Genomic DNA, 57671 nt, shown 5'->3' with positions numbered 1-57671 from the left:
CGCGGCAACGCCGCCCGCCCACCGTGGAGGGGTGAGGATCGCAATTGTCGCTGAATCATTCCTGCCGCTGATGAACGGCGTAACGCATTCCATCCTGCGTGTGCTGGAGCACCTCGAGGACCGGGGCGATGACGTCCTGGTCATCGCGCCCTCCACGCTGGACGGGGAAGCGCCGGACCGCGTCAAGGGCGCAGAGATCCACCGGCTGCCTGCGGTGCCGTTGGCAGGATATACAAACGTCAGGGTGGCGATGGGCGGTGTGTACCGGGTCAAGCGAATCCTTGCCGACTACGCACCGGACGTCGTCCACCTGGCCTCGCCATTCGTCCTGGGCTGGCGGGCTGCCCAGGCGGCCCACCAGCTGGGCATCCCCACCGTGGCCATCTACCAGACCGAAGTTCCCAGCTACGCGGCCCGATACGGCGTGCCGATCCTGGAGAACTGGGCCTGGAACCGGGTGGAAAACATCCACATGCTCGCCACCCGCACGCTGGCGCCGTCCACGTTCGCACTGAACCAATTGCGCGGCCGCGGCATCCCTCGGGTGGAGATATGGCGCCGGGGCGTGGACACGGCCCGGTTTTCGCCGGAAAAGCGCGACGACGGGTGGCGGGCTGCCGTGGCTCCCGGCGGTGAGCGCATCATTGGCTACGTGGGCCGGCTGGCCGTGGAGAAGCAGGTGGAGGACCTGGCTGCCCTGGCCGGAATGCCCAACACCAAACTGGTGATTGTGGGCGACGGCCCGCAGCGGGCGGCACTGGAGGAAGCCTTGCCGGCCGCAGCTTTCACCGGGTTCCTGGGCGGCGAGGAATTGGCACGTGCTGTTGCATCCTTTGACCTGTTCGTCCATCCCGGCGAGTTCGAGACGTTCTGCCAGACCATCCAGGAGGCCATGGCGTCCGGTGTGCCGGTAGTGGCCACCGGCCGCGGCGGGCCTCTTGACCTGGTGGAGAACTCCCGGACCGGCTGGCTCTACGAACCCGGGGACCTGTCCGGCATGCGCGCCCGGGTCCTGGACCTGATGGGCGATGACGCCAAGCGCCGCGCGTTTGCGGCAGCGGCCCACGCCTCGGTGCAGGACAGGACGTGGCCTGCACTCTGCAGCGAACTGGTCCGGCATTACCACTCCGTGATCAGTGGTGAGCCGGTGGTTGCGCCGGGCCCACGCCCGCCGGGTTTCCTGGCCGGGCCCGCGGGGTTAGGGCGCGGGTGGGAACAGTGAAAATTTCCGTGATCGGGTGCGGCTACCTCGGCGCAGTGCACGCCGCCACGCTGGCGTCCATGGGCCACACAGTGGTGGGCGTCGACGTCGACCCCGGCAAGGTGGAGCAACTGGCACGCGGCGCGGCCCCCTTCCACGAACCCGGGCTGGACGAACTGCTGCAGGACGGGCTGGCGACCGGCAGGCTCACCTTTGCCACCACGGCGGCTGCCGCCAAGGGCGCGCAGGTGCACTTCCTGTGCGTGGGCACGCCCCAACACAAAACGTCCGACGCCGCCGACCTCACCTACCTGGTCTCCGCCGCGGAGGCGCTGCTGCCGCACCTCGCGGCGGGCGCCGTCGTCGTCGGAAAATCCACAGTGCCAGTGGGCACAGTGGACATGCTTGGTGCCCTGCTGGCCGCCCGGCCCGATGTGCTGCTGGGCTGGAACCCCGAGTTCCTGAGGCAAGGCACCGCGGTGAAGGACTCGTTGGTGCCGGACCGGCTGGTTTACGGTGTGGAAGGCGGCCGCACCGCCGCGTTCAACCTCCGGACCGGCGCGCCGTTGGGCGTGACGGCCGCCCTGGACGCGGTGTACGAGCCGCTGCTCGCCGCCGGGATTCCCCGCCTGGTCTGCAACTTCGCCACCGCGGAACTCATCAAGTCGGCGGCGAACGCCTACCTGGCCACCAAAGTCAGCTTCATCAACGCCATGGCAGAGTTCTGCGACGCTTCGGGCGCGGACGTAGCGGAACTGAGCGAGGCAATGGGGATGGACCCGCGAATCGGCGGGCGGTACCTGCACGCCGGGCTGGGTTTCGGCGGCGGCTGCCTGCCCAAGGACATCCGCAGCTTCCGGTCGCAGGCCTCAGCCCTCGGCGTCGCTGCCGTGGACGACTGGATGCGGCTGGTGGATACGGTGAACCTGGGCCAGCGCGGGCGTGCCGTCTCCCTTGCCGCTGAACTCTGCGGCGGCAACCTCGCAGGGCGCTCCATTACCGTGCTGGGTGCGTCCTTTAAACCGGACACGGACGACATCCGGGATTCCCCCGCCCTTGACGTTGCCGACCGTCTCGCGGCTGCCGGTGCGCATGTGACGGTCACGGATCCCAAGGCAGTGAACCACGCCTGGCGCCGCTATCCCCGCCTCCGGTTCGAAGCCTCCACCGAACGTGCGCTCGAGGGCGCCGAGCTGGTACTGCTGCTCACCGAGTGGGACGAGTACCGCCGCCTTTCCCCGGCCGTTGCGGGCGGGCTGGTACGGCGACGGGTGGTGCTGGACGCGCGCAACGTCCTGGCTGCTGCGGCCTGGCAGGCGGAAGGCTGGCTGGTGCGCGGCCTTGGGACAGGCACCACGGAAGATCAGGCGTTGGAGAGGGCTCTCCCCCGGGCCTAGCTCAGGAAGCATGCCCAGCTCAGGGGGAGGCTCAGCTCAGGGGGAGGCCCAGCTCAGGGGGAGGCTCAGTTCAGAAGGCCGAGCTCGGCGAAGGCGAGCGCCACGCCGTTTCCGGATGGACCGGCGGTAATGCGGTCAGCAACCGCCAGCACAGCCGGGTGCCCGCCTTCCACTGCGATGCCCACACCGGCGTACTCAAGCATCTCAATGTCGTTGGCGCTGTCTCCGATGGCCACGATGTCCGCCCGGTCCAGGCCGAGGTGTGCCTCCACTACCTGGATGCCTACCGCCTTGTGGGTTCCGGCCATAAAGATCTCCCCGGCCCTGTCGCCCAGGGCGGAGAGGGAACTGGGGATCAGTCCAACCTGCGGCCCCAGCCCGTCCACCAGCTGCTGCAGCGGCACCGGCGAATCGAAGCAGGATATTTTGGCGTATGACGTGGTGCGCAGGTTGTCGCTGTACTGCATGGGGCCCAGGATGTCCTCCAGGGGATCCACATCAGTGCTGAGGATTCCGTCGTGCTGTGGCCGTCCGGCGAAAATGGGTCCAAGCACCTCCCGCAGCCTCTGGTCGACGCCCGTGCGGCCGTGCAAGGCCTCGGGTGCTTCCAGGATGTAAGCGGCGCCATGGGCGTCCAGCGTCTCCACAATCCTGGCGGCCAGCTCCGGTTCGAATCGTGTGTCCTTCAGGACTTGTCCCCCACATTCCACCCGGGCGCCGGCTCCGGTGATGCTGCCGTCGAAACCGGCTGCCAGGATATGGCCGGGGACCATGGACAGCGGCCGCCCGGTGCAGACGAAGACCAGGTGTCCGAGCCGACGGGCGGTGCGGACGGCCTTCACATGGGCTTCCGGGGCCAAACCGTGGTCAGCGTAAGTGCCGTCGATATCGAGGAAGATGGCGCGCGGGCGGACGGTCTGCTTGCTGGACATGCCGGAACTCCTAGCTGGATGGCGGGACAGTCAACTCTATCGAAGAGCGTTCACACCCGCGGGATCCCGGATTTCGCTGCTGCTCCCACAGCCCTGCCAAGAAGCTGCATTTCCCACCGCCCAAACTGACAGCCATCCCGTAATAAACAAGCCTTGAAGTGTAGTAAGCACACTGCTTGAATTATGGAACCGGAAATGGGGGCCCGGCACAACTTAACTGATTAAGGAGTGACAACATGGGTATTCTAGGATTTCTCATTTTGGGCCTGATCGCCGGAGCTATTGCAAAGGCCATCCTGCCGGGCCGTCAGGGCGGAGGCTGGGTGATCACCATGGTCCTTGGCGTTGTCGGCGCTCTTCTGGGCGGCTGGATCGGCTCCCTGATCTTCGGTGGCGGACTGGCTGAATTCTTCGATCTCCGCACCTGGCTCCTGGCAATTCTGGGCGCGATTATCGTCCTGCTGGTTTACGGGGCAGTCACCAACCGCAGCCATCGCCGGGTGTAGCCGCCAAACACTTTTCGTAAGGGCAGGCGCCGTTCTCCGCATTCGGAGGGCGGCGCTTTTGCTTGCCCGCTCGCCCCGACCGGTTCCGGCAGTATTTCCGATTCCCCGGAAACTGCTTCCGCCGGACCCATCAATTTGCCGCGTCCGCACTTTATGATGTGCGAGGGGGGTGGTGACATGGCTGGTTCACGGAGCCAGAGCAAGAGCTTCACAGCACAAGCGTTTGGGGCAGTGCTGGACGCCAGCCCGGACGCACTCCTCGCACTGGCATCCGACGGCACCGTTACCATGGCCAACGCCGCCGCCGAGCGGCTTTTCGGGGCCAGCCGGGAAGAATTGAGGGGCCGCAACCACCAGGTGCTGCTTGCGGAGGGCTTCCGCGACGAGGTGGACCAACTCTTCCAGCAGCTTCTCGCTCAGCCCGGGAAACACCCTCAGCCGCGGGAGGTTTACGGGGTGCACAGCAGCGGGACCGAGTTTCCGGCGGAGGTAGCCGCATCGCTGATCCCTGCCCTTTCCGCCACCAGCCAAGCCGGCGGCCAGGCAGCACCACAGCTGCTGTTGTCCGTCCGCGGCACGTCGCACCGGAAGTCAGCGGACGAGGACCTGCGCGAGGCGATGTCCCTGCTCGCTGCAACGTTGGAGTCCACGGCCGACGGCATTTTGGTTATGAGTGCCGAGGGCCGTGTGGCCGGTTTCAATGACCAGTTCCTCCGAATGTGGGGCATCCCGCCGGAACTGCTGGATGGTGACAGTGAAGAACCGATTATCCGGCTCGTTGTTGCCCAGGTGGCAGATCCGGTCGCTTTTATGGGCCGGGTCAACGAGTTGGAGGACAACCCGGCAGCTGAAAGCCACGACGTAGTGGACTTTAAGGACGGCCGCACCTTCGAGCGGTATTCGCGGCCGCAACGCGTGGGCGACAACATTGTTGGCCGGGTGTGGAGTTTCCGGGACGTTACTCCGCGACGGAAGGCCCAGGAGCAGGCGCACCAGGCGATGCTCGACCTCGCCGCCCAGGCGGAGAAACTGCGCACCATGGCCTTCCAGGATCCGCTGACCGGACTCGCCAACAGGGCCGTCTTTATCGATGGCCTCGGTGCAGCACTGACAGAGCCCCGATTGAAGGCAGTGGACGTCCTCCTCCTGGACCTGGACGATTTCAAGGAAGTCAACGACATCCTGGGGCACCAGGCCGGCGACGACATGCTGATCGAGGTGGCCCGCCGGCTGCGTGGCTGCGTGCCCACCGCCGATGTGGTGGCCAGGCTCGGGGGCGACGAGTTCGTGGTGCTGCTGACCGCCTGCCCGGACCCGGATGCGATTGCCGCCTGCATTGTCCGGTGCCTGCACGTGCCCGTGACCATCAACGGAACTGTGCTTCGGCCCAGCCTTAGCCTGGGGCTGGCGTCCCTGGGCCAGGAAAGCGTAGGAGCCTCCGAGCTGCTGCGGCACGCGGATATCGCGATGTACGCTGCCAAGGCTGCCGGCAAAAACCGCTTCCTGAGGTTCCACCCGGACATGATGGCGGCCCTGGTGCAAAGGACGGACATGGAAAGCGGGTTGCAGTTGGCCGTGGCGCGGGGGGAAATATCGGTGGACTTCCAGCCGATTGTCTCGCACCGCATGGGCCAGGTTGTTAAGTTCGAGGCGCTGGCGAGGTGGGACCGGGGCGGCGAGCGCGTCCCGCCGTCGGTATTTATCCCGCTGGCCGAACGCACCGGGCTGATCAGCGAGATCGGTGCGGAGGTGATGGCCCTGGGCATGGTGCAGTTGGCGTCCTGGCTCAGCGAGGACCCGTCCCGCTCCCTTTCCGTGAACGTTTCAGGCGTCCAGCTGCAGGAACCGGATTTCGCCGAGCAGGTCCTCCGCCTCGCCGAAGCCAGCGGAGTGGCCGCGTACCAGCTGGTGCTGGAGGTGACTGAGAGCGTGTTTTTCGACGCCGACTGCAGCCTGATCAAACAGCTCAGCACACTGCGGGATGCGGGAGCCCGGGTTGCTTTGGACGATTTCGGGACCGGCTATTCCTCGCTGGGCAGGCTGCAGGACCTGCCGGTGGACACGGTGAAAATCGACAAAACATTTATCTCGATGGTCCGCACGGGCGCCGAGCGGCTGCCCATCCTCAGCTCGATGATCAATATGGCGCACAGCCTGGGGCTGACAGTGACGGCCGAAGGCGTGGAGACGGCCGCGCAGGCTGACTACCTGGCCGCACTGGAGTGCGATTCGCTGCAGGGGTACCTGTTCTCATTGCCTGAACCCGGTGAGCGGCTGGAGTATGCCCTGCACCACGCAGAAGAAGCCCTTAACGCTCTCAAGGCCCGGTAGGGCCAGGGAAACCAGCCGGTCGCCCTGTGTGAGGGATAGCATAGGAGAGCGTCTTCACCCAGGTCTCGGGTGGGCTCCGGTCTCAGGTTTTCGGGGTATGCGGCGCACTCATGGGGAGGTACCCGCGTGTCTCAGATTGGTCTCCTGCAGCGCCGGCATTCCGGCAGCGGCCACACCATAGGGTTCGCAAGGCCCGCCCTGTTCACTCTTGCGGCGATGGCCGGGCTGGGACTGTATTTCACCGCAAACAACGGGACACCTGCGGCCCTGGTGACGGGTGACTTCCTGATCCTGGCGGCCTCACTGCTGGCGGGAGCAAGCTGCACCCGCGCCGCCCTGCTCGGCGGCCCCAATACCAGGGCCTGGGCGTTCATGGCTGCTGCTGCTTTCATTTGGGCCGCCGGGATGGCGGTGTACGCCTTCTACGGCCTCGCGAACAACCACGTTTATCCGTTTCCTTCCCTCGCTGATGCCTTGTTCATCGGCTACTCCTTGCCCGCCGTCGTCGCGCTTTTTGCCTTCAAGAGGCGCGGCGGCAACCAGGTGGCGCTGTACCGGGCAGTGATGGATGCGGCGGTGATTGCCTGCTCCGTCCTGGTGGTCAGCTGGTACGCAGTGCTGGGCCCGGCATTCAACGCAGAAGGGGACGCGCTGGTCCGGCTCACCGGCATGGCCTACCCGGTAGCCGATCTGGTGATCACCTCCCTGGTGCTGGTCCTGGCCATGCGGCGGCGGCCGGGTGAACGGCTGCCCTGGTTGTGTTTTGGCGGCGGACTGCTGATGCTGGCCACAACGGACAGTATTTACGTGCGGATGACGTTCGACGGCGTCACCGGCGCCACGGGTTCGCCCCTCGCCCTGGGCTGGATCAGCGCCTTCCTCCTGATCGCCCTTGCCCCGCTTGCACCGTATGTTGAAAGCGCAGGGCCGGACCGGAAGGCCTACACACTGGCGCTGGAACTGTTGCCGTACGCGCCGCTGCTCGCCGCCGTCGTGCTGTTCGCCGGACCCCACCTTGCCGAACTCGAGCCGTTCCTGCTGGTGGCCGGCACTGCCGTGCTGGTATTCGTGCTGGTCCGGCAGCTGTTGATCATATTGGAGAACATCACCCTGACCACGGGCCTGGAACAGGAGGTAGCCGTCCGCACCAGGGAGCTCGAGGCGGCCAGGGCTGAGGCCATGGAGTCCAGCCGGTTGAAGTCAGAGTTCCTTGCCACCATGAGCCACGAGATCCGGACACCCATGAACGGTGTGGTGGGCCTGACCGCCCTGCTGCTCGAGACCGGGCTGGATCAAACGCAGAAGCAGTACGCGCAGGGCGTCAAGGGCGCCGGGGAGGCGCTGCTGGCCCTGATCAATGACATCCTGGACTTCTCCAAGCTGGAGGCGGGAAAGGTTGAGCTGGACGTGCGCCCGTTCGATCCGCGGGTCCTCGTAGAAGAGGTGGCCGGCCTTCTGGCGGAACCGGCACAGGCCAAGAACCTGGAACTGATCGCCTACTGTGAGCCTGAGGTTCCGGCGCGGCTCCTGGGTGACTCGGGACGGATCAGGCAGGTCCTCCTGAACCTCGCTTCCAACGCGGTGAAATTCACTGCCTCAGGGGAAGTGGCCGTCCGGGTGAGCACGGATGGATCCGGTGCTGGTGCCGGGAGCACAGCCGTGGTGCATTTTGAGGTCCGTGATACAGGTATCGGCATCGACCCCGCCCATCACGCCAGGCTTTTCCAGTCGTTTTCCCAAGCGGATGCCTCCACCACCCGGCGGTACGGCGGCACCGGCCTGGGCCTCGCCATCTGCAGCAAACTGGCCGAGGCAATGGACGGCGCGCTTGGCGTGGAAAGCGCGCCGGAGCAGGGCAGCACGTTTTGGTTCCGCCTGCCCTTGCCGGTGGCTCCCCCCTCCACCGACCCTGTGCCCGCTGCCGGTTTCCTTAACGGCCTGAGGGTGTTGGTGGTGGATGACAACGCCACTAACCGCCTGGTCCTTGAATCGCAGCTGCGGGGTTGGCGGCTGCAGCCCCAGGCAGTCCCGGATGCCGCCACGGCACTGGCCCGTGCTCGCGAGGCCCACGCGGCCGGTCAACCCTTCCACCTGGCAGTTCTGGACTTCTGCATGCCGGATATGGACGGACTCGAGCTGGCCCGGCTGATCAAGGAGGATGCCAATCTGGCGGGCATGGAACTGATCATGCTCACCTCCACCATGCAGGTAGATCCCGCCGACATCACCAGCGCAGGCGTGCGGGAATGGCTGATGAAGCCGGTTCGAAGCTCAGAGTTTTACAACCGCCTGATGCGGTTGATGTCCACGCACGAGCCCCAGCTTCCTGCCGTTGAGGCATCGCCGGGTCCTGCGCCGGCTGCGGGCGGACCATCACGGGGGCACATCCTGGTGGTGGAGGACAACGAGGTGAACCAACTGGTGGCCCGCGCCACTGTGACCAGGCTCGGCTACACCGTCCACGTGGTCTCCAACGGCGCCGAGGCCCTCAGCGCCACACAGGCTTTCCCCTACGCTGTGGTCCTGATGGACTGCCACATGCCCGTGATGGACGGATTTGAGGCCACGCGCCGGATTCGCCAAAGGGCAGGCCTGCGTTCCCGCCTGCCCATCATTGCCATGACGGCCGGGGCGCTGGACGGCGACCGCGAGCGGTGCCTCGCGGCCGGGATGGATGACTACCTCGCCAAGCCTGTGGAGGCCGCAGCACTGGAGGCCGCGCTGGCACGGTGGGTTCCTGAGCCTGGTTCCTCCAGGGGTCCGCAGCTTGCCCCGCAGCCGCTTGCTGCCACCGGTGCCCGGACACCGGACAGCTCCGCGTCAGAACCGGCCTTGGACCATTCCCGGCTTGCCATCCTGCGGGACCTGGGACCGGACGACGGCCTTGGCCTGCTGCCCGCGGCGGTAGCGGCCTTCCGGCGGGAGGTCCCGGCCCGCGTCGCGGCGCTGCAGAAGGCGTTGGACGGCGACGGCGGGTTGGCGCTGGCGGAGGCGGCCCACGCTCTGAAGGGGTCCGCCGCGAACATCGGTGCGGCCGTTGTGGCCGGGATCTGCGCGCAGCTGGAAGGCCTGGGACATGCTGGGCACCAAGGCGGCGGTTCCGCCCACGTCGCCCGGCTGCAGGCTGAACTGCAGCGGCTGGACGAAGAACTAGAGGCGGTCCTGAAGGTGGGAAAGTGAAAGTCCTGGTGGCAGATGATGACGCAGGCTCGCTGCTGGTGGCGAGGGCCGCCGTCGAGCGTTCAGGTCATGACTGCCTGACGGCCGCCGACGGCGACGAGGCATGGGCGATGTACCTGGAGCATCAGCCGGATGTGGTGGTGACCGACTGGATGATGCCGGGAATGGACGGAATGGCCTTGTGCCGGGCCATCCGCGCGCGGGAAGCGGACCTCTACACGTACGTTGTGCTGCTCACCTCGCAAGGCTCACGGGACGACGTTCTGGCGGGACTGGAAGCCGGAGCAGACGACTACGTCACCAAACCGCTGGACCCCTTTGTGCTGCACGCCCGGCTGCTGGTGGCGCTGCGCGTGACCACCCTGCATGCGGACCTGGCGCATTACCGCAGGGTCCTCTCGCGGCAGGCGCGCACGGACCCCCTGACGGGCCTGCACAACCGGCTCAAGCTCTCGGAGGACCTAGAACAGCTTCATGTGCGGAGCCTCCGGTACGGGGAGGACTACAGCCTGGCCATGTGCGACGTCGACAACTTCAAGACCTACAACGACCTCTACGGCCACCAGGCAGGCGACCTGGCCCTGCGGGCGGTGGCGGCGGCGCTGCTCAGCACCGCCCGGGAGAGCGACGGGGTCTACCGGTTCGGCGGCGAGGAGTTCCTGCTGGTACTGCCCAAACAGTCGCTTGGCGGGGCGAAGGCGCTGGTGGAACGGGCGCTGGACGCTGTCCGGGAGGCAGCGATTGCGCACGCAGGCGATCCTTCGGGCCAGCTGCGGCTCAGTGCAGGGATATCCGCATTCGCTGCCGGGAATCACGTGGACGCGGAGACACTTTTGGGGAAGGCCGATGGCGCCCTCTACGCAGCCAAGGCCAGGGGACGGAACAGGGTGGAGCTTGCCCGGTAGGCCGGGCTAAGCGGCTTTTTGCGAGCCGGACTTCTTCTGGACCGGATTCTTCTGCATAGGCTTCCCGGGCGCCGGCCGCTGTTGCTGCTGGACCGGCTGGTCCTGCACCGCCACCGGTTGGGCTGCAGGTGCTGCTTCGGCTGCGAAGCCTGCTTCCTCTGCCTGAGCCCCTTCGGTGATGCCGGCTTCAGCCGCGTAAGCTGCGGCGGCACGGTTTCGCTTCCAGCGCCGGACCAGGTCGACGGCGGCCAGGGCTCCGGCCAGCGGGGTGAGCACTGCTGCACCGTAGACGAACAAAATCCAGGTCAGGGTGGTCAGCGGGGGCTGGTTGTTGTGCAGGAGCGACAGGCCGCCCAGGAGCCCAACGGCCCAGAAAAGGACCACTGCGGCGAGTACCGCGGCGGCCGGGAAATACTGGTTGGACACGATTTTTTTCAGGGTTTCCATGCACTTCCTCCTGCCTGGCCGGGGCACGGCAACAGCCGCTCAAGACCAGTATGGGGCTGCCGGGCCGTGAATTCCGGCAACACGCAGGCGGTGGTGATGAACCTAACGCCGGGGCCGCCGCAGAGTTCCGCCGGCGGCTCAGCGGGCAGCCCTCTTCCCTGCCGCGGATGCAGCTAATACGGTGGACCTGTCCGGCCGCCTGGAGCCGGCTTGCCCGTACCGATGGTGCAACCTGGAGGTTCCCATGCGTAAAGTCACAGCCGGTCTCTTCCATTCCGTGGACGGCGTGGTGTCGGATCCTTACAAGTTCCAGTTCGACAGCTTTGATGATGAACTCGGCGTGGGCCTGACCCGGATGATGGAAACGGTGGACACCGTGGTGCTGGGCCGGGTGAGCTACCAGGAATGGGCGGGCTACTGGCCCAACGCCTCCGTGGACGAGGACTTTGCCGGCTTCATCAATCCCGTGGAGAAGTTTGTGGCTTCCCGGACGCTGAAGGAACCGCTGGAGTGGCAGAATTCGCAGCTGATGGACGCCCCGCTGGAAGAGTTCGTGGCCGAGTTGAAAGCGCGCGACGGCGGTGAGATCGCCGTGTGCGGCAGCATCTCGGTGACGCGGCAACTGTTGTTCGCCGGGCTGCTGGATTCCCTCACGCTGATGACCCACCCGGTGGTAGCCGGCAGCGGCCGCCGCCTCTTTGAGGACGGCGACCCGACCACCCGGCTGGTGCTGCAGGACCAGTACCGGACCAGCAAGGGCAATGTGGTCAGCGTGTACGGGCGGCTGGAGGGCTAGGTGCCCCGGATGGCAGCTGCGACCGCGGCAATATCGCCGGGCGTCGTCCGGCAGCAACCACCGATGATGCGGGCACCGGCTTCACGCCACGCTGCGGTACCCTCGGCGATGCTGTGTGGCTGGTTAACGTCGGCGGCGGCGGGAACCGATCCGGTGCTTTCCGTTGCTGCGGCGGGTGCCCAGGTTTTCGTGACGGGATCGTAAGTCTCGCCGGAGTTGGGGTAAGCCACCAACGGCTTATCAGTGGCCTGGCGCAGCGCGGCGAGCGCGGGCGTCACAAGCTGCAGCGGCACGCAGTTCACGCCGATTGCGGCCACCTGCGGCTGCGCGTCAAGGAGTTCAGCCACGGCCGCCAGGGGTGTTCCGTCGCTGATGCGTGCCCCATCCCGCAGCGAGAAGGAGAACCAGGATTCGACGTCGTATTCCTGCGTGAGTGCCAGCAGCGCCTGGGCTTCGGCATAGGACGGGAGTGTTTCGCACGCGAGGAAGTCCGCGCCGGCTTCCACCAGCGCGGCAATGCGGGGGCGATGGAAGTCTCGGAATTCATCCGGCGTCAGGGCGTAGTCCCCGCGGTATTCGGAGCCGTCGGCAAGGTAGGCACCGTACGGGCCGACGGAGCCGGCAATGAGCAATGGTCCGGCGTCGGGGGCGGCGGCAAGGTGCTCCCGGCGGGCTTCGTACGCCAGCCGCACCGACAACGCCACCAGCTCCAGCGCCTCCTGCTCCCCCATCCCCCGCGCGGCAAAACCCTGGGGCGTGGCCTGGTAGCTGGCGGTCGTCGCAATCCTTGCACCGGCAGCAAAATAGTCGCGGTGGACGTCCTTGATGAGGTGCGGCTGCTCAAGCAGGACCTTGGCCGACCACAAGGGATCATCCAGGTTGCAGCCGCGGGCCTCGAGCTCGGTGGCCAGGGCGCCGTCCGCGGGCAGGTATCCGCCGGTTTCCAGCAGGGATGACAGGAACGCATTCGAAGGCATGCCAGTCATAATACGCATTTCCTTATGCTTGTAATGATTATTTCTTTCTGACACGATGGCAGGCAACCGTCAGCCCGGCGGGAGGAAAAGAGGACAGGCCTTGAACGTTCAACTGCACACGGTACGCAAGCTGCGCGTGCACTGGCCCATCAGCGGCACCACCTTTGCACAGCTCGCCAAAGGCAAAGCGAGTGCCTTCCGGGAAGACCCGGGCATCGCCCATCTGCTCCAGGCCCTGACACAGTTCCGGGAACTGGGCGATTTTGGCAATTACAAGCACGTGTTCGAATCCGGCCTGGGGTTCGAAGGGTTCACGACGGCCGAGGGCGCCAACCCCACGCTGGGACGCGTGGGCGAGCAAACCCTGTCACCAACCTTCGTTTTTACTACCTACTTCGATGCGTCCCTGGACGACGCCGCCGTCGAACGCTTTATGCGGCAGATCGTGGAGATCCACCCCTGGGAAGTGCCTGTCATCGAACTCACCGGACCCATCAGGGTTTCCAGCAGTGCGCTGGCACCGATCACCGAAGGGGCTGCTGCATCATGACGGACACCGCCACCGTTTCCCTCTGGGAGAGCCTGCAGCCGCTGCTCTCGGGCAGGAAGTTCGTTGACCTTACGCACGCCTTCCACCCCGTCCAGCCACACTTCGCGGCCTTCCCGGATGAGGAACGCGAAGCACTCTTCGACCTTGAGAAGGGTGACGGGTTCACGGCCCACCGGTACACGATCGTTGGCCAGTGGGGAACACACGTGGACCCGCCCTTCCATATTATCCGCGGCGGCAGGACCCTGGACCAGATCCCGGTGGAGGAGATGATCCTTCCGCTGGTGGTCCTGGACATCACCTCGCGGGTGGCCGGCAACCCGGATGCCACCCCCACCCTGCAGGACGTGCAGGACTGGGAACACCGGAACGGCAGCATCCCGGCGGGCGCTTTCGTGGCCCTGCGCACCGGCTTGAGCAGCCGCTGGCCGGACCCGGACGCCATGGCCAACCGGGACGAGGACGGGTTGTGAGCCACACGCCAGGCTGGTCCTTCGAGGTGCTGTCCTTCCTGGTCAACGAGCGGTCAGTTGCAGCCGTGGGCCACGAGCAGACGGACACGGACCCCGGCCTTGCCACCTCCCGCCAGGACTTCAGCCTGGAAGCCTACGTCCTGGAGCAGGACCGCTGGCAGATTGAACTGCTGGCCAACCTGGATGGGGTGCCGGAAGCGGGCGCCGCCGTCGTCGCAGCCTGGGCCAAACCGCTGGGTGGCAGCGGTTTCCCGGCGCGGGTGTTTGCCATCTGCTGACGGGGCGGGCCGGTTATTCTGCTCAGCTGCGCCGTGGTCGCCCGAACAGTGCGGGGTCGCGGGAACGCTTCAGCGTGCGGGCACTGTTCCGGCGATTCCGACGGCGTCCTGGCGCCGCTGCCCGCAGCCGCCCTGCCAGCGCAGGGCCAGGAAAGGCCGTCCACTAGACTCAACTCCATGCCTAAAACCTCCAGCATGGGCCGCGGCATCATGGCCGTCCTTGCTGTTGGCGCGCGCCACGCAGCGGGACACCCCGGCGGAACAGTGGCCGACGTCGCCCTGGACCTGGGTAAGGACCGCAGCCAGGTGTCGCGCAACCTGCGCAGCGGCGAGCAGGAAGGCTTCCTTAGCCGGACCAGCCAGCGCACCTACACCCTGGATTGGTCCGTGCTCACCGACGCGCAGCTGCTGATGGAACGGCGCTTACACTCCGACGGCGGCACTGCCCTGGACACGCTGGCCCGTGAAACCGACGAGGCGTGCTTCCTCGGGGTCCTCCATGGCGACAGCACGGTGACCATCGGCGAAAGCGTCCCGGCCAGCAGCAACCTCGTGGGCTCCTGGCTGGGCCGGCCCTACCCCGCCTACTGCAGCGACGCCGGCCAGGCAGTCCTCTGGCAGGCATCGGAGGCAGAAGTGCGGACTGTGTTGGCGGATGTGGATTTCGTCCGCCACGGCCCGAACACGGCCTCCGGCGTGGACGACTTCCTGGCACGCCGGGAAGCCGCCCGCGCACGGGGTTACACAATCGTGGACGAGGAGGCCGAACCGGGGCTGTACTCGCTGGCCGTGCCCATCCGGGATTTCAAGGGCGACGTGGTGGCGGCGCTGCAGATCGTCGGCATCAAAGAGCGGCTGGAACCGCGACAGCAAGAATGCGCCGCGGCGCTGATGGCACAGGGCAAGTGGCTCGAACAAAGGCTCGGCTACCAGCTGCAGGACTAAGCCCGATAGGCTCCGAGCCGCTCCGCAGCCTGGCCAAGCACTGCCGCAAAAGAGCCCGCATCAGTCCCGATCTCGGAACGGCTGCCCAGCACGCTGAGCGAGGCCAGGATTGCGCCACCGGCGTCCCGAACAGGCACCGCGAGTTCCACCACGTCGTGCTCAAATTCCTCAGCGGCGGCAATGAACCCTGCGGCGTGGTCCCGCGTCATCAGGTCCCAGACCTCATCCGTGGAGTGGGCAGCACCCGGGCCGCCGATGCCGATGTAGTTCACGTCCCGGAGCAGGGCATCCAAGGCGGGTCGATCAAAGTCCCACAGCAGGGCCCGGCCGGCGCCGGTGCACCAGACGGGAGTCACCATGCCCGGTTTCACGAAGCTTCCGGGAACGGCGTCGTTGCTTGAACTCCGGAGCAGGATCACGCGGTGGCCGTCGCGGACCGAGAGCCGTGCCCGCAGTCCGAGTGAGGCCACCAGCGCTTCGAGTTCGGTTCCAGCTTCCCGGACCCAGCCGGTGTTCAATGACGCGGCGAGGCTGAAGAAGCGCTGGCCGGTCCGGAACGGGCCGCGGTCCACCCGCTCCAGCAGCCCGAGGTCGCACAGTTCCTGGGTCAGCCGGGAGACGCGGCTTTGGTCCATCTCCAACTCGGCGGCGAGCTGCGAAACACCCAGCAGCTGCCGGCCCCGTTTCTCCCGGTCGGCCACCAGCCGCACGATCCGGAGGCCCTGCGCCATTGATGACGCCTCAGCGGAAGAATCCACGCTCATTGCCCCTCCCCGCCGGAAACCTCGCCCTATTCTTCCACGGCACCCGTCCGTAAAGGAGCGGCAGGAAGGGCGCCGGAAAGAACGACGGCGGCCGTCCGGGAAGGTGCGCCACGCCCCCAACCCGGCTGCCGCCGTCGTCCGCTCCCGCTACGTCCGCTTTCGCTACGTGGCGGACAGCTACTTCCCGGGCAGTTACTTCGCGGGCACAGCCTTGCGGCCGTGCCGGAAGTGGAACCAGATATAGCAGGCGGCCACAAACGGGATGCCGAAGTAGAGCGCGGCGGCCTGCGCGGGGTCCAGGGCGATGCCGATCAGGGAGACCACGCAGAGCGAGAACGCCAGGATGGGCACCAGCGGGAACAACGGCGCTTTATAGGCGAGGGCGGACACGTCGCCGCCATTGCTGACGAAGGCGCGGCGGTGGAAGAAGTGCGAGGCGGTAATGGACATCCACACACCCACCACGGCGAAGCCCGCCACCGAGACCAGCACCAGATAGACCGTTTCCGGGGCAACCACGCTGCTGATCAGCGACGCGACGCCGCCCACCATGCTCACCGAGAGCGCGATCAACGGGATGCCGCGGCGGGTCAGCTTTTTGAAGGCGCGGGGTGCGTGGCCTTCGTCGGCGAGTGAGTAGAGCATGCGGGCGCAGGAGAAGAGGCCGCTGTTGCCGGCGGACAGGAGGGCGGTGATGATCACGAAGTTCATGATGTCGGCGGCGAACGGCAGGCCGATGGCGGAGAAGACTGTCACGAACGGGCTCTCGTCGAGGCCCACCTCGTTGTACGGGATGGTGGCGGCGATGACAGCGATGGCTCCGACGAAGAAGATGAGCAACGGATCACTGTGGTGCGCATGGCTTTGGGGATGCTGGTGGCGGGGTCCTTGGTCTCTCCGGCCGCGACGCCGATGAGTTCTGAGCCGGAGAAGGCGTAGAAGACCGCGAGCACCGTGACCAGGACGCCGGTGAAGCCGTTGGGGAACAGGCCGGCTTCGGTAGCGAAGTTTTCGAACAGAAAGGGGTGGCTCTCGCCGCTGCTGAGCGGGCGGAAGCCGAACAGGGCGGCGCCGCCCAGGACGATGAGGCCGATGATCGCGGCCACCTTCACGATGGCGAACCAGAACTCGGACTCGCCGAAGAACTTGGAGGAGACGGCGTTGAAGCCGAAGAGGACCGCGGCGAAGACCAGGCACCAGACCCAGACGTCGACGTCCGGGAACCAGCGTTGCATCAGCAAACCGGAGGCGGTGAATTCGGAACCGATGGCCACCGCCCAGCACAGCCAGTACAGCCAGGCGGTGGCGAAGCCGGTGGCGGGGCCGATGGAGCGGGCGGCGTAGATGTGGAACGCACCGGACACCGGGTAGGCGATGGCGAGTTCACCCAGGCAGGCCATCACCAGGTACACCACGAAGGCGCCCACCAGGTAGGCGATCACGGCGCCCAGAGGGCCGGCCTGCGAGATGGTGTAGCCGGAGCTCAGGAATAACCCGGAGCCGATGACACCTCCCATGGCGATCATCACCAGGTGGCGCGGGCCCATGGAGCGGCGAAGTCCGGACTCTGGCTGCTGCGTAGCCGGGCTGGCTGACTGCTCATCCAGCGTGAGCGGTGCTGAGGGTTCCACGGGCGTCTCCAATATGGGGTCGATCGGTGCGATGGGGCGCGCGCAGTTCCCCTGGTCCCGCTCCCGGGAGACGAAGAAATGCACGTCGGCAGTGCTGAAAGTAGCACGGCGGCCGAATTTCCAGTCATCAAAGACATAAGGTCATGCCTATATTGCACGTTGTTACTTCGGGCGACCACCCGAGTAACGCCCGACGGCGGCACTCGTTGGGTGCCGCCCCTCGCCGTCTGCAGTCAGGACCAGGGAGCCGGACTAACAGCACTTTCCGGAGTGGACGGATACCGCTCTGCTGGCCTCGGGGCGGGAGCCGGGAGCAATCCGGTCTGGCGCGCGCTCTGCAGCGCCTCGTTGACCGCCTGTCGTAGCGTGAGACTTCTTCCGCTTTCCCAAGCCAGGCCGAAGCGGATCGGGCCGACGTCATTGCGCGCCCTGGCGAGTATTGATGAAATGTGTTGCTTTTCAGCGGGATAGAGCGGAAGTCCACGGTCGACGCGGTAGCAGTCAGTGGCGGCTAATAGGTGGATAGCGCGCTCCACGTGATGCCGGCTGACGTAGACGTCGGCAAGTTGTTCAAGGAAAGCTACAACATGGCCCTGCGCCTCGAGCTCGAGTGCTGCGGTGACTGCCTCGACGACGTGGCGCTCCGCGGCGCCATAATCACCGGCCTGCTGTGTGCTTTCGGCCAGGTTGGTCAGGGCTATTCCGAGCAGCCATTGATCGCCGATCGGGCGGGCGAGCTCGACGCTCGCATGGCGCAATTCCAGGGCTCGAGCATGGTCGCCAGCGTAAAAGGCGAGTATGCCCAGGAGAATCAAAGCGCCAACCCTTGTGCGCGGGCCGGCAAGTGGCATCGACAATACTCCTTCAGCGAGTCGCTGGGCGTTGGCGGCGTCGTCACGCTGCATCTCCTGCACCGCCAGGCACATCGTGGCCCATGCAACGCCTTGCTCGTTGCCAGCGTCACGGAATGCTTGAAGGGCTCGATGATGGAGCATTGACGACTGGTCACTGCGGCCGAGCATCCAGCACAGCGTGGCCGCTCCGCTGAGGGCGGGAGCCTGCAGCGCCGGTGGAGCGCCAGGTGTTCCGTCGAGCAGCTTCAGGGCGACCCCGCACTGTTCCGCCACGTCGCCGGTCAGCTCCCAGTAATGCCAGAGCTGCCCCACCAGACCGAGCGCTACATCTTTGGAGCCGTCAGCTCCCGCTGCCCATAGCAGTGCGGCGCGCAAATCCGGTGCATCAGCTTTCAGCAACCGGAAAGCGTCCACCTGGTCCCTGCTCCACAGCTGCGGGCCGACTGCCTTCGTGAGGGCAAGGTAGTGCTCGGCGTGCCGGCGCCTGATTTTGGATTCCTCCGAATGCAGCGCGAGCCGGTCCCGCGCAAATTCGCGGATCGACTCGAGCATGGACACCCGTTCCCGCCCTGCGTCGTCGGTGTAGCGCCGCAGCAGGCTGTGACCAGCGAGTGCAGAGAGCAGGACTTCTGTAGACGTTCTGTTAGGTGCGGTTAGACCAGAAACTGCGTGAATCGCCGTCACCGTGGGATCCCCGGCAAAAACGCCGAGTCGATCGAAGACCAGGCGTTCAGGGTCCGGGAGCAGCCGGTAACTCCACTCCATCGTGGCGGTGAGTGTCCGTTGCCGGTCCGGGAGGTCCCGGAAGGTGTCGGGCAACGCGGCCAGGCTGACCTCCAAATCATCCAGGAGGTCCCGCTCATTGAGGCGGCGCAGTTGGGCGGCGGCCAGCTCGATAGCCAGCGGAAGGCCGTCCAAACGCTGGCATAGACGAGTTAGTACGGCGGCATTGTCATCGTTGACGTCGAACTGGGGGCGAACTGCCCGTCCACGGTTCAGGAGCAGCTTCACGGCCGGCACGGCGCGTAGCAGGCGCGGTGGCAGCGGCGGGTCGACGGGCGGCACTTCAAGCGGGGCCAACTCAAATTCGTACTCGGGACGGAGCCCGAGGCGCCGCCGGCTGGTGGTAAGGATCCGCAGGTCAGGAGCGGCGGTCAGCATGTCCAGCACCACCGGCCATGCGTCCTCCAGATGCTCGAAATTGTCTAGGACCAGCAGCAGCCGGCGTGTGTGCAGGAAGCGGGATGCTATTTTCAGCGGATCCTCGCCGGCACTCGCTTCCAGTCCGAGTGTCGCCGCGATAGCGCCGGGCACTTGCTGAACCCGGGTGAGTGGGGCCAGATTAACCCAGCCCACGCCGTCGGCCATGCGCTCGCCCAGCCGGGCAGCAGCCGCCAAAGCCAAGCGGGTCTTGCCCGTTCCTCCCGCACCCGTCACCGTCACCAGCCGGCAACCCTCCGAGCGGTACAGCGAACACACCTCCCCCAGTTCGGCCTCCCGCCCTACCAGCGGAGTGAGGGCAGCAGGCAGGGTGTCGACGCGCTGCCGAGTCCGATGATGGCCGTTAGCGGCCGGAGCACCGAGTGACGGGTCCTGTTGGAGCACCAGTCTTTCGAGCTCCTGCAGATGCTCGCCGGGATCAATACCAAGTTCCGTTGCCAGGGTTTTCCGCGCTTCCCGGCACGCTGCCAGGGCATCTGCTTGCCGGTCTGAACGGTACAGCGCGAGCGCGAGCGATGCCCATAGCCGTTCCCGGAAGGGATGCTCCGAGACCATCCGCTGCACCTCCCCCACCACAGCGGTATGCCTGCCCAAGGCGAGTTCGATGTCGAAGAGATCCTGGTACGCGTCCAGCCGTGCTTCTTCCAGCGCGTCCAGATCCGGTGCCAGCAGCTCGATGTCGGCAAGGTCAGGGAAGGCCGGCCCTTTGAACAGGTCCAGTGAATGACGCAGCCGCTCCGCACCTTCAACAAGCTTGCCCGCCTGCACCGCCTGTTCACCGGTGGCGACGTACTGGCGGAACTGGAGCAGGTCGAGTTCGTCGTCCCCGACTGCCAGCAAATAGCCGCCCGGCCTGCTGGCAAGTCTATGGGAGGCCGAGCCTTTAGGCCGGCCCGGTTCCAGCAGGCCCCGCAAATTGGCCGCATAAACCTGCAGCTGCGGTAGCGGATGCGCGGGCGGCTGGCCGGCCCAAACAGCCTCGGCCAGGAAGTCGGTGCTGACAACGGTGTTCGGCCGCAGCGCCAGGCATTCGAGGACGATCCGCAGTTTCCTGCTGGTCACCGGCACCGGTTCGCCGTCGGTTATGACCTCCAACGGACCCAGAGCCCTGATCCACAGTGCGCCCATCCCCGAGCACCCCTCACCGACCGGCTGCGGAAGCGGGCCACGCCCGTCCCGCAGAACCCTCGACCAGCGACCCCTAGCGCCCGCCCTTCACACACAATGTGCCCCTGGAGGCAACATCAACCCCATCATGCTCCTGGCTCCAAAGATGGTCCAGAGTTCCGGCGCAGATTAAGGATCCGTTAAGCGGTGGGGGCCAATCTTGAGCCACTCACCCGAGTACATCTGAAAGGAAATCCCATGAAAACCAGCAGCATCACCCGCGCACTCGCCCCGGCTGCATTGGCTGCAGCCGCCCTCGTCGCACCGGCGCCAGCGGCCCTTGCGGCGGCCACGCCAGGGCCGATTGAGGGCTCTTTTAGTGTGCCTTGCCCGGGATTCAAAGTAGTCCTCAGCGCGAACGGTAAGGTCGGAGTCGTTACGCTGCCCGGCGACCGGGAGAAAATCATCTGGCCCGGATTGAGTATTACTGTCACAGACAACTCAGGTGAATCGATAACGTATACCGGCGCTTCCGGCGTGACCCACATCCAATACTTGGACGATGGCAGCCAGTTCGTCACCGCGACCGGGCCCAATGTCGTCACTGTTCCAAGGGCCAACGGACATCCCGCGGGGGTTTACTTCACTACCGGAAACGTCAGCTGGACCCTCGACCGCAGGGGAAGGGAAGTCGGCGGAATGTTCACAGGGAAAGGCACAGTGACTGACATCTGCGCGGCGCTGGCCGACTGACTGCTAAGCCAGGTTCCGCTCCAGCATCTCGCCGATGATCCGGGCGCCCTCTGGGAAGGCGCCCGGATTCGTTCCCGAGTAGTTGAGCCGGATGAAGGGACCCGCCGGTTCTGCGGGGAACCACTCGTTTCCCCCAGCGATGATCACGCCCGCGGCCTCACAGTCCCGGGTAAGCCGCTCAAGGTCGGTTCCATCGGGCAGCCGCACCCACAGGTTCAGGCCGCCCTTTGGCACCTGCATGATGTGTGCCGCGGGGGCGTGCCCGCGCAGGCTGGTGACCAGCAGGTCGCGGCGGGACTCCAACTGGTGCCGCAGGCTTCGCAGGTGCGTCTGCCAGCCCGGCTGCGTGACGACGTCGAGCGCTGCAGCCTGCAGCAGCCCGCTCACGTACATCGATTCGGCTGCGCGGTCGGCAAGAATGCGCTCACGCGCCGGACCCCGGGCGATCACCGCGGCCACCCTGATGGACGTGGACACACTCTTGGTCAGCGAGCGCAGGTACACCACGTGCCCGGAGTCGTCCCGTGAAGCGACAGGAACGGGGTTGGAGCTGATGCCGAAATCGTGCGCCCAGTCGTCTTCCACGAGGAAAGCTCCTTGGGCACGCACCACGTCGAGGACCTGGTCGCACTTCTCAGCCGACCACTGCGCCCCCGTCGGATTGGCGTAGTTGGGCTGGGCGTACAACACCCGCGCTCCGGTCTCCTCAAACGCACGCGTCAACTCCGCCGGGTCCGGCCCGTCCAGGCCCGTGGGCACCGGGACAACGTGCACGCCCGCCTGCGCCGCGGCGAGGATTGCGCCCCAGTAGGTGGGCGATTCCAGCAGGAGCGGCTGGCCCCTGCCCACCAGGGAACTGAAGATCGAGCTCAGCCCGCTTTGGCTTCCGGGGAGTACGACGACGTCGCTTGGGTTGGGCGGCGTGGTGCCGGCGGGCGTCGACGCGCCAAGTTCATGGGCGAACCACGATTGCAGTTCCGGTATGCTGGCCGCCGGCGGCCGCGCCGGCGCCGCGTCCCCGCGGGCGGCGCGGGTAAGGGCAGCCCGTACAAGCCGCTCGGGCAGCAGTTCCCGCGCCGGGTAGCCGGAATGGAAAGAGATGGCATTGAGCGGCACGTCCCGCATGGTTGAAGAAGCTGGCGGCAGCGCCGCCAGCGGCGACCGCAGGGCTGCCGTTTGCCAGCCGTAGTCCGACGGCTTCGCAGTCCTGGCGGCACGCACGAACGTCCCCACACCGGGCCTGCTCTCGATGAGGCCCTGCGCAGTGAGTGCCTGCAGCGCCTTCTGCACCGTCACGGGGCTGGCCTGGTATTCGGCCACCAGGGAGCGGGTGGACGGCAGCTTCGCACCGGGCGCGGCTGCGGCCATCCACGATTTCAGGTGCGCCACGATGCGGGAACTGCTATCGTTGTTCATGAAAAACAATAGTAGCGCTACTCTTTCGAAGCGCACAGTGATACCGCGTTCGCAGCCCTCCGGATTGTGGCTGGGCCTTCTTGGCGTCGCGGCGTTCTCCTTCACGGTTCCGTTCACCAAGGTGGCTGTTGCCGGCCTGTCGCCGCTGTTCATCGGCTCGGGCCGGGCAGTAGTAGCGGCAGTGCTGGCCGGTGTCGCCCTGGCACTGACCCGGCAGCGGCTCCCCCGCGGAATGCACTGGGCACGTCTCGCCGTGGTGGCGGCCGGCGTCGTGATCGGCTTTCCGCTACTGACCTCCTTTGCCCTGACCAGCACGCCCGCGAGCCACGGTGCCGTGGTCATAGCGCTGCTCCCCGCCGCAACGGCTACCGCAGCTGTTCTCCGCGGGCGCGAGCGTCCCCCGCCCGCGTTCTGGCTTATCACCGCCGTGGGCGCCCTTGCGGCGATCGTCTTCGGTTCCCTGCAGTCCGGCGGCCTCGGCCAGCTCCACCGGGCGGACCTGTTGCTGCTGGGTTCCGTACTGGCCGCGGCGATCGGCTACGCGGAGGGCGGTCTGCTGGCCCGTGAGCTCGGCGCCTGGCAAACCATCTCCTGGGCGCTGGTCCTGGCTTCGCCGTTGATACTGGTCCTGGCCGCGCTTTCCGTCGCCGCGCAGCCACCGTCCGCCTCGCCGGCGCAGTGGCTGGCCTTCGCCTACCTCGGCGTGGTGAGCATGTTCCTGGGCTTTTTCGCCTGGTACCGCGGCCTGGCGATTGGCCCTATCGCCCAGGTCAGCCAGATCCAGCTCATCCAGCCCGTGCTGAGCATTGGCTGGGCGGCCCTCCTGCTGGGAGAAACGCTGACCTGGGCCACCATCGTCGGCGGCCTGGCTGTGATCGTGTGTGCCGGCGCCGCAGTTCGGGTGCGGCTCAAGCCTGCCCCGGCGCGGCCCGTCCAGCTTCTTCAATCCACCACATCCCTTCAGCCCGCAAAGGACTAGCACCATGTACACCCCAGCCCATTTCGCTGCCACGCCTGAAACTGTCCGCGGTCTGCTTTCCCGGCCGGGCGCACTTAACCTGGTCACCATGACGTCGCAGGGCCTGCTGGCAACGCTCCTGCCGTTTGTCTTCGACCCCGATGCCGGGGAGCACGGCGCGCTGCAGGGGCACCTCGCGCGGAACAACATTCAGTGGTCCGAACCGGCCGTTGGGGAAGCGCTGGCCATCATCCAGGGCGCAGACGCTTACGTTTCACCCTCCTGGTACGCCTCAAAGGCTGAGCACGGCCGCGTTGTACCAACGTGGAACTACACCACCGCCCACTACGGGCGGCTGGTAATCCATGACGATCCGGCATGGCTGGAACGGCAGGTACGGCGGCTCACCGGCGTGCACGAAGCCGCGTTTGAGCACCCGTGGAGCGTGGACGATGCACCTGGGCGCTATATCGCCGGCCAACTGCGGGCAATCGTGGGAGTTGAACTGGTGATCACCAGGATCGAAGCGAAGGCCAAGTTGAGCCAGAACCGGCCCGAAGCGGACGTTGACGGCGTTGTTGCCGGGCTCTCAGCCCGGGGGCACACGGAGGCTGCCGCCGACGTCGAGTGCGTCCGCTGACGGAAGGTTAGATCGAAGCCCGGACCAGCTCTTCGCTCTTCTCCCACAACCCGCGCGCCAGTTCGGCATCGTAGGCCTGGGGGTTGGCTTTGGACATGGCGCGCTTCTCGTAGAAGGCCCCCGAGAACCAGTCCTTGCCTGCGGTGCCGTTGATAAGCCACAGCATGGTGTCGGCGCCCTGGTCCGGGGTGAGCATGAACCTGTTGAGCAGGGTCTTGTACGCGTAGCGGAAGGGGCTGGTGGACTCCGCGGCGAAGTTGGTGCGGACCACACCCGGGTGGAAGGCCGCCGTCGTAATGCCCTGGTCCCTGTAACGGCGGTCCAGTTCGGCGGTGAACAGGATGTTGGCCAGCTTGCCGGTGCCGTAGGCGCGGTTGGTGGAGTAGCTGCGTTCGGCGGCGAGGTCGGAGAGGTCCAGCCTGCCAAAGCCATTGGCGGCGCTGGACGTGTTGATCACCTTGGCGTGGCTGGCAACGAGCGTGTCCATCAGCAGGGTGGTGAGCAGGAACGGCGCCAGGTGGTTGATCTGGAAGGTGGATTCGTTGCCGTCCACGGTGAGGGTGCGCTTGCCCATGATGCCACCGGCGTTGTTGGCCAGGACGTCGATGCGCGGGTAGTCGGACTTCAGCTGGGCGGCAAGGGTGCGGACCTGCGCGAGCTCGGAAAAGTCGCTGACGAAGTAATCGGCGTTGAGCTCCTTGGCAATGGCGCGGGTCTTCTCTTCGGAACGGCCGACGACGACCACCTGCTCCCCTGCCTTCACCAGCGTCCGCGCGGCTGCTGCGCCGATGCCGTCGCTGGCGCCGGTTATCACGATGGTACGAGGAGTCAAGGAGTGTCCTTTGGTCGGTGGAACGTCAGGCGCGAGGCTGGAGCACGCCGCCTCTGGCACAACGACGCCGGCAGGCGAAGTGTTCCCTGCCGGCCCTGCCACGGCATATCCTGCAGACACCAGCCGAGCCGAGGGAGGACCGTCATGGAGATGCCAAAAGCAACGGACGGGGACAAGGAGCGCTTCAAGTCCTTGGTACCCGACCGCCCGGACGTTATGGTCAAGCCAATGTTCGGGAACCTCGGCGCCTTTGTGAACGGCAACATGTTCGCCGGGCTTTTTGGGCCTACCATCGGCATCAAGCTCTCGCCTGAGGACCGGCAGGAACTCGAAAGCGCGGAGCGGACGGTGCCCTTCGGGCCTGCCGAGCGCCCGATGGGCGGCTACACCGGTCTCCCGGAGATGTGGAACGAGGAGGGCGACGGCGACGACGCACGGGCGAAAGCCTGGATCCACAAAGCCTTCGAGTACGTGGCGGGGCTGCCGCCAAAGGAACCCAAGGCTCCGAAGGCCCGAGCAGCGAAGTAGCAGCGGTTAAGGCTAATGGGCCGGTTCGAGGGCGAGCTTGAGGCCGAAGCCCACGAGGACGGTTCCGGTGATGCTGTCGATGATGCGGATGCTGCGGGCACCTTTGAGCCAGCGGGAGGCATAGCCGGTGGCGAAGATCAGAAGGCTGAACCAGGCCATCGCCAGGATGCAGTGGACGCTGGCCAGCAGAATGCCCACCAGCAACGGTGACGCCCCTGCGGGCATGAACTGCGGGATGGTCGCGATATAGACGACGCCCACTTTCGGGTTGAGCAGATTGGTTCCGGTCCCGGTCAGCCAACCCCTGACCATGCCCTCCCCGCCCGCAGGCACCGGGTTGTCGCCCGTCGGCTCAGCCTTGCCCTGGCGCAGGCTCTTCCATAGCAGCGACAGTCCCAGCCACATCATGTACGCCGCCCCGGCGATGGTCAGCATCCGGTAGGCGAATTCGGAGGCAGCCAGGAGAGCGGAGACGCCAACCGCCGCAGCAACTCCCCAGATCATCGCGCCAGTGCTGATTCCCAGGGCCGTGGCGAAGGCGAAACGGCGCGACTTGGAAATGGACGAGCGCAGGACAAGGGCAGTGTCCAGGCCGGGAACCAGCGTCAGAAGTCCGGCAACCAAAGCAAACGACACAAGAGCCTGAAGGAGAGTCACCGTCCAAGGATATGGGGGCCAGGCGCCGGGGCCATGATGAGGGATGCTGACAGAAGCCGCGACTGTATTTGTCACGCAGTTAACCGCCCATTCATGTTGTCCTCAGAGCCCGTCCAACCGGCCTCCATACCGTCGGTGGCATGGATAACATCTCACGCAGATCCCTGATTTCCGCCGGCCTCGGGGCCGGCCTTGTTGCTGCCCTGCCGGGTGCCGCCACCGCCACTTCCATCGCGGACGACGCCGGCCTCCGCACCGACCCCTTTATGCTCGGCATTGCGTCGGGCGAACCCTGGCCGGACGGCTTCGTCATCTGGACTCGCCTGGCGGTGGACCCCCTGGCCGAGGACGGCCTGGGCGGCATGCCCTCGCGCCAGGTTCCCGTCGCCTGGGAAGTCGCAGAAGATGCCAACATGCGCACCGTAGTAGCCCGCGGCGTCGAACACGCCCGGATCGAAACCGCCCACTCCGTGCACGTTGAGCTGAAGGGCCTGAAGCCCGGCCGCGAGTATTTCTACCGGTTCCGCAGCGGCCGCCACATCAGCCAGGTGGGCCGTACGCTTACCGCCCCAGCACCGCACGAGACGCCGGCCGCACTGGCCATGGCCTTCGCCAGCTGCTCACAGTACGAGCACGGCTACTTCACCGCCTACACCCGCCTGGCCCAGGACCACCCCGACCTCGTACTGCACCTGGGCGACTACCTCTACGAATACAAGAAGGACAGCTACGTGATCGGCGGCGGCAACCCGCGCGACCACCAGGGCCCGGAGACCACCACGCTGCAGGGCTACCGGCAGCGGCACGCCCAGTACAAGTCCGACGCCGACCTGCAGGCGGCGCACGCGATCGCGCCCTGGCTGGTGGTCTGGGATGACCACGAGGTGGACAACAACTGGGCGGACGAGGTCCCGGAGAACCGGGACGTCGGCCAGCTCAATGACACCACCGACCGCTTCCGCCAGCGCCGGGCGGCCGCGTTCCAGGCGTACTACGAGAACATGCCGCTGCGTGCCTCGTCAGTCCCTGCCGGTTTCGACATGAAGATCTACCGCACCATCCAGTGGGGCCAGCTGGCCAACTTCCACATGATGGACACCCGGCAGTACCGCGACGACCAGCTCGCCGGCGACGGTTGGAAGAAAAACGTGGCCGAGCGCCTCGCTGAGAACCGCACCATCACCGGCACGGAGCAGGAGAAGTGGCTGCTGGACGGATTCAAGAACTCCACCCAGCGCTGGGACATCCTGGGCCAGCAGGTGTTCTTCGCTGAGCGGGACCGCGCCCAGGCCCTGGACGTGGACGACGTCTCGATGGACGGCTGGGACGGGTATGCCGCCTCCCGCCGCCGCATCACCCAGGGCTGGCTGGACGCGAAGGTGCGCAACGCCGTCGTACTGACCGGCGACGTGCACCGCAACTGGGCGAACGAGCTCAAGGTGGACTACAAGGATCCCGCGTCGCCGGTGGTGGGTTCGGAGCTGGTGTGCACGTCCATTACGTCCACCGGCAACGGCTCCGGCTCCACAACGGACCCGACAATGGCGTGGAACCCGCACCTGAAGTTCTACAACGATTCGCGCGGGTACGTGAACACCAGGATCACCAAGGATGTGATGACCGCGGACTTCCGGGTGCTTGATTACGTCACGACGCCGGGCTCCCCGGTCAGCACGAAGGCCTCGTTCCGGATCCAGGACGGAGTGCCCGGCCTGCAGGCGTAACCAATCCGCCCTCTTAAAGTAAGTAGCGCCAGGTGTCGTTTTGGAGGTTCGAAACGACACTTGGCGCTACCCAGTTGGGGATGGGCCAGTTGGGGGAAGCTATCCCGCCAGGCCGGCGAGCAGGAAGATCACGGCAGCGATGGCAAAGCCCATCACGCCGATGAGGGTTTCCATCACAGTCCAGGTCTTCAGGGTGGTCTTGACGTCCATGCCGAAGAAGCGGCCCACCAGCCAGAAGCCGGAGTCGTTGACGTGGGAGACCACCACGGAGCCGGCGGCCACGGCGATGACCAGCGCTGCGACCTGCATGCCGCTCAGTCCTGCCAGCGCGACGGCCGGAGCGATCAGGCCCGCAGTGGTGGTGAGGGCCACGGTGGCGGAACCCTGGGCGATGCGCAGGATGGCCGAGATCAGGAAGCCGGCCAGGATGAGCGGGATGCCCAGGTTGCCCAGGACGTCCGCCAGTGCGGCGCCGATGCCGGAGGTGCGCAGGACGCCGCCGAACATACCGCCGGCACCGGTGATCAGGATGACGGAGCAGACCGGGCCCAGGGAGGATTCCAGCAGTTTCTCCAACGCGCCGGCGTCCTTGCCGCGCTTGGCGCCCAGGACGAACATGGCCACGATCACGGCAATCAGCAGCGCCACGGGCGTTTCACCGATAGTGCGCAGGACCTGGAACCACTGCTCGTCCTTGACGCCTTCGCTCAACACGCCGGAGGAGGCCAGCGTGTTCAGTCCGGTGTTCATGAAGATCAGGACCAGCGGCAGGAGCAGCAGCCCCACGATGGTGCGGAAGCGCGGCGGGTGGGACTCGGCTTCGGCGCTGGCGTGGCCAAGAATTTCCGGAACCGGCAGGACGAGCTTCCTGCCCGTGTAGAGGCCGAAGAGGTAGGCGGTGACGTACCAGGTGGGGATGGCGACGATGAGGCCGGCGATGGTTACGAGGCCAATGTTGGCGTCAAAGAAGGCGGACGCGGATACCGGGCCCGGGTGCGGCGGCAGGAAAATGTGCATCACGGAGAAAGCGCCGGCGGCGGGCAGGCCGTAGCGGAGCACTCCCCCGCCCAGGCGGTGGGCGACGGCGAAGACGACGGGCAGCATGACCACCAGGCCGGCGTCGAAGAAGATGGGGAAGCCGAAGATGAGCGAGGCAAGGCCCAGGGCGAAGGGGGCGCGCTTCTCACCGAAGATGCCAATGAGGTAGTCGGCCAGGACCTTGGCGCCACCGCTGGTTTCGACGATGCGGCCGAGCATGGCGCCCAGGCCCACGAGGAGTGCCACGGTGCCCAGGGTTGTGCCGAAGCCGTTGATCAGTACGGGCACCACCTGGTTGGCGGGGATGCCGGTGGCGAAGGCGGTGGCGAGGCTGATGACGATCAGGGCAAGCAGCGCGTGCATGCGCAGCTTGATGATCAGGAACAGCAGCGCGGCGATCGCGGCCGCAGCGATGAGCAGCAGTGGGCCTGCACCCATCGTTTGAGTCCATCCTTCGATGGTCATGGTTCTCCTTTGAAACAGGGTTTTGTTGGGGTTTGGGGAATCGAAAGTGTTTAGGACGCCTGGCCGGCGGAAAGCTTCAGCGAGGCGATGATGGTTCTAACCAGCTCTTCCGGGGACTTGGAGATGTCCAGGCGGAGGCTTCCGGCCGCCAGTTCAGCGTCGCTGAGCGGTTCCAGGGTCGCCAGCTGGCTGGGCAGGAGGGTGGGCGGCATAAAGTGGCCCTCGCGGCCCTGCATGCGCTGGCCAATCAGGTCCGCTTCACCGTGGAGGTGCAGGAACAGGACGCGGCCCTCCGCCTGGGCAAGCAGCTGCCGGTAGCTCTGCTTGAGGGCGGAGCACGTCAGCACGGTGCTCTTGCCGGCCTTGGCCTGGGCGGTCATCCAGTTCTGGATCTCCTGCAGCCAGGGCCAGCGGTCCTCATCCTGCAGGGGAATGCCCTGGCTCATCTTCTGGATGTTGGACTGCGGGTGGAACTCGTCCGCTTCGGCGCAGGCCCAGCCCAGCTGCTGGGAAAGAGCTGCCGCAATGGTGGACTTGCCGGACCCGGCAACCCCCATCACCACCAGGTGCGTGGCGGGATACTGCATGTTTTACCTCCGAAGAAGACGCCGTTGGCTTAGTGAAGAAAGCTCGTCGCGCATCCCGTGAGGAGTGCGCTTGAAATAAGGTAGCACCTTTTCGGTCGATAGATACTATCTTTTCGTGTCACAAGTCATACCTTTACATCTTTTTCAGTAAGCTAGAACGGCGCGCAGGCGCAGAGGAAGGCAGGAAAGATGTCGACGGCGACACCACAGGACGCGGACAACGCGCACGACGGCGGGGCTTCCCCCGCCATGCATGAACGCGTTTTGGAGGCGGTTGGCGTTGCCATTGCTTCCGGTGAATTACCGCCCGGAAGCCGGCTCACCCTGGAGGGGATCCAGCAGGAGTACGGCATCTCCCGGACCGTAGCCCGCGACACTATGAAGGTCCTCGAGTCCATGAACCTGGTGTATTCGCGCAGGCGGGTGGGCATCGTGGTGCAGGAGCGCCGGCTCTGGAATGTCTTTGACCCGAAGCTCGTGCGCTGGCGGCTCGCCTCGGACCGGCGCGAGATCCAGTACAGCAGCCTCACAGAGCTGCGCATCGCCGTCGAACCTATTGCTGCTGCCGGCGCCGCGCGCCGGGCGAGTGCCGCTGAACGGGCGAAGCTGACGTCGCTCGCTGCCGACCTTCGCCGGCTCGGCGAGGCCGGGGAGCTTGAGGCATTCCTGGCGGCGGACATCGAATTCCATTGCCTGCTGCTGGAAAGCTGCGGCAATGAAATGTTCCTTGCGCTGGAAGGCATGGTGGCCGAGGTGCTCACCAGCCGCACAAAGCAGGGGCTGATGCCCTTCAAGCCGCGGAACGAGGCATTGCAGGCGCACGAGGATGTTGCTGCTGCTGTCGCGGGCGGGGACGCTGTTGCTGCCGAGAACGCGATGCACCACATCCTCGATGAGGTGCGGAACGCGATGGGGCTGCACTGAGCCACTTGGCGGCCTTAGTTCAATGGCGGCCCGGGCCCGCACGAACGGTGCTGGCCGGCACCGTTTAAGCGGGCCACGGCCGCTAATGCGGGTTAGCGGCCGTGGCCCGCTAATGCCCCGGGTCGAGTCGGTTAACAAAAGCAGGGCCGGTCAGTGACCGGCCCTGCTTTCACAATTTGAAACCCTTAGGCCCCAGTTTCTCTAAAAATTAGAGGGACTGGATGTTTACGGCCTGGGGACCCTTGGGGCCCTGCTCGGTTTCGAAGGAGACCTTCTGGTTCTCTTCGAGTGAGCGGAAGCCGGAGGAAGCGATCGCAGAGTAGTGTGCGAAAACGTCCTGTGAGGAGTCATCGGGGGAAATGAAGCCGAAGCCCTTTTCAGCGTTAAACCATTTGACGGTACCAGTAGCCATTATTTTTGTCCTTCGTGAAGGTGGAGGAAAAGTCCCGACTTTCGGGTCCTCCGGTGTGGGGTGTTCAAAACCGCTACTTCAGAAGAACGAGGACTTTCGACCCCGCGTACTGCCTGAACTACCAACTGCATAAACACAACAACAGGATCAACCCTACAGGAGATTTGGAGCACTAATTACCACCGGCTTCAGCGGGCACATCCTGCCACCAAATTCAGCCTGTCACTCCCCCGGCGAAGTGCGGAGCAGACCGTCCGTTTCGGGGCCTCGGCCGAGGCTCAGCCGGGCCTCACCACGGGGCTGTCAGGAACAAGCGGACCGGGCGTATGGTTCGTTTATGGATCGGATTCGGACCATTCTGCTGCCGGGCTCCATTCTCCCGGCCCAGCCAGCGTATGAGGCACTGATTCAAGCCCTGGGACCCGAGGTGCAGGCCGTCGCCAAGGACCTGGACCTCTATGCGGGCGACGAGCCTCCGCCTGGCTGGACACTGGACACAGAGGTTGCCGGCGTGCTGCGCCAAGCCGACGCCCTTGGTTGGGAGACCTTCCACCTGGTGGGATACTCCGGCGGCGGCGCAGTTGCCCTGGCATTCGCCGCCAGGCACCCTGACAGGCTGCTCAGCCTGGCGTTGCTTGAGCCTGCCTGGGCCGGGAACTGGGACTGGAGCCCCGGGCACGCGGAGCTCTGGAAGAAGTACGGGCAGCTCGAGGCACTCCCTCCGGAGCAGTTCCTGCCCGCCTTTATCAGGCTGGGAGTCAAGCCCGACGCCGTCCTTCCGCCACCGCCGCCAGGCCCCCCGCCGCCGTGGATGGCGAAACGGCCCGCGGGCATCAAAGCCTTCCTGCGGTCCTTCAAGGACTACGACCTGGAGAGGGAGCGGCTGGCAGCGTTTCCGCGGCCCGTGTTCTACGCCTTGGGCGGCCTGAGCAACCCGGATGCCTACGGCGAGATTGCCAGCCGGCTGGCAAGGGTGTTCTTCCCGGACTTCCATCTGGAGGTGTTCCCCAAGCGCCACCACTTCGACCCTCCACACAGGATCGAACCCGGGCGGCTGGCGGAGTTGCTCCGGCGTCACTGGGAGCAGGCGGAAGCCAGCAATGCCGCCGGACAGGTGGCAATACACCCGTCCTCCGCAGAAATTGTCGGTGGCGCCGTGTAGCTTGGGCAGATAAGCCATCCCGCCGTAAAACCCGCTCTGAGGACGCCTTGGATTTCTACGCCGTCAACGCCCTGCGTGAGAACCACGCAGGCTGGTCCCTGCTCCGTGCGCAGAACGCCCCGCTGGCCATCAGTTTCTTCATCAAAGCCTTTACCGGCCCGAACCAGCGTGACATCGGCCGGCAGGAGCTCATCGACCATTTGGATGACATCCTGTTTGGCCTGCGCGATGTCTACGGTGAGGACAAGTTCCCGCGTCCTGCCGGCGAGTACCTGGACGATTGGGCTGCCAGCGAGAAAGCCTGGCTGCGCAAGTACTACGTTCCCGGCCAGGACGAGCCGCACTACGACCTCACCCCAGCCGCGGAGGATGTTGTCCGGTGGGTGGAGAACCTTCGCGGGCGGGACTTTGTGGCCACCCAGTCAAGGCTCACCAGCATCTTCGCGGTCCTCAAGGCCCTGGTCCAGCAGTCCGAGACCGATCCTGAGGTCCGGCTGGCCGAGCTGCAGCGCCAGCGGGACGGGATCGACGCCGAGATGCAGAGGATCAGGGACGGCAACGTCAGGGTGATGACTGCCCCGGAGGCGCTGGACCACTTCCAGCAGTTGACAACCCTCGCCAAAGACCTCCTCGCCGATTTCCGCGAGGTTGAACAGAACTTCCGGAAACTGGACCGGCAGGTACGGGAGCAGATCGCCACCTGGGACGGCACCCAGGGCGAGCTCCTGGAAACCATCTTCGCCAACCAGCAGGGCATCAGCAGCTCCCTTCAAGGCCGCACCTTCCAGGGGTTTTGGGACTATCTCATGTCCCCTCAGCTGCGTACCGAACTGCAGGACCTCCTGCAGCGTGCCACGGAAATCGAGGCGCTGGCCGGGGTGGAGGACCTGCACGCGGTGACCAGGCTGCACCAGGACTGGCTGCCCGCCGTCGACCAGACCCAGGCCACCGTACGCCAGCTGTCCGAGCAGATGCGCCGGCTCCTGGATGACAAGGTCTTCCTCGAAAACAAGCGCATCATGCGGCTGATCCGCAGTATTGAATCCGGTGCCCTGGGCACCCGGGAGGCACCGCCGTCGGGCATCTTCATGGACATCGCCGCCCAGTCGGTGGACGTCGCCCTGCCGTTCGAGCGGCCGCTGTACGAGCCAAGCCGGAAGATGATGGTGGACGACGACGTGCTGGCCGCCGATGACACGGACGTGGACGCGGGTGCCCTGTTCAGCCAGTTCCACGTGGATAAGCAGCGCCTGCAGGCGAACGTCGATTCCGTCCTGGCCTACGCCGAGCAGGCAACCCTCGTAGAGGTCACCACAGCCCATCCGCTGCAGCAGGGACTGGCCGAGATCGTTGCGTACTACCAGCTGGCCAGCGAGTCCGCATGGGCCAGCATCCATGACGATGTGCCCCAGCAGTTGCAGTGGAAGCTCCCTGACGGCAGCATCCGCGAAGCCATTATCGACCAGATCATCTTTGTGAGGCCGGCATGAATCCCCAGGACACGATCGAAACCGCAGCCCGGACGCCCGAGGAACTTCCCGGCGTCGTAACCCGGCTCTTCCGGGGCGTCCTGTACGCCGAATCGGATGAGAAGGTCTGGCAGTCGCTGCTCGCCCTTGAGTCCCAGGCCCGGGATTATGTGGCCGTGCTCGGGCTGGACCTCATCCTGGATGAGTCCGAGGGCTACGCGTTCCTCCGGTCCAAGGAGGATCCCGAGGGCAATCTCCCCCGGCTGATCCCGCGCCGCCGGCTCACCTTCGACGTGAGCCTGTTGCTGGCACTGCTGCGCGGCCGGATGCTCGAGTTCGACACCAACAGCAGCGAGCTCCGCCTCATCATGACGGAGCAGGAAATCGTGGACATGGTGGCGGTTTTCCTGCCTGAATCCAGCAACCAGGCCAAGATCCTGGACAAGCTGGGCGCCACCATCAAAAAGGTGGTGGAGCTCGGCTTCCTCCGCAGGCTCCGCGGCCAGGCGGACACCTACGAGGTCGCCAGGATCCTGAAGGCCTACGTTGACGCCCAGTGGCTGGAGGAGTTCGACGCGCGGCTCGCTGACTACCGGGCGTCCCTGGCGGAACCCGCAGGCGCTCGACCGGAAACACCTGAAAGCACCACCGAAGGGGAACTGCCGTGACCGCGGATCTGCAGGACAGCCTGTTCAGCCTTGAGGACCGCGCGGACGCGGCGGAAGGACACACAGCGGACGACGCCGGCGCTCCCCCGGGCTACCGGCTGCACCGTTTGGAACTGCTCAACTGGGGCACGTTCCACCAGGGCGTGCGCACGTTCCGGCTGGACGGGGCAAACAGCCTCCTGACCGGCGACATCGGTTCGGGAAAGTCAACGGTGGTGGATGCCATCACCACGCTCCTGCTGCCGGCCAACAAGATCGAATACAACAAGGCCGCCGGTGCGCAGAAGAAGGAACGCACCCTCATGTCGTATGTGCGGGGCTACCACAAGAGCACCCGCAGTACAGGCGGCGAAAACTCCAGGCCTGTGTCGCTGCGCGGAACCGGCGCGCTCACAGTGGTGCTGGCTGTGTTCCACAACGCCGTGCTGGACAAGTCGGTCACGCTGGCCATCACGCTGTGGGCGGTCCAGGAGGCGGGCCAGCCCAACCGTTTCTATTCACTCGCGGAAACAGACCAGACCATCGCGGCGGACTTCGCCAACTTCGGCCAGGACCCGTTCAAGCTGAAGAAGAAGCTCAAGGCGGCCGGCGCCACGGTGCACGACACCTTCGAGCCCTACGCGGCAGCGTTCAAGCGCCAGTTCGGCATCACCGGGAACCAGGCCATGGAGCTGTTCCACCGGACGGTGTCCATGAAGCAGGTGGAGAACATCACCCACTTCGTGCGCACCAACATGCTGGACGAAGACGACGTGGAGAGCCGGATCAAGAACCTGATCCACCACTTCGATGACCTCAAGAAGGCCCACGGCGCCGTGCTGCGCGCCAAGGACCAGATCGCCATGCTGGCCCCCATCCGCGAGGGGGCCGTCAAACACGCCAAACTCACGCTCCAGGACCAGGAGGCCAGGGACCAGCGGGACCAGCTGCACCCGTGGTTCACCAACCAGAAGCTGATCCTCAGCCTCGAACATGCCGCTGAGCTGGGCAGCACCGGCCAGCGGCTCCGCGAGGACAACGCCTCCGTGACCGGCCGCATCGCCGAACTCCGGCACGATCTTGGCGCCGTGGCCGAGGACATCCGTTCCAACGGCGGCGGCCGGCTCGCGGCAATCGACGCGGACATTGCGCGCCTGGGGCGCGAAGCCGCCGTACAGCGCACCCGGTACCAGACCTACGCGGCCGCCACCGCGGAGCTGGGCCTGCGGGCACCGGAGGACCGGGTGCTGTTCGACGCCAACCGGGACGGCCTGGCCGCCGTCGAATCCGGGCTGGCGGAGCAGAACAGGGACCTGCAGGAGCAGCGCACCGAGCTGACCATGACCCGCACGGTCCTGGCCGAACGCGCCGCCGACCTCACAGCGGAACTCACCAGCCTCCAGTCCCGGCGGAACCTGCTGCCGCTTGACCAGGTGGGGATCCGCCGCCGGCTGTGCGAGGGAACCGGCGTGCCGGAGAAGGCGCTGCCGTTCGCCGGCGAGCTGCTGCGCGTCCGCGACGGCGAAGCCGCCTGGGAAGGCGCAGCCGAACGGACCCTGAGGGGCTTCGCGCTGTCCCTGCTGGTGCCGGTGGAACATTACGCTGCGGTGAGCAGCTGGGTGGAATCGAACAACCTCAAGGGCAAGCTCGTCTACCTGAGGGTGGGTGATTCTTACTCTGCCCGGAGTGCCGAACCCGGAACCCTGGCTGCCAAGATCGCCATCAAGCAGGGCACGCCGTTCCGCGATTTCCTGCTGGAGGAACTGGCGGGCCGGTTCGACTACGTCTGCTGTGACACACTGGCCGACTTCCGGCGCTTCCCCAAAGCGCTCACCGCGAACGGGCAGCTCAAGGGCGGCAGGGGACGGCATGAGAAGGATGACCGCAGGGACATCGCGGACCGGCGGAACTTCGTACTGGGCTGGGACAACCAGGACAAGGTGAACCGGTTCCTCGCCGAGCTGGACACGGCAAAGGGCCAGCTCCAGGTGGCCGCGACGCAGTTGGCTAACGTCGACCGCCAGCTGGGCGACCTCGGCCGGAAGAACCAGCAACTCGGCACCGTGCGCTCGGTAGCGGATTTCGGCGAGGTCAACTGGGAGCTCACTGCCCGGCGGATCGAGGAGTTCAAGGAGGAACGGCGGGCGCTGGAGTCAGCCAGCAACGTCCTGCAGGAGCTGGCTGCCCGGGAGACCGCCATGAAGGCTGACCTGCAGCGTTTCGAAGAGCGGGCAAACAAGATCCAGCAGCGGCTCGGAGCCAATGAGAAGGACACCGAGAACCTTGCGGAGGCCATCGCCGAGTGCCGTGCCGTGCTGGCGGAGGAGCCGCTGACGGACGACGCCGGCCTGCTGGCGTCCGTAGCGGCCCTCGCCGCCGGGGCGCCCGGGGAAAGAGTCCTCACCTATAAGAACACCGTGGCCGTGGAGAGCTTGGTGCGGCAGGAGCTGACGAAGGCCATCGATGCGCTGTCCAAGCGCCTGGCCACGGCGGAGGCCGGAACGGTGCGCCTGATGGCGGATTTCCGGAACAAGTATCCGAACGAAACCACGGACATCGACGCTTCGCTTGACGCCGCCGGAGATTACGACCGGCTGCTCGAGCAGCTGGAAAAGAACGATCTGCCCAAGTTCGAGGCACATTTCAAGGAGTCCCTGAACCAGAACACCATCCACGAGGTGGTGGCGTTCAACGCCTTCCTGGACAGCCGCCGGCAGGACATCGTCAGCCGGATCACCAAGATCAACGAATCCCTGGCCACCATCGAGTACAACCGCGGCCGGCACATCCAACTGGAGCACCAGAACACCACGGACCTGGACGTCCGGCAGTTCGGAACGGACTTGCGGGCCTGTTCGGAGGGAACCATCGGGGACGAGGACCAGTACTCCGAACAGAAGTACCTGCAGGTGGAGCGGCTGATTGAACGGTTCCGCGGGCGCGACGGCTTCACAGCACTGGATGAGCGGTGGACCGCGAAAGTCACTGACGTGCGGAACTGGTTCACCTTCTCCGCCGCCGAGAAGTGGACCGAGACCGGCGAGGAGTTTGAGCACTTCACCGATTCCGGCGGCAAGTCCGGTGGGCAGAAGGAAAAGCTGGCTTACACCATCCTGGCCGCAGCGCTGGCGTTCCAGTTCGGCCTGGGCACGGGGCAGGGCGCGGCTTCGGGGGCCGGGAAAAGTGCGGGCAAGGGCCGCAGCTTCCGCTTTGTGGTGATTGACGAGGCGTTTGGGCGCGGCTCCGACGAGTCTGCGCGCTACGGCCTGGAACTGTTCCAGCGGATGAAGCTGCAGCTGCTGATTGTCACTCCCCTGCAGAAGATCCACGTGATCGAACCGTTTGTCGCACACGTGGGTTTTGTGGCCAACACCAACGGCAACGATTCACAGCTGCGGAACATGACCCTCCAGGAGTACCGGGAGGAACGGGACCGGCGTGCCTAAGCGGCGTCCCGAGGGGCCCGAAGCGAGCTTGCGAGGTTCGGGAAGGGACCTCCGCGCTGACAGCTCCGCGGGCCGGCCACCGGGGTGGACCACCCCGTCTGACCTTCGCGCCCTGTCACTGAAGGCCTGGAGCAGCGGCTCCCTCCTCCGCGAACTGCTGGCTCCCAGCGGGGCCTACCCCCGCCGTCGTACCCTAAAGCGGCCGACGGCGGCGGCCCTCCTGCGTGATTACGCGGATGCGCGCGCATGGGCGGAGGGGTTGTTGGCCGCCGCAGGACCGTTCACCCTGGAGACCACCGAGCTGGGGCGCAATACCATCGGGGCCAATCAGCTGCCGGCTGCGGTGGTTTTCGCTTCGGCACAGGACGAGATTGCCTTTGCCGGCAAGGCCAAGGACGCCGCGCGGTTCCAGGAACTGGCCGAGGGGCTGGCCGGGCTGGACCCGCTGTTCCGCGCTTGGGCGCTGCGGCGGCCCCTGAAGCTGCTGGACCTGGGCGCCAGCGCACTCACAGCAGGCCGGATTGCGTTGTGGCTTCGGGACAACCGGGATCCCGGTGTCTACGTCCGCCAGCTGAGCCTGTCCGGCGTGCACACCAAGTTCGTCGAAGGCAACCGGGCAGTGATCGACGAATTACTCGAAACCCTCCTCGCGGAAACGCCTGCCGATGACGCGCCGGAGGATGCCGCTCAACAGGTGGCTGACGTGGCCGCTGAAGCCGGCTCCCTCCTGGGGCAGGCGGCGCCGCGGACTCCCGCCGCCCGCTTTGCCGCCATGCATGGATTCCTGCACCCGCCGGAGCTCGTCCGGTTCCGTTCGCTGGATGCTGCTGTCCCCTTGCTGGGCGACGCGCGGGATGTCACAGTGACGGCCGGGGCGTTCAGCACGCTGAGGCTACCCGTCACAAAAGTGCTGATCACTGAAAACCTGGTGAACTTCCTGGCCCTCCCGGAATGCCGGGACACACTGGCGATCTACGGCGGTGGTTACGGGTTCTCCTCCCTGCGGGACGCTGGATGGCTCCGCGACTGCGACGTCTTTTACTGGGGCGACCTGGACACGCATGGTTTCCAGATCCTTGACCAGCTCCGCGCAGTGCATCCGCACGTCGCCAGTGTGCTGATGGATGAAGCAACGCTCCTGGCGCATCGGGACGTGTGGGGCACTGAGCCGTCGCCGTCCAAGTCCGGGCTGGGCCGGCTGACGGCGGAGGAGGCAGGACTTTACAAAGGGCTGGTAACGGACACGTATGGCCGGGCGGTCCGGCTCGAGCAGGAGCTGATCCGCTGGGACTGGGCGATGGAAAGACTTGCGGCTGCACCATCTGGCCGGTGATGATGGCGTAGCGCATGAGGCGCGACCGGCTAGGGTGTGGGGTTCCCTTTGCCGGCCCCGGCGCCCCAGAAGGCCTTCGTTGCTTCATTTTCCTTCCGCCAACTCGGCGGCCCACCGTCCCTCCCTCCGCGATGTCGCAAGGCTGGGTGAACTGCTCAACGACGACGTGTGGGCGTTCAGCAATTGCCGCGTGGACGCCCCGGGCAGGCCGGTGGCCGAGATCGACTGGTTCTTCTATAACGTCCGGCACGGGACGCTGATGGTCAGCGAGTGGAAGGGATTCCCCCACCGCGTGGTTTCCGCCACCGATACTGGCGCCCGGTGGCAGCTGGAGGGCGGACTGCTGGTTGCCAACCCCATAGAGCAGGTTTCGAAACAGCTCGACGCCGTACGCCTGGCCCTGCGCAACGGGATCCTGCCGCAGTACTTTCCTGACTTTGATCCGCGGCAGCTACTGCTGATGCAAAGCGTGTACTCCCCGCAGGTGGATGAGCGGACGGAGATTGAACGCATCCGGTGGGGCAAGGTGTATGGAAGCCTGCCGGACCTCGCTGCGGTGATCTCGACGTCGACCAGCCCGGCACCGCTGCACCTGCCCGGCGCCGACGCGCGGCTTGGCCTGGCGAAAGCGCTTTGCGCCCTGTTCCGCACCAGCTGCCCGGCTGATGTGAAGGCCAGGCTGGGTGTGCCGAAGCACGATGCGGGCGTCGACGTGGTGCAGCGGATCAGCGAAATTCATCGGCAGATCGCTGCCCTTCACGTAGAACTCGCAGATCTATTGCTCGCCGGAGCGGGCGGCAATTCCCGCCACGCAGAACCGAAACCGCAGCCCGAGCCACCAGCCCCGGCTGCCGCCGTCGTAAAGGCAACGAAGCCCGCGCCGGCCCTGACGGAGCAGCAGCGGATGCATGCCCACGTGGTGCGGAGCTTCCAGGGCGTGAACGGAAGCGTTGACGCCGCAGCCAGGGCCTTGGAGAAGGCCTGGGCCGCAGTGCTGGCCGATCCGCTGCTGCACGGCGCCGCCGGCATCAGCGTGACATCGTTCGGCTCTGCGGGATCACCCTTAGTCAAGGAAAAACACGGTTCGCTGTCAAAGGTGCTCGGAATGCAGCTGCGCAAATGGTGCATCCTCCAGGCTGAAGCGGCCGGGCTGAAACCGAGGGACGTCGCGGGGAAGCCGTCCAACATCCGGGTGCGCTGAGGTACCCGGATATTGTGCAACGACGGCAAGTGCGTCTTGCACGCGCCTAAGGCGGCCCATCGGTGCTAACAGCCACCGGACCAGCGCAATGGCCCCGAAAAACAGCTTCGGCTGCGGTCGGGGCCATTGTCACGTTTCCGGGAAAGCGAGGGGCACGGCGGGCTACAGCGGTTTCGGCTACAGCGGTCTCGGAGCGCCCTTCCAGCTCACCGCTCGCTGACCGCGTCGTCTGCGTCCACGCGGCCGTGCTCCCAGTAAGTGCCGGTGCCTTCGATCGGCTCGGCCGTGGATTCGATAGCTTCGCGGACTGACGCGTTGGTGGTGCGGGGATGGGAGCTCCAGACAAGCGCAGCAACACCGGCAACAATCGGTGAAGCCATGGACGTTCCACTGGCAAGGTCATAACCGGTCTGGCTGCCGCTCTGGATGCCCAGCACAAACGGATGGTTGGGGAACGTTGAATAGACGTCGACACCCGGCGCCGCCACATCCACCCACGTTCCGTAGGTTGAGAAGGGTGCTTTCAGATCATTATTGTCGGTTGCCGCCACGGCCATGACCTTGGGATAGGCGGCCGGATAGATCTGGGCCTGGGTACCGGCATTTCCCGCTGCGGCCACGAGGACCACGCCCTTGTCCCATGCGTTCTGGATCGCGGTTTCGAGGGTGCGTGACGGAACGGACTGCCCCAGGCTCATGTTGATTACCTTGGCACCGTTTGCCACTGCCCAGTCAATGCCCTCGGCAACGGCTGAGCTGGAACCGGCCCCGGTGTCGTCGAGCACTTTGACATCCAGGATGCTGCAGTCAGGGCACACCCCGGCGACGCCGGCGGAGTTGTGTTCAGCGGCAACGATCCCGGCGACGTGGGTGCCGTGGCCGTACCTGTCGTAGTCGGCGGGTTCATCAATGATCGTGCTGCTGAAGTTGGCCCGCGCAACCACCTTTTGCGAGATGTCCTCGTGGTCTATCGCCACACCTGAATCGATGATGGCCACCTTGGTGCCGCTTCCCCTGGTGATGTTCCACGCTGCCACAGCGTCCACGTCGGCGTCCCTGGTGCCCGCCGGCACGGTCAGCGTGTTGGCGGAATCCGTGAACGACTGCCCAACGTTATGAAGAGCGTACTGGCGTTCAAAGTAGGGATCGGCCGTGGTGGCAGTAACCACCTCATCCGGCTCGGCGTACTCAACGTCCGGACTGCTGCTCAACTCCCGGATGAGTTGCGCTTCTTTTCCGGGAGGCGCTTTCACGCGGACGGCGCCAGTGCTTCCGATCGTTGCGCTCGAGCGGAGGCCTTTCTGGCGAAGCAGGCCCGGTGCAGCAGCATCGTCACGGAATTTGACCATAATTTGCCCTGCGTCGGGGGATGAGTCAGGCGCTGCATTGCCGGGGGATGCCAGTGCGATTCCACCAAGCGACATCATCGCCGCTGCGAAACTAGCCACTATACGTCTTTTCATTTCGCAATTTTGCCCCTACCCGCACCGGCCGGGGTAGGGGAGTTCGGCTACTCCCCTACCTAATCCCGCCCTAACCAGGTGCCATTGTGCGGCATAGGGGCAAACGCTACGATGCTGCCGGGGAGAGGTCCTGGTCTCGCATAACGTACCAGCAACTGGCCGAACGGGCACCGGCGTGCGCCCTTCACGTGGGCCAGATGCTCGAGCAACACCGCCAGGTGACACAACGGCTGGAGAATATCGAACCCGTCCGCCTGAGCTGGATGGAAACGGCGGACGCAGAGACCGGCCAGGAACTGGCTGAGCGCTACGAGGACCTGAAGGCTGTCCTCGACGTGCATCTTCGGCGTGAGGTCACCGAGGTGATGCCCGCCGTGGACAAGGTGATGACGCAGAAGGAGATGAAGGCAGCCGCGGAGCACGGGAGCAGGCAGGTCAGCAACAAGTTCCTGGTCGGCTACCTCGGGATGGTGCTGGCAACGAATCCGCCCGTAGACCGGAAGGAACTGTTCAAAGAGATCCCCGCGCCGGTCCGCCTGGCCTACCGCCTCATCGGGCGCAGGATGTACCGGAAGCAGTATTCGACGCTCTTCCCTGGACGCCCGGTTCCGGAGACGCTTTAGTCCGGGCTGCGGCTTCGACAAGGCCCAGGGCCAGGCTGCCGCCGCCGCGCCCCTGGACCTAAAGGACGACGGCGGCGCCGCCATGCTGTTCTACGTTACCGCTGCCTCGTCCGGGGCTGGGCGGTGGGTCTTGATCACGGTGCGGAACGCGTACCCGAATCCGTGCCCGACCCCGACGTTGGAACGAAGTTCCAGTCAAAAGACCCGTCCTCCCGCAGTGTCATCCGAAGGAACCCGTGGGTGTCGCTGAACCGCTTTTCGATGTAGGACGGAAGGGTAGCGAAGGAGCGGAGACCGATACCTCCCGTGGAAACCTGGAACGCTGTCATCCCGTCATCGACGCACTCGTCCTCGTTGTTCACCGGACATGACCGTTCGTAGTTGTGTTGTGACCCTGACAGGGTCAGCCGGACCCGGTGCTTCCACATCACGTCAATCCACGGCTTCAGCTCCGCGGCCCGCTCATGCTCTTCCGTGTTCGATGTGAAGTACGGGTCGTGGTACACCACTGCCAGGTGCTTTCCGGCCGCCTTGGCAGCAGCAAGGTCATCGTCCAGCCACTTCGTCGTCTCCATAGCCTTCGTTTTGTCGTACCGCCACTGCGCGGAGGACAGGAACGCGAAGTGCCAGTTCCCGAACTCCTTGGAGTACGGTTGCCCGTTCTCGATAAACCCACGCTCCTGGTTGATCGCAGCTTTCGCCTCAGACCCCGGGCATTCGCCATTCATGAAGTTGTCGAGGTCTTCGTTCCGGCCAGGCCTCCAGTCATGGCTCGGGGCGGACACCCAGTACAGCTTGGGCATCGTGCCACCCCACAGCCGCGCCCAGTAGTCCACGTAGTCCTCGCATTGCGCGATGTCGTACTGGAAGTCCCCGAGCCCCAGGAAAGCGTCAACCTCGTTGTTCTGCACGAGCCGGGTGATCGCCGCGCCGTTCAGGCCGGACGGGCTGTCAGTCTTAGTTGTCTTGGGACCGTTCATGTCACCGACAGCAGCGATCCGAACATCACCAGGGGACGGCGGCGGACCCGTCGTAGTGGCCGTTGGGGACGGCGGGTCAGGCGGCTCCGGAGGGCTGGTACAGCCCGCAACAGAGAACGCCAGGAGGGCAGCGGCGGCTGCGGCCACACTGCGGAAGGATCTGTGACGAGGGAGTGCTGCATGCATCCGATACCCCTTCGAGAAGCCGGACCGGAGGCCGGCTTCCAAGACAGCCAAGCTCAGCGGCACCTTGATAGTCCTTCAGGCCGAGACTGGCTGTCAAGGGCGTGTGATGCTCTGTCCTGCGACAGCAAGACGTAGGGGCAATTTGCGGCAGAATCCAACCCTGATCCCAAGGTTTTTACAGGGTGCAGTCCTAGTCTTTAAGCAGCGTGTATTTCGTCTCCGGTGAAGAAGGCGGGCCCTATGCGGGTGCTGATGGTCGAGGATGAACAGATGCTGGGTGAAACGGTGCGCCGCGGCCTGTCCAACGAGGGGTTCGTTGTTGAGGTCACCCATGACGGCGTGAGCGGGCTGTGGGCTGCGACGGAGAACATCTACGACGTCATCCTCCTGGACGTCATGCTGCCGTTGAAAAACGGTTATGAAGTCTTGAAGGAGATCCGGGAACGAAGAATCTGGACGCCGGTGCTGATGCTGACGGCGAAGGACGGGGAATACGACCAGGCCGATGCCTTCGACCTCGGGGCCGATGACTACCTTACGAAGCCGTTCAGTTTCCTGATCCTGGTGGCCCGCATCCGCGCCCTGATTCGCCGCGGTGCCCCCGAACGGCCTGCTGTGTTGTCGCTCGGGTCGCTGGTCCTGGACCCTGCCCGGCGGACGGTCTGCCGGGGCGACCGCGCCATCGTGCTGACAGCCCGGGAATACGGACTGCTGCAATACCTGATGCGGCGCCACGACCAGGTGGTGTCCAAGGCGGAGATCCTGGACAACGTGTGGGATCCGGCCTTCGAAGGCGGCGACAACGTGGTGGAGGTGTACATCGGCTACCTCCGGCGGAAGATCGACGTCCCGTTCAACCTCCATACCCTGACCACTGTTCGGGGTATGGGCTACGTCCTCACCGCGGACGCAGCTTCACTACGGACTTAGCTTGGGTAACGGAGACGGCAGCCGGTCACCTCGATGATCGTCCGGAAGCCCGTCTGGATCGGTCCGCGGGAAGACGAGCTCGAACCGGCACTCGCCAGCAGGGCTTTCGGTCGCACTGATGGTGCCGTGATGCGCCGCCATAATGCTTTCTGCGATGGCCAGTCCCAGGCCGCTGCCCCCGCTTCCGCGCGTCCGGCTTGCATCCAGCCGGACGAAGCGGCCGAAGATCCGGAGACGGTCGCCTTCCGGCACGGGGTCGCCGTCATTGTCGACGGCGAGGACGGCCCCGCCGGGGCGGGTGTCGAGGGTGATCCTAATGCGGGAGCGGGCATGCTTGTCCGCGTTGTCCACCCCTTTCCGCAGCACCTGCCCAAGCCGCATCGGGTCACCCTGGATCCGCACCGGCCGGAGGTCCGCCTCGACGCGGTGCGCGCTCGTGGCCCGCAGGCGGCGGATCTCATCCTGCACCACATGGTCCAAGTCGACGTCCGTCACGTCGATGCGCAGCCCGCCGTCGTCGGATTTGGCCAGGGTCAGCAGGTTTTCGACGAGATAGCGCATCCGGGCTGTTTCATCGGCAAGGACATCCTTCAACTCGTTCCATGTTGCGCCGGTGGGGTCCGCGGAAGCCACCTCAACCGCAGCACTGAGGGTTGCCAGCGGACTCCGGAGCTCGTGGCTGGCGTCGGAGATAAACCGCCGCTGTTCCTGTTCGGAGGCCTGGAGCCTGTCCAGCATGCTGTTCATCGTCAAGGCCAGGGCAGTGATTTCATCAGCCGTCGGCGGCACGTCCACCCGTCCGCTGAGCCTATGGACGTTGATACGCGATACTTGGCGCCGGATCCGCTGCACCTGTTGCAGGGAACGCCCCACCAGCTCCCACACCAGCAGGCCCACAGCCACGAGCAGCACCGGCATCAAACCCAGCATGAGCCACGCGACGGTTGAGACGGTATCCGCCTGGACCTGGACTGTGGACGCAACCGCCACCGTGTAAGTCTTCCCGCGTACCGGGACCCCCTTGGCGACGACAAGGAAATCATCGCTGTCGCCCAGTTCGGGCAGTCCGGGCACTTTCTGTGTCAGGACCTCTCCCGCTGATGGCCGCAAGGAAGTCACGGGCTGAGCAGCTCCGGCGGAATCAGAGGACGCGAAAACAGTTCCGGCAGGCGTCAGGATCTGCACGTATTGTCCGGCATGAGCGGTGGTCATGATGTATTCGGCCGCTTCTTCCACGTCATTGTCCGCCATCTGGGCAATCACGTCGTCGGCCTTGCGCAGGGCGGCCGTCTCAGTGGATGCGCTGAGATACGTCTGCAACAGGATCAGCAGGATGGACCCGGCGACGAGGAGCGCGCCTGCCACCACCACCACCGCGCTGGCCGTGGCACGCTTGCGGACGCCCCAGCGTGTCCTGCCGGAACGGAAGCGCGCCGCAAGGGAGCGGGGACCCGTGCTTTCGGGATCCATGCCTTAAGGATGGTCCGTTCCGGGGCAAGGAACAAACCCCATTCTGTAGGGTTCGCAGAGAGCCCGATTCCGGAGGTGAATTCTCAGCTTCCTCTTATCCAGCACGGCGTACCGTCCTCTTCATGACGGACATGGCGATTCAGACCACCGGCCTGGTCAAGCAGTACGGTGGGAAAACAGCACTCGACCAGCTCACGCTCTCCGTCCCCGGGGGTGAAATCTTCGGGCTGCTCGGACACAACGGGGCGGGCAAAACCACGACGGTGAACATCCTGACGACGCTGCTGCCGCCCAGCTCGGGAACGGCATCGGTAGCCGGGCGGGACATTCGGACGCAGCCGGCAGAGGTCCGCCGGATCATCGGTTACCTTCCGGAAAACGTCCAGTTCTATGACAACCTCACGCTGAATGACAATTTGATGTTCTTCGCCCAGCTTTCCGGTGTGCAGCATCCAGCCGCCAGGATCCGCACGGTGCTGGACATTGTCGATTTCCCCGGCCACGACCGTGAGCGCATGGGCACCTTCAGCAAAGGCATGCGCCAGCGTGCCGGCATAGCCCAGGCCATCCTGCATGAACCGGAGGTCCTGTTCCTCGATGAACCGACGTCCGGCCTGGATCCCCAGGGCGTGGCCACACTGAGGAACATCATCATCCGGCTCAACCGGGAACTGGGGATGACAGTCTTCATGAACACCCATCTCTTGGGGGAAGTGACGCGCAGCTGCACGAGCATCGGCATCCTTAGTGCGGGCCGGCTCATCTACCAGGACTCCATCGCCGCGACCCTGAATTCCTTTCCCGGGCAGGACTCCCTTGAGGAGATTTACCTGTCGATTGCAGCCGGAACCCCATCATGAGCGTCTGGGTTGCCACCATCAGGCAGGAGACCGTCGCAGCCAGGCGGGAACGGCTTCCCCAGTTCCTGCTGGTGGTTTTTATGGCCATGGTCGCAGTCTCGGCATTTATCGGTTCCGCCGCGAAAGGCACCGTCACGGAGGTGTACCAGGAGGCCGTGAGGGAGGGGCTGACGTCGGCTCCGAACCCGTTTTCAACAATTTCACCGTTGTACTATGCCCGGAACACGGTGATCTACATCATCCTGATCGCCGCCCTGCTGGCCATCGTCATTGGCGCCCAGTCCACCCTGCGTGACCGCCGGGCCCGGACCATTGACCTGGTGCTTTCCCGGGACGTCCCCCCCGCCAAATACCTTGCTGCCAAGCTGGCTGGGACCGGCTTGCTGCTGCTGTTCATCCTTGGCGTTGCCGCCTTTGTGAACGTTGCCTGCATTGCCGTCGCCACCGGCTCCTTTCCCACGCCAGCCCAGGGCGCCCGCATCCTGGCCCTGTTTGGGGTTGCGTGGCTGTTCCTGATTCCCTTCGTCACGCTCGGAATGCTCAACGGCATCCGCTGCGCGACCGCAACCTCCGGGCTCCTGGTCCCGATCGTGGTCTGGAGCATCGTCATCTTTATCCTGCCTCTGCTGGGCACCGCGGCCCATCCCGTCTCCCTGCTGAACCCGGTTTCCAAAACTGCGCCCGTGGAGTCAGGTTTTTTCGAGCTGACCAGCGCACTGACGGGGCCGTTGTCCCTGGGCGAACAGTTCAAGAGCACCACGGCGCTGATCCTCGAAGATCCCCAGGCAGCGGGCACTGCGGAAGGCGGCCTGCTGGTCATTCTCGTTTTCTTCGTGGCCGCCTGGCTTGTCCTGCTGGTGGCGGGCCCGAGCCACATGAGGAGGGAACTCCATGGCTGAGGTCGGAGTCCTTTGCCGGAAGGAGCTGAAGGACCTTTCCCGCAGCAGGGCAATTGCGATGCTCCTTGTTTTCCTGAGCGCGGTCATCCTCCTCTCGGTGCTGGTCGCGGCAGCCGACTACCGCGTGAAACTGGCGGAGTACACCGCCTATGCTGACGCCCTGAAGGCCGCAGGTGGCTCCCCCACCCCGCCGCCGAACCTCTTCCCCCTGCAGATGCTTCGGGCAGGCATCGAATACCTGGAAATTGTTGGCAGCCTTTTCGCGGTAATCCTCGGCTACGGGCTCGTGGCTAAGGAAAAAGGAAGCAACACACTCCAGCTCCTCTTTACCAGGCCGCTGGGCAGGCACGCCTTTGCGGGAGGGAAAATCCTCGCAACGGTCGTTGTCTGGCTCGTGGTGGTAGTGGCTCTGTTTGCCGTGGTCGCCCTGGCAGTCCTGCTGGCCGGCCGGGCACAGCTGGGGGGCCAGGACTTCCTCCGCCTGGCCATCGCCGCAGCGCACACCTGGGTCTACTTCATCATGTGGTCACTCCTGGCCCTTACTCTTGCCTCGCTCACCCGGCAGCCAGCCAGCGGGCTGGTCCTGGCCCTCGTTCTCTGGCTCGTTATCGTCCTGGTCATCCCGCAGATAGGAGACACCATGGACCCGGACAACCAGATCCCCGGCGGCCTCTTCACCAGCCTGCACATCGACAGGACGAACGAGAAGGCGCTCCTCACACACTTCGCCAGCTATGAAACCGGGCGCGATTTCGTGGAGCAGACGTCCACCACCAAGCAGTACGAGCGTGCCGTCTTTGCCTACCTGGGAGTCAAAACCCAGTACAACCAAGTGCCCCTCGGCGCCGTCTGGGACGCCACCTCCCACAACAGCCTCTGGCTGTTGGCCACCTCCCTCTTTACGGTGGCCGCAGCTTTCCTTACCACCACCCGCGAGACCCTACTGAGAAAGCTCCCCTGATATGAAAAAGCTCCTTTCCCTGGTATTCATCCTTGCGGCAGTCCTCACCGGCATCGTAGCCTGCGAGGCGTCACAGGGCAGCGGCAACGCCCCGCGGACGGAATCTCCTGCCGCCTCCGGTGCCGCATCCGGCCCGGCTGTCCTGCCCGTTACAAAGAACCCGATCACCAATACCGGCACAAAAACGGGCCTGGCCATCACCGAGACCATGGTGGAGAACAACATGGACAAGGCGTCAGGCAAGGAGGTCAGCGACAGGCTGCAGTTCACCCTTAAAAACTCCTCTGGCGAAGAGATCACCGGGGTGGAGGTCTACTACACGATGACCGAGACGCCGAGCGGAAAGACCGAGTCCTACTACCAGAAGCTTGATGGGCTGACCATCGCCCCCAACAAGGAAGCAACGTTCTACTTCGACAACGAGTCGGGAGAAGGCCACTACCCGGAGAATAAGTTCAGCATCTACCGGACTTCGCCCGAAGAGGTGAAGTTCGACATCGAGGCCAGCGCCCCGGGATTCGCGGCGGCACGGGGAACGGCTGTCAAGGAGGCAGGCCTCGAGGAAGCCGACTAGAAGCGTGTAAGCGGCGGGCTACGCCGTCGGCCTTTCCAATGGCAGGAGCAGATCGACGCACTGAACTCCCGCGAAGAGCCACATAACGACGGCGGCCGGCTGCTTTACGCCGCCCCCCACCGGTGCCAGTCAGCGAAAGTCGGCGCTGCTGTCCTTCGCCACCTCAAGAAGCGTGGCTTGGAAGGCAATTTCAGCGGCAGCGCGGACCCGGTCATGCCGATGTGCCAACAGCACCCGACGCGAGGGGGCACTGGAGCCCAGGGACACAATGCTGACACCGGGGTGTTTGTTCACGACAGCGGTTCGCGGAGCCAGGGCAACACCCAAACCAACACTGACCATGGCCTGGGCTTCCTGGTAGTCGTTGGCATGGAATGAGATTCGGGGCGAGAAACCTGCGGACTGGGCGCTGCGGTGCAGCACCTCGACGACGGGGTGTTCCTCTTCCCGGACAATCCATTCCTCGTTGGCCAGGTCCGCCATGTCCACCTGCTTGCGCCGGGCAAGCCTGTGGTCCTTGCCCACGATGAGGGCTGTGGCGTCTTCAAAGACAGTGGTGAGGGCGAAGTTCTCGGGGCTAATCCGGTTCCACTCGTAATCCCACAGCAGGGACATCCCCACCTGCCCGTTTTCCAGCATCTCGATCAGGTCGTTGAAACGGCTGCTGCGCACGTGCAGGTTTATCGCCGGGTACTGGGCCTTGAACCTGCTGATCACCAACGGGAGGAATGATCCACCCAGAGTGGGAAAAGTCCCCATGGTCAGGCTCCCCCGGTTGAGGCCCGCAATTTCGGCCAGATCCGCTTCGGCCGCTGCCATCTGCCGGAGGATCCTGCGCGTGTGGGCTGTGAGGACATGCCCGGCATCGGTGGGAGCCATCCCCCGGGCCGTGCGCTGCAGGAGCGGCTGCCCCACCTCCGCCTCGAGCCGCCGAAGCTGCTGCGAAACACCCGACGGCGAATAGACGTGCTTATCCGCCGCGGCCGTGATGGAACCCAGCTCCACCACATCCAATAGTAGTTCCAGCCTTCTGACGTTCAGCACAGCCCGTTCCTCCCTGAAGGTTTCCTTCAATCCCCCTCACAATTCTATGCGTTGGCTTCACGGGGCGCGCCATTCCGGAGCTGTCTGCCCCGTTGAATTCACCCCCTTGCCTCGCAGGCGCCGACTTCTGGTCAAAATCGCACCAGTTATTGAAGTAAAAGTGCATACTCATGTAGTTTTTAGCGTTTGTAATTCATCTGCGAGCGGCATCACACTGGGTTATCCGAGGTGGCCAGTAACCCCCGATAAGGCCTCCGGGAAAGGTGTGGAAGCAAATGTTAAAGATCCCTGCCGCGTGGATGCGCGGAGGCACCAGCAAGTGCTGGGTCTTCGAATGGGACAGCCTGCAGGTTCCAGGAAAGTCCGTGGATGAGGTTCTCCTGCGTCTGTTCGGAAGCCCGGACAACCGCCAGATCGATGGCGTCGGCGGCGGTACCTCCACCACCAGCAAGGCCGTCATCCTTTCCCCCTCGATCTCGGACGAAGCGGATGTGGATTACACGTTCGCCCAGGTGGGCATCGAGGAACAGCGCGTGGACTGGGGCAGCAACTGCGGCAACTGTTCCGCCGTCGTCGCACCCTATGCCATCCAGCGCGGCTGGGTGACCGCCGGCCAGGACAGCACCGCCGTCCGGGCGCTGAATACCAACACCAACCAGCTCATCCTGCAGAAGGTCTCCACCCCGGCCGGTGTACTTGCCGACTCCGGAGACCAGATGATCCCTGGTGTTCCCTTCCCCGGCCTTGCGGTGGGAATGGGCTTTTTTGACCCGGCCGGCAGGACTACGGGCCGGCTCTTCCCTACTGGAGACCCGGTGGACAAGGTGACCTTTGACGGACGCCTGGTGACCGCAACCCTCATCGACGCCGGCGCACCGGTGATCGTCCTGGAGGCCGAAGCCGTTGGCCTGACCGGGCACGAGACCGCAGCGGAAATCGACAGCCGGGCAGATCTGCTGGTGCATCTTGATGATGTCCGGAGGGACGCCGCCGTGCGCATGGGCCTGGCGGAAAGCCGGGCGGATGCGCAGCGCGCAATCCCCAAACTGGCCCTGGTGGCCAAAGCGGATGAGGACGACGACGCCGACGTGGTGGTCAGGATGCTCTCGATGGGCCGGCTGCACCCGGCCCTCGCCATCACGGGAAGTGTTGCCCTGACCATGGCCGCCCAGCACCAGGGAACTGTCGTGGCGGACCTCATTACCGGCGACGTGGCCTCAGGAGTCACCATGCGGACGCCTGCTGGCCTGATCCAGACCTGGTCTGAAACCAGGGAGGGAACCCCCGTCGTCGGGGCACTCCGCAGTGCACGCCGGCTTGCCGATGCAGAACTCCTGCTGCCGGACACCTGGTAGCGCCACCCCACCGCACACCGCTTCCGGTGACACCCGTACACCGGCACGGCACAACCGAAGGACACCTCAATGACGAGTCAAAAGTCTTCCCTGGAGCCTCCCCTGGGCTTCGAAGAAGCAGCGGCTACCGAATTGCCTGATCCGCCGCAACACAGCCGCCGGACCGTGCTGGGAGCAGTCGCTTCCTTTGCCGTTCTCGGCCTGGCCACCACCGTCCTGGGCGAAGGCCTCCTCAACCCGCCGTCCAGCACCGAAGACGGGAACTTCAGCGGTGAAACCCTTGAATTTCTGATTCCCCTGGCCTCCGGCGGCGGCACGGACACCTGGGCACGCTTTATCGGCACCGAGCTGACCAACTACATTCCGGGCCGTCCCGGCTTCGCCCCCGTCAACGAACCCGGCGGCGAGGGAATCTCAGGCACCAACAAGTTCGCCCGCTCGGCGAAGACCGACGGCACGGAGATCCTGGTGGGAACCGCCTCTACCGTGGTGCCGTGGGTCCTGGGCCGCTCCGCGGTGAAGTATTCGTTCGAGGACCTGAAACCGGTGGTGGTCAATGGCACCGGAGGCGTCATCTACGCCCGCACCGAAGCGGGCGTCAACGGTATCGGCGACCTCGTCAACAGGGACAAGCCCCTCGAATTCGGCGGCATCAGCGCCACCGGCCTGGACATCACCACCCTGGTCGCCTTCGACCTGTTGGAGGCTGACGTGACGTCCACCTTCGGCTTCGAAGGGCGCGGCCCGGTCAATCTGGCACTCCAGCGCGGCGAAATCGACCTGGACTACCAGACCACCTCCGCTTACGGCTCCGCTGTGGAAGGCATAGCCAAAGAAGGCAAAGCAACTGTCCTGATGTCCTTCGGGCAGCTGGACGGGTCAGGGGACGTGGTCCGCGACCCAAACTTCCCTGACGTCCCCACCGTTCCCGAAGCCTACGAGCAACTGCATGGCAAAAAGCCCTCCGGCGAAAAGTTTGAAGCCTACAAGACGCTGCTAGGGCTGACGTACACCTACCAAAAAGGGCTCTGGGTCCCGCAGGAGACGCCCGAGAAAGCCGTCACGCTGCTGCGTGAATCAAGCGAGAAGCTCGGTACCGATAAGGAATTCCAGACCAAGGCCGCCAAAGTCCTCGGCGGCTACCCCCTCGTAGCGGACGCAGAAATGGCTGGCCGCGTAAGGGATGCCTACACCGTCAGCAACTCCGTCAGGACCTACGTCAAGGAACTGCTGGAGACCACATACAACATCCACGTTGAATAAGGACCATCATGCTTGACTCCGCTATGGCAGCGCTGGCATCACTCGCTGACCCGTCCCTGCTCCTTATGCTCCTGATCGGCACCGTGGCCGGCCTGATCATGGGCCTCATTCCCGGCCTCGGCGGCACCGGTGCCGTCGCCATCCTGCTGCCCATCACCTTCGGCATGGAACCGCCCCAGGCCTTGGCGCTCCTCATCGGTGCCCTCGCCGTCGTCCATACCTCGGACACGGTCTCGGCTGTCCTGCTGGGCGCCCCCGGTTCAGCCTCGGCCAGCGTGACAATGCTGGACGGCTACTCCATGGCCAAGAAGGGCCAGGCCGCCAGGGCACTGACACTGGCCTTCCTGTCGTCCATGGCCGGAGGCATCATCGGTGCCGTCGGCCTGACGCTGGCCATCCCGCTGGCCCGCCCCCTGGTGCTGTCCTTCGCGAGCCCGGAACTGTTTATGCTGACGGTCCTCGGCGTCGCCCTCGCCGCCGTCCTCTCCCGCGGCAACATCATCAAGGGCGTCTCGGCGGGCCTGCTCGGCCTTGTCCTCGGCATGGTGGGCACTTCGCCAACGACGGCCGAGGAGCGGTTCACCTTCGGCAGCCTGTTCCTGGGCGACGGCCTCTCACTGGTGGCCGTGGCCCTGGGCATCTTCGGCCTGGCCGAAATCGCCTCCCGCGCCAGCCAGCGGCGCGGCCAGACGGAAAACATCACCCTCGGCGGCGGCTGGGGCAAGGGCATCCGTGAATGGCTGTCCCACTGGACCCAGGTGATCCGCGGCGCTCTGATCGGCATCTGGGCCGGGGTCCTGCCCGGCGTCGGCGCCACCGCGGGGACCTGGCTGGCTTATGGCCAGGCAGTGGCCACGGCCAAGGACAAGCGGCAGTTCGGTAAGGGCGACCCCCGCGGCATCGTGGGCCCGGAGAGCGCCAACAACTCGGTGGAAGCCGGCGACCTGATCCCCACCCTCCTGTTCGGCATCCCAGGCGGGGTCCCTTCGGCGATGCTCCTGGGCATGCTGCTCACCTACGGCATCCAGCCGGGCCCCTCGATCATCACCGAACACCTGGACCTGATGTACCTGATCGTGTGGTCCTTCGCGATCGCCTCGATCCTGGGCGCCCTGTTCTGCTTCCTCAGCGTCAAGCAGCTCGCCAAGCTCACCAAGGTTCCCTTCGCCGTCCTCGCCGCAGGCCTCGTTGCCGTGATGCTCCTCGGGTCCTTCCAGGAGGGCGGCCAGCTCGGCGACCTCTGGGTCATGATCATCCTCGGCGTCTTCGGCTGGCTGCTGAAGTCCACCGGGTTCCCCCGGGCACCGTTCCTGATCGGATTCGTCCTGGCCATCCCGCTGGAACGCTACTACTTCCTGACGGACAGCCTGTACAACGGGCTGGACTGGATGGCACGCCCCGGTGTGCTGGTCTTCCTCGCGATCCTGGTCCTGCCCATTCTCTGGGCCTTTATCAAGTTCGTCCGCGCCCGCAGGAACACCAACCTCGACGACGGCCACCGCAACGAGCGCCCGGAAGATGACGAGAGCCCGCTAAAGAACTCCACCTGGTCCCTCGCCGCCGCCGGAATCTTCGCCGTCGCCTTTGCCGCTGCACTGATCTCCTCCGCGCAATTCTCACCGGAGGCACGCCTTGTGCCGCAGCTGGTGAGCATCGGCGGGCTGGTCTTCTCCGGGATCCTGCTCTTCACGGAAATCCGGACACGGCTCCGCGCCAGGACAGCTTCAGCCGGCTGGACACTGGACGCCGGGTTCGCGATGAAGACCTTCCTCTGGATGACAGGGTTCCTCGCCCTCACGGCTGCATTCGGCTACCTGATAGCCGTGACGGTCTTTATCCCGGCGTTCCTGCTCATCGTCGCCAGGGCGCGTCTCAAAGTGGCACTGATTTACACAGTGGCGCTGTACGTTGTGCTTCTCGCGCTCCCGTCACTCCTTCCCATCGATCTGCCGCAGGGCTGGCTGAACACGCTTGTCTAGGCGATCCGCGCCTCCAGCAGCGTCCAAACACCACAGGAAAGAACAAAACCATGACGGTTCTCGTTGCCTACGTCCCTTCGCCCGAGGGCCGGGAAGCCCTCAGCCAGGGCATCACCGAAGCAGTCCTAAGGACCTCGGACCTCCTGATCGTCCACGTTGGCCGCGGCCATCACGGCCTCGAACCCGCAGAAATGAGGGACATCGAAAACCAGCTGCAGGCGGCCGGGCGGGAGCTGACCATCGAGTCCTCCATCCTCTCGGACCCCGGAGACGCGGTGATCCAAATCGCGCAGGACCGGAACGCGGACATGATCGTCGTCGGCCTGCGGCACCGCTCCATGGTGGGAAAACTCATCCTGGGAAGCACCGTGCAGCGCATTTTGCTTGACGCCACCTGCCCGGTCCTGGCAGTCCGCCCGGACCGGCTCAACTAGCCACCCAGCGGGACCGGATCTGTCCTGGTCCCGCTGTGGCTGCCGGTCCCGGCCGGCAGGCGTGTCCAACCCCGCATTCCATCGCAACAGGAACCCCGAAGGACGGGCGCGGGACGGGACCACGCACAAGAAGGAGGCAGGGGAACCCCGCGGTCCCCCTGCCTCCTTCCCAAACATCCGTTTCAGCCGCCGTGTCCTCTTCCTCCGCAGCGACGGCGTCACGGTTTACCGGCGCCCGAAAACCGGCGCCACCACCTGAATCCCCTGAGGAACCCATGACTAAAACAGCACAACGCACCACGGCCTCCGAAGCCGGGACCACGAAGCAATCTCCCCCGCGCAGTCCGCGCCGCCGTATCCTACTCATTGCGGTGGCCGCTTTTGTGATTCTGAGTCTGGTCGCCCTCGTGCTGGGAGGGAGCCTCTTCACCCCGGCGGCCGCCACGACCTCGGAGCCGACCTTGACCGCCACCCAGATCATCCCGCTCGTGATCCTTGTCCTGATGTTCATCATTGCCACGATATGGCCGCTGAACATCGGCGTCATGGGCCTGGTGGCATCCTTCGGCGTCGGCTACTTTATGCTCGGGATGACCGACCGGGAGATCCTGGCGGACTTCCCCGCCAGCATCGTGCTGACAATCATCGGTGTCACCTACTTCTTCAGCATGGCCCAGAAGAACGGCACCATCGACATCATCGTCCAGTCCTGCGTCCGCCTGGTCAGGGGCAAGACCATGGTGCTGCCGTGGGTGTTCTTCCTGCTGGCCGCCGCGCTGACGTCGTTGGGCACTTTCTCGCCCGCCGCCGTCGCGCTCCTCGCACCGGCGGCCATCGGCTTCGCCTACGAATCCCGCATCCACCCCGTGGTGATGGGTGCGTTCATTATCAACGGAGCCCACGCCGGCGGTTTCTCGCCGTTGTCCGTGGCCGGCGTCCTGGTGCACAACATCGCCGAGGAGAACGGTTTTCCCATTTCCCAGGGCGGACTCTTCGTCGCCAGTTTCGCGGTCAACTTCATCCTGTCCGTCCTCACCATCGTTGCCTTTGCCCTGCTGGGGCGGCTGCGCGAGGGCGGAACCGGTCAGCTCGTTGACCTGGATATCTCGAAGACCACCCGACCCCACGGCCAGCAAATCCTCACCCTGGTGCTGATCCTGACCATGCTCGTGTGCACCCTGGGCTTCCACATGCCCATCGGCTTCGTCGCCCTCTCCGCCGGGCTCCTGCTGGCACTGATCAACATCAAGGAGCACCAGACCTTCATCGGCGGCATCTCCTGGTCCACGGTCCTGCTGGTGGCCGGCATGATCACCTACGTGTCGCTGCTCCAGCATGTGGGCGTCATCGACACGCTCGCCGAGCAGGCACTGGCCCTCGGCGCTCCGCTGCTCATCGCCCTCGTTCTCTGCTACGTGATCGGCATCGGCTCGGCCTTCGCCTCTTCCACGGCGCTGCTCACCGCTTTTATCCCGCTGGCCGGACCGCTTCTTGCCACCAGCAGCCTCAGCGCCTCCGGGACCGTAGCCGCCCTGGCCATCGCCGCGACCGTCGTCGACGTTTCCCCCTTCTCCACTGACGGCGCGCTGGTGGTGGCCAATGCACCGGAAGCGGACAGGCAGCGCGTGTACCGGCAGCTCATGTTCTACGCCGGGGCCATTGTCCTGGCCGCCCCGGTTCTTGCGTGGGCGCTGCTGGTGCCCACGGGCCTCATGTAACCCTCACTTTTTCTGCAGAGGTTGAGGAACGTCCGACGGCGGGGGGGGGGCTTTTGGTGCGGCGGCCCCGCCCCCGGGGTGTGGGGCGTGGGCGTACCCCCGCGCCGTGGCGGGCGGCGGGGGGGGGGGGGGGGGGGGGGGGGGGGGGGGGTGCTCGGGGGTGGGGTGGGAGGTGTGGGGTTGAGGGGGATGTCGGGGCGTGGTGGGGGTTGGTGAGCACACGGGGGGGCCGTTCTGGCGGGGGG

The 57671-nt window shown here is 65.4% G+C and carries 47 protein-coding genes and 2 pseudogenes; 33 read left to right on the top strand and 16 right to left on the bottom strand.

Going from position 1 to position 57671, the window contains the following annotated elements:
* Nucleotides 1-31 precede the first annotated feature (31 nt).
* On the top strand, nt 32-1222 hold the full coding sequence (locus tag M8J71_RS01805) for a glycosyltransferase family 4 protein (protein ID WP_256246306.1): 1191 nt from the start codon (nt 32-34) through the stop codon (nt 1220-1222).
* Nucleotides 1219-2598: a UDP-glucose dehydrogenase family protein gene (locus tag M8J71_RS01800; protein WP_256246305.1), complete on the top strand. Its 1380-nt coding sequence runs from the start codon at nt 1219-1221 to the stop codon at nt 2596-2598. The genes M8J71_RS01805 and M8J71_RS01800 overlap by 4 nt, the downstream gene beginning before the upstream one ends.
* 65 nt (nt 2599-2663) lie before the next feature.
* Here the strand turns inward: M8J71_RS01800 and M8J71_RS01795 are convergent, their stop codons facing one another.
* On the bottom strand, nt 2664-3530 hold the full coding sequence (locus M8J71_RS01795; RefSeq protein ID WP_256246304.1) for an HAD family hydrolase: 867 nt from the start codon (nt 3528-3530) through the stop codon (nt 2664-2666).
* Nucleotides 3531-3766: 236 nt separating this feature from the next.
* On the opposite strand from M8J71_RS01795, the gene M8J71_RS01790 reads away from it, so the two are divergent.
* The 4 genes from M8J71_RS01790 to M8J71_RS01775 all read left to right on the top strand — a co-directional run bounded on the left by M8J71_RS01790 (nt 3767) and on the right by M8J71_RS01775 (nt 10452).
* On the top strand, nt 3767-4036 hold the full coding sequence (locus M8J71_RS01790; RefSeq protein ID WP_256246303.1) for a GlsB/YeaQ/YmgE family stress response membrane protein: 270 nt from the start codon (nt 3767-3769) through the stop codon (nt 4034-4036).
* 177 nt (nt 4037-4213) lie between these two features.
* Nucleotides 4214-6367, top strand: coding sequence for a putative bifunctional diguanylate cyclase/phosphodiesterase (locus M8J71_RS01785; RefSeq protein WP_256246302.1), 2154 nt, complete (start codon nt 4214-4216; stop codon nt 6365-6367).
* 126 nt (nt 6368-6493) lie between these two features.
* Nucleotides 6494-9547: a response regulator gene (locus tag M8J71_RS01780; RefSeq protein WP_256246301.1), complete on the top strand. Its 3054-nt coding sequence runs from the start codon at nt 6494-6496 to the stop codon at nt 9545-9547.
* Complete coding sequence (locus M8J71_RS01775) at nt 9544-10452, top strand: GGDEF domain-containing protein (protein ID WP_256246300.1); 909 nt, start codon at nt 9544-9546, stop codon at nt 10450-10452. Before M8J71_RS01780 ends, M8J71_RS01775 begins: the two co-directional genes overlap by 4 nt.
* A 6-nt stretch (nt 10453-10458) precedes the next feature.
* Here M8J71_RS01775 and M8J71_RS01770 read toward each other — a convergent pair whose 3' ends face one another.
* Nucleotides 10459-10899: a cytochrome c-type biogenesis protein CcmH gene (locus M8J71_RS01770; protein ID WP_256246299.1), complete on the bottom strand. Its 441-nt coding sequence runs from the start codon at nt 10897-10899 to the stop codon at nt 10459-10461.
* Nucleotides 10900-11143: 244 nt separating this feature from the next.
* Here M8J71_RS01770 and M8J71_RS01765 point away from each other — a divergent pair, with 244 nt between their 5' ends.
* Entirely contained in the window at nt 11144-11695 is a 552-nt protein-coding gene (locus M8J71_RS01765) for a dihydrofolate reductase family protein (protein ID WP_256246298.1), read from the top strand.
* Here the strand turns inward: M8J71_RS01765 and mmuM are convergent.
* Nucleotides 11692-12672, bottom strand: a complete 981-nt coding sequence (mmuM, locus tag M8J71_RS01760) for a homocysteine S-methyltransferase (RefSeq protein WP_256246338.1) — start codon at nt 12670-12672, stop codon at nt 11692-11694. The genes M8J71_RS01765 and mmuM overlap by 4 nt on opposite strands.
* Nucleotides 12673-12727: 55 nt before the next feature.
* Here mmuM and M8J71_RS01755 point away from each other — a divergent pair, with 55 nt between their 5' ends.
* From M8J71_RS01755 to M8J71_RS01745, 3 genes and pseudogenes are all read left to right on the top strand, one after another.
* On the top strand, nt 12728-13222 hold the full coding sequence (locus tag M8J71_RS01755; protein WP_256246296.1) for a hypothetical protein: 495 nt from the start codon (nt 12728-12730) through the stop codon (nt 13220-13222).
* Nucleotides 13219-13973: pseudogene (locus M8J71_RS01750) on the top strand (cyclase family protein). Before M8J71_RS01755 ends, M8J71_RS01750 begins: the two are co-directional and overlap by 4 nt.
* A gap of 177 nt (nt 13974-14150) precedes the next feature.
* Nucleotides 14151-14918: an IclR family transcriptional regulator gene (locus M8J71_RS01745; RefSeq protein WP_256246294.1), complete on the top strand. Its 768-nt coding sequence runs from the start codon at nt 14151-14153 to the stop codon at nt 14916-14918.
* On the opposite strand, the gene M8J71_RS01740 is transcribed toward M8J71_RS01745, so the two are convergent.
* The 3 genes and pseudogenes from M8J71_RS01740 to M8J71_RS01730 form a co-directional block, all read right to left on the bottom strand.
* On the bottom strand, nt 14915-15676 hold the full coding sequence (locus M8J71_RS01740) for an IclR family transcriptional regulator (RefSeq protein ID WP_256246337.1): 762 nt from the start codon (nt 15674-15676) through the stop codon (nt 14915-14917). The two genes, M8J71_RS01745 and M8J71_RS01740, sit on opposite strands and share 4 nt — an antisense overlap.
* Nucleotides 15677-15874: 198 nt before the next feature.
* Nucleotides 15875-17313 (bottom strand): annotated as a pseudogene (locus tag M8J71_RS01735) (amino acid permease).
* Nucleotides 17314-17546: 233 nt separating this feature from the next.
* The gene (locus M8J71_RS01730) at nt 17547-20516 is read right to left on the bottom strand and encodes a BTAD domain-containing putative transcriptional regulator (protein ID WP_256246293.1); all 2970 of its coding nucleotides are present in this window, start codon (nt 20514-20516) and stop codon (nt 17547-17549) included.
* Between the two features lie 237 nt (nt 20517-20753).
* Here M8J71_RS01730 and M8J71_RS01725 point away from each other — a divergent pair, with 237 nt between their 5' ends.
* Nucleotides 20754-21248: a hypothetical protein gene (locus M8J71_RS01725; RefSeq protein WP_256246292.1), complete on the top strand. Its 495-nt coding sequence runs from the start codon at nt 20754-20756 to the stop codon at nt 21246-21248.
* 3 nt (nt 21249-21251) lie between these two features.
* On the opposite strand, the gene M8J71_RS01720 is transcribed toward M8J71_RS01725, so the two are convergent.
* Nucleotides 21252-22664 carry an aminotransferase-like domain-containing protein gene (locus M8J71_RS01720; RefSeq protein WP_256246291.1) on the bottom strand — a complete coding sequence of 471 codons (1413 nt, stop codon included), beginning with the start codon at nt 22662-22664 and terminating at the stop codon, nt 21252-21254.
* On the opposite strand from M8J71_RS01720, the gene M8J71_RS01715 reads away from it, so the two are divergent.
* Nucleotides 22663-23643 (top strand): DMT family transporter, encoded by a 981-nt coding sequence (locus tag M8J71_RS01715; RefSeq protein WP_256246290.1) that lies wholly within the window; start codon nt 22663-22665, stop codon nt 23641-23643. The two genes, M8J71_RS01720 and M8J71_RS01715, sit on opposite strands and share 2 nt — an antisense overlap.
* A gap of 4 nt (nt 23644-23647) precedes the next feature.
* Nucleotides 23648-24262 carry an FMN-binding negative transcriptional regulator gene (locus M8J71_RS01710; protein WP_256246289.1) on the top strand — a complete coding sequence of 205 codons (615 nt, stop codon included), beginning with the start codon at nt 23648-23650 and terminating at the stop codon, nt 24260-24262.
* Nucleotides 24263-24269: 7 nt separating this feature from the next.
* Here M8J71_RS01710 and M8J71_RS01705 read toward each other — a convergent pair whose 3' ends face one another.
* Nucleotides 24270-25094, bottom strand: coding sequence for an SDR family NAD(P)-dependent oxidoreductase (locus M8J71_RS01705; protein ID WP_256246288.1), 825 nt, complete (start codon nt 25092-25094; stop codon nt 24270-24272).
* 144 nt (nt 25095-25238) lie between these two features.
* On the opposite strand from M8J71_RS01705, the gene M8J71_RS01700 reads away from it, so the two are divergent.
* On the top strand, nt 25239-25622 hold the full coding sequence (locus M8J71_RS01700) for a TfoX/Sxy family protein (protein WP_256246287.1): 384 nt from the start codon (nt 25239-25241) through the stop codon (nt 25620-25622).
* A gap of 12 nt (nt 25623-25634) precedes the next feature.
* Here M8J71_RS01700 and M8J71_RS01695 read toward each other — a convergent pair whose 3' ends face one another.
* Nucleotides 25635-26279, bottom strand: coding sequence for a LysE family translocator (locus M8J71_RS01695; protein WP_256246286.1), 645 nt, complete (start codon nt 26277-26279; stop codon nt 25635-25637).
* Between the two features lie 140 nt (nt 26280-26419).
* Between M8J71_RS01695 and M8J71_RS01690 the strand changes: the two genes are divergently transcribed.
* The gene (locus M8J71_RS01690; protein WP_256246285.1) at nt 26420-28003 is read left to right on the top strand and encodes an alkaline phosphatase D family protein; all 1584 of its coding nucleotides are present in this window, start codon (nt 26420-26422) and stop codon (nt 28001-28003) included.
* A 99-nt stretch (nt 28004-28102) separates the two neighbouring features.
* Here M8J71_RS01690 and M8J71_RS01685 read toward each other — a convergent pair whose 3' ends face one another.
* The gene (locus tag M8J71_RS01685) at nt 28103-29506 is read right to left on the bottom strand and encodes a GntP family permease (protein ID WP_256246284.1); all 1404 of its coding nucleotides are present in this window, start codon (nt 29504-29506) and stop codon (nt 28103-28105) included.
* Between the two features lie 50 nt (nt 29507-29556).
* Entirely contained in the window at nt 29557-30093 is a 537-nt protein-coding gene (locus M8J71_RS01680; RefSeq protein ID WP_256246283.1) for a gluconokinase, read from the bottom strand.
* 189 nt (nt 30094-30282) lie between these two features.
* Here M8J71_RS01680 and M8J71_RS01675 point away from each other — a divergent pair, with 189 nt between their 5' ends.
* Nucleotides 30283-31017, top strand: coding sequence for a FadR/GntR family transcriptional regulator (locus tag M8J71_RS01675; RefSeq protein ID WP_256246281.1), 735 nt, complete (start codon nt 30283-30285; stop codon nt 31015-31017).
* A 208-nt stretch (nt 31018-31225) separates the two neighbouring features.
* On the opposite strand, the gene M8J71_RS01670 is transcribed toward M8J71_RS01675, so the two are convergent.
* The gene (locus tag M8J71_RS01670) at nt 31226-31429 is read right to left on the bottom strand and encodes a cold-shock protein (protein ID WP_066274236.1); all 204 of its coding nucleotides are present in this window, start codon (nt 31427-31429) and stop codon (nt 31226-31228) included.
* A gap of 337 nt (nt 31430-31766) precedes the next feature.
* On the opposite strand from M8J71_RS01670, the gene M8J71_RS01665 reads away from it, so the two are divergent.
* From M8J71_RS01665 to M8J71_RS01640, 6 genes are all read left to right on the top strand, one after another.
* Complete coding sequence (locus tag M8J71_RS01665; protein WP_256246280.1) at nt 31767-32591, top strand: alpha/beta fold hydrolase; 825 nt, start codon at nt 31767-31769, stop codon at nt 32589-32591.
* 47 nt (nt 32592-32638) lie between these two features.
* On the top strand, nt 32639-34081 hold the full coding sequence (locus tag M8J71_RS01660) for a DUF3375 domain-containing protein (RefSeq protein ID WP_256246279.1): 1443 nt from the start codon (nt 32639-32641) through the stop codon (nt 34079-34081).
* Entirely contained in the window at nt 34078-34728 is a 651-nt protein-coding gene (locus M8J71_RS01655; RefSeq protein ID WP_256246278.1) for a DUF4194 domain-containing protein, read from the top strand. Before M8J71_RS01660 ends, M8J71_RS01655 begins: the two co-directional genes overlap by 4 nt.
* Nucleotides 34725-38153: an ATP-binding protein gene (locus M8J71_RS01650; RefSeq protein ID WP_256246277.1), complete on the top strand. Its 3429-nt coding sequence runs from the start codon at nt 34725-34727 to the stop codon at nt 38151-38153. The genes M8J71_RS01655 and M8J71_RS01650 overlap by 4 nt, the downstream gene beginning before the upstream one ends.
* Nucleotides 38146-39486, top strand: coding sequence for a Wadjet anti-phage system protein JetD domain-containing protein (locus M8J71_RS01645; protein WP_256246276.1), 1341 nt, complete (start codon nt 38146-38148; stop codon nt 39484-39486). Before M8J71_RS01650 ends, M8J71_RS01645 begins: the two co-directional genes overlap by 8 nt.
* 79 nt (nt 39487-39565) lie before the next feature.
* Nucleotides 39566-40687, top strand: a complete 1122-nt coding sequence (locus M8J71_RS01640) for a hypothetical protein (protein WP_256246275.1) — start codon at nt 39566-39568, stop codon at nt 40685-40687.
* A 206-nt stretch (nt 40688-40893) separates the two neighbouring features.
* On the opposite strand, the gene M8J71_RS01635 is transcribed toward M8J71_RS01640, so the two are convergent.
* A complete protein-coding gene (locus tag M8J71_RS01635; RefSeq protein WP_308292938.1) occupies nt 40894-42135 on the bottom strand; it encodes a S8 family serine peptidase in 1242 nt (413 codons plus the stop codon).
* A 212-nt stretch (nt 42136-42347) separates the two neighbouring features.
* Between M8J71_RS01635 and M8J71_RS01630 the strand changes: the two genes are divergently transcribed.
* Nucleotides 42348-42773 carry a DUF3375 family protein gene (locus M8J71_RS01630; protein ID WP_256246273.1) on the top strand — a complete coding sequence of 142 codons (426 nt, stop codon included), beginning with the start codon at nt 42348-42350 and terminating at the stop codon, nt 42771-42773.
* A 134-nt stretch (nt 42774-42907) separates the two neighbouring features.
* On the opposite strand, the gene M8J71_RS01625 is transcribed toward M8J71_RS01630, so the two are convergent.
* Nucleotides 42908-43753, bottom strand: coding sequence for a hypothetical protein (locus tag M8J71_RS01625; RefSeq protein ID WP_256246272.1), 846 nt, complete (start codon nt 43751-43753; stop codon nt 42908-42910).
* A 426-nt stretch (nt 43754-44179) separates the two neighbouring features.
* On the opposite strand from M8J71_RS01625, the gene M8J71_RS01620 reads away from it, so the two are divergent.
* Nucleotides 44180-44869 (top strand): response regulator transcription factor, encoded by a 690-nt coding sequence (locus M8J71_RS01620; protein WP_256246271.1) that lies wholly within the window; start codon nt 44180-44182, stop codon nt 44867-44869.
* On the opposite strand, the gene M8J71_RS01615 is transcribed toward M8J71_RS01620, so the two are convergent.
* The gene (locus M8J71_RS01615) at nt 44858-46339 is read right to left on the bottom strand and encodes a sensor histidine kinase (RefSeq protein ID WP_256246270.1); all 1482 of its coding nucleotides are present in this window, start codon (nt 46337-46339) and stop codon (nt 44858-44860) included. The two genes, M8J71_RS01620 and M8J71_RS01615, sit on opposite strands and share 12 nt — an antisense overlap.
* Nucleotides 46340-46461: 122 nt before the next feature.
* On the opposite strand from M8J71_RS01615, the gene M8J71_RS01610 reads away from it, so the two are divergent.
* Genes M8J71_RS01610 through M8J71_RS01595 form a run of 4 tightly spaced genes read left to right on the top strand, consistent with a single transcriptional unit; the run spans nt 46462 to nt 49633 of the window.
* Nucleotides 46462-47199, top strand: coding sequence for an ABC transporter ATP-binding protein (locus M8J71_RS01610; RefSeq protein WP_256246269.1), 738 nt, complete (start codon nt 46462-46464; stop codon nt 47197-47199).
* Nucleotides 47196-48098: an ABC transporter permease gene (locus M8J71_RS01605; protein ID WP_256246268.1), complete on the top strand. Its 903-nt coding sequence runs from the start codon at nt 47196-47198 to the stop codon at nt 48096-48098. Before M8J71_RS01610 ends, M8J71_RS01605 begins: the two co-directional genes overlap by 4 nt.
* Nucleotides 48091-49059 carry an ABC transporter permease gene (locus M8J71_RS01600; RefSeq protein ID WP_256246266.1) on the top strand — a complete coding sequence of 323 codons (969 nt, stop codon included), beginning with the start codon at nt 48091-48093 and terminating at the stop codon, nt 49057-49059. The genes M8J71_RS01605 and M8J71_RS01600 overlap by 8 nt, the downstream gene beginning before the upstream one ends.
* A 1-nt stretch (nt 49060) precedes the next feature.
* Nucleotides 49061-49633 (top strand): hypothetical protein, encoded by a 573-nt coding sequence (locus tag M8J71_RS01595; RefSeq protein WP_256246265.1) that lies wholly within the window; start codon nt 49061-49063, stop codon nt 49631-49633.
* A gap of 129 nt (nt 49634-49762) precedes the next feature.
* Here the strand turns inward: M8J71_RS01595 and M8J71_RS01590 are convergent, their stop codons facing one another.
* Nucleotides 49763-50677 carry a LysR family transcriptional regulator gene (locus M8J71_RS01590; protein WP_256246264.1) on the bottom strand — a complete coding sequence of 305 codons (915 nt, stop codon included), beginning with the start codon at nt 50675-50677 and terminating at the stop codon, nt 49763-49765.
* A 275-nt stretch (nt 50678-50952) separates the two neighbouring features.
* Here M8J71_RS01590 and M8J71_RS01585 point away from each other — a divergent pair, with 275 nt between their 5' ends.
* From M8J71_RS01585 to M8J71_RS01565, 5 genes are all read left to right on the top strand, one after another.
* Entirely contained in the window at nt 50953-52032 is a 1080-nt protein-coding gene (locus M8J71_RS01585) for a PrpF domain-containing protein (RefSeq protein WP_256246262.1), read from the top strand.
* A 69-nt stretch (nt 52033-52101) separates the two neighbouring features.
* Entirely contained in the window at nt 52102-53295 is a 1194-nt protein-coding gene (locus tag M8J71_RS01580) for a hypothetical protein (RefSeq protein WP_256246261.1), read from the top strand.
* Nucleotides 53296-53303: 8 nt separating this feature from the next.
* On the top strand, nt 53304-55274 hold the full coding sequence (locus M8J71_RS01575; RefSeq protein ID WP_256246260.1) for a tripartite tricarboxylate transporter permease: 1971 nt from the start codon (nt 53304-53306) through the stop codon (nt 55272-55274).
* A gap of 50 nt (nt 55275-55324) precedes the next feature.
* Nucleotides 55325-55708 carry a universal stress protein gene (locus M8J71_RS01570; RefSeq protein WP_256246259.1) on the top strand — a complete coding sequence of 128 codons (384 nt, stop codon included), beginning with the start codon at nt 55325-55327 and terminating at the stop codon, nt 55706-55708.
* Nucleotides 55709-55983: 275 nt separating this feature from the next.
* Nucleotides 55984-57426, top strand: coding sequence for an SLC13 family permease (locus M8J71_RS01565; protein WP_256246258.1), 1443 nt, complete (start codon nt 55984-55986; stop codon nt 57424-57426).
* The last annotated feature ends 245 nt before the right edge of the window (nt 57427-57671 follow it).

This window comes from Pseudarthrobacter sp. R1 (genome assembly GCF_024494415.1).
Classification (GTDB): Bacteria; Actinomycetota; Actinomycetes; order Actinomycetales; family Micrococcaceae; genus Arthrobacter.
The sequence above is the reverse complement of the archived record's forward strand: the minus strand, read 5'-3'. Positions and strand labels throughout refer to the sequence as shown.

Bases quoted from the DNA above. Each gene is read 5' to 3' on its own strand.
- M8J71_RS01580 (WP_256246261.1), top strand. From the start codon at position 52,102: ATGACGAGTCAAAAGTCTTCCCTGGAGCCTCCCCTGGGCTTCGAAGAA.
- M8J71_RS01770 (WP_256246299.1), bottom strand. From the start codon at position 10,899: ATGGAAACCCTGAAAAAAATCGTGTCCAACCAGTATTTCCCGGCCGCC.
- M8J71_RS01620 (WP_256246271.1), top strand. From the start codon at position 44,180: ATGCGGGTGCTGATGGTCGAGGATGAACAGATGCTGGGTGAAACGGTG.
- M8J71_RS01715 (WP_256246290.1), top strand. From the start codon at position 22,663: ATGAAAAACAATAGTAGCGCTACTCTTTCGAAGCGCACAGTGATACCG.
- M8J71_RS01605 (WP_256246268.1), top strand. From the start codon at position 47,196: ATGAGCGTCTGGGTTGCCACCATCAGGCAGGAGACCGTCGCAGCCAGG.
- M8J71_RS01685 (WP_256246284.1), bottom strand. From the start codon at position 29,506: ATGACCATCGAAGGATGGACTCAAACGATGGGTGCAGGCCCACTGCTG.
- M8J71_RS01565 (WP_256246258.1), top strand. From the start codon at position 55,984: ATGACTAAAACAGCACAACGCACCACGGCCTCCGAAGCCGGGACCACG.
- M8J71_RS01595 (WP_256246265.1), top strand. From the start codon at position 49,061: ATGAAAAAGCTCCTTTCCCTGGTATTCATCCTTGCGGCAGTCCTCACC.
- M8J71_RS01785 (WP_256246302.1), top strand. From the start codon at position 4,214: ATGGCTGGTTCACGGAGCCAGAGCAAGAGCTTCACAGCACAAGCGTTT.
- M8J71_RS01720 (WP_256246291.1), bottom strand. From the start codon at position 22,664: ATGAACAACGATAGCAGTTCCCGCATCGTGGCGCACCTGAAATCGTGG.
- M8J71_RS01625 (WP_256246272.1), bottom strand. From the start codon at position 43,753: ATGAACGGTCCCAAGACAACTAAGACTGACAGCCCGTCCGGCCTGAAC.
- M8J71_RS01600 (WP_256246266.1), top strand. From the start codon at position 48,091: ATGGCTGAGGTCGGAGTCCTTTGCCGGAAGGAGCTGAAGGACCTTTCC.
- M8J71_RS01710 (WP_256246289.1), top strand. From the start codon at position 23,648: ATGTACACCCCAGCCCATTTCGCTGCCACGCCTGAAACTGTCCGCGGT.
- M8J71_RS01790 (WP_256246303.1), top strand. From the start codon at position 3,767: ATGGGTATTCTAGGATTTCTCATTTTGGGCCTGATCGCCGGAGCTATT.
- M8J71_RS01745 (WP_256246294.1), top strand. From the start codon at position 14,151: ATGCCTAAAACCTCCAGCATGGGCCGCGGCATCATGGCCGTCCTTGCT.
- M8J71_RS01795 (WP_256246304.1), bottom strand. From the start codon at position 3,530: ATGTCCAGCAAGCAGACCGTCCGCCCGCGCGCCATCTTCCTCGATATC.
- M8J71_RS01680 (WP_256246283.1), bottom strand. From the start codon at position 30,093: ATGCAGTATCCCGCCACGCACCTGGTGGTGATGGGGGTTGCCGGGTCC.
- M8J71_RS01630 (WP_256246273.1), top strand. From the start codon at position 42,348: ATGCTCGAGCAACACCGCCAGGTGACACAACGGCTGGAGAATATCGAA.
- M8J71_RS01700 (WP_256246287.1), top strand. From the start codon at position 25,239: ATGGAGATGCCAAAAGCAACGGACGGGGACAAGGAGCGCTTCAAGTCC.
- M8J71_RS01730 (WP_256246293.1), bottom strand. From the start codon at position 20,516: ATGGGCGCACTGTGGATCAGGGCTCTGGGTCCGTTGGAGGTCATAACC.
- M8J71_RS01690 (WP_256246285.1), top strand. From the start codon at position 26,420: ATGGATAACATCTCACGCAGATCCCTGATTTCCGCCGGCCTCGGGGCC.
- M8J71_RS01585 (WP_256246262.1), top strand. From the start codon at position 50,953: ATGTTAAAGATCCCTGCCGCGTGGATGCGCGGAGGCACCAGCAAGTGC.
- M8J71_RS01570 (WP_256246259.1), top strand. From the start codon at position 55,325: ATGACGGTTCTCGTTGCCTACGTCCCTTCGCCCGAGGGCCGGGAAGCC.
- M8J71_RS01765 (WP_256246298.1), top strand. From the start codon at position 11,144: ATGCGTAAAGTCACAGCCGGTCTCTTCCATTCCGTGGACGGCGTGGTG.
- M8J71_RS01665 (WP_256246280.1), top strand. From the start codon at position 31,767: ATGGATCGGATTCGGACCATTCTGCTGCCGGGCTCCATTCTCCCGGCC.
- M8J71_RS01610 (WP_256246269.1), top strand. From the start codon at position 46,462: ATGACGGACATGGCGATTCAGACCACCGGCCTGGTCAAGCAGTACGGT.
- M8J71_RS01615 (WP_256246270.1), bottom strand. From the start codon at position 46,339: ATGGATCCCGAAAGCACGGGTCCCCGCTCCCTTGCGGCGCGCTTCCGT.
- M8J71_RS01675 (WP_256246281.1), top strand. From the start codon at position 30,283: ATGTCGACGGCGACACCACAGGACGCGGACAACGCGCACGACGGCGGG.
- M8J71_RS01655 (WP_256246278.1), top strand. From the start codon at position 34,078: ATGAATCCCCAGGACACGATCGAAACCGCAGCCCGGACGCCCGAGGAA.
- M8J71_RS01755 (WP_256246296.1), top strand. From the start codon at position 12,728: ATGGCAGGCAACCGTCAGCCCGGCGGGAGGAAAAGAGGACAGGCCTTG.
- M8J71_RS01670 (WP_066274236.1), bottom strand. From the start codon at position 31,429: ATGGCTACTGGTACCGTCAAATGGTTTAACGCTGAAAAGGGCTTCGGC.
- mmuM (WP_256246338.1), bottom strand. From the start codon at position 12,672: ATGCCTTCGAATGCGTTCCTGTCATCCCTGCTGGAAACCGGCGGATAC.
- M8J71_RS01725 (WP_256246292.1), top strand. From the start codon at position 20,754: ATGAAAACCAGCAGCATCACCCGCGCACTCGCCCCGGCTGCATTGGCT.
- M8J71_RS01575 (WP_256246260.1), top strand. From the start codon at position 53,304: ATGCTTGACTCCGCTATGGCAGCGCTGGCATCACTCGCTGACCCGTCC.